56 protein-coding genes and 2 pseudogenes (2 of these 58 cut by a window edge) are annotated in these 56,487 nt (G+C 54.9%); 25 read left to right on the plus strand and 33 right to left on the minus strand.

The genetic code is table 11. From position 1 onward, the window contains the following. The 3 genes in view from marR to marB are tightly spaced (at most 32 nt apart) and all read left to right on the plus strand, a layout consistent with a single transcriptional unit that may run on beyond the window. Positions 1 to 402: the 3' portion of a multiple antibiotic resistance transcriptional regulator MarR gene (marR, locus tag HV157_RS02020; protein ID WP_020884159.1), read on the plus strand. 33 nt of this gene lie to the left of the window's left edge; only the last 402 of its 435 coding nucleotides appear in the window; its start codon lies off the left edge, out of view; it ends in the stop codon at positions 400 to 402. Positions 403 to 422: 20 nt separating this feature from the next. Then, positions 423 to 803 (plus strand): MDR efflux pump AcrAB transcriptional activator MarA, encoded by a 381-nt coding sequence (marA, locus tag HV157_RS02025; protein WP_008502237.1) that lies wholly within the window; start codon positions 423 to 425, stop codon positions 801 to 803. Positions 804 to 835: 32 nt separating this feature from the next. Next, on the plus strand, positions 836 to 1,054 hold the full coding sequence (gene marB, locus HV157_RS02030) for a multiple antibiotic resistance protein MarB (protein WP_014170042.1): 219 nt from the start codon (positions 836 to 838) through the stop codon (positions 1,052 to 1,054). Between the two features lie 38 nt (positions 1,055 to 1,092). Here the strand turns inward: marB and eamA are convergent, their stop codons facing one another. Next, entirely contained in the window at positions 1,093 to 1,992 is a 900-nt protein-coding gene (gene eamA, locus HV157_RS02035) for an O-acetylserine/cysteine exporter (RefSeq protein ID WP_020884160.1), read from the minus strand. Between the two features lie 164 nt (positions 1,993 to 2,156). On the opposite strand from eamA, the gene ydeE reads away from it, so the two are divergent. Beyond that, positions 2,157 to 3,434 (plus strand): efflux MFS transporter YdeE, encoded by a 1,278-nt coding sequence (gene ydeE, locus HV157_RS02040; RefSeq protein WP_220471078.1) that lies wholly within the window; start codon positions 2,157 to 2,159, stop codon positions 3,432 to 3,434. A gap of 48 nt (positions 3,435 to 3,482) precedes the next feature. Here the strand turns inward: ydeE and zinT are convergent, their stop codons facing one another. The 8 genes from zinT to HV157_RS02080 all read right to left on the minus strand — a co-directional run bounded on the left by zinT (position 3,483) and on the right by HV157_RS02080 (position 11,499). Next, positions 3,483 to 4,121, minus strand: coding sequence for a metal-binding protein ZinT (gene zinT / locus HV157_RS02045; RefSeq protein ID WP_025204211.1), 639 nt, complete (start codon positions 4,119 to 4,121; stop codon positions 3,483 to 3,485). A 52-nt stretch (positions 4,122 to 4,173) separates the two neighbouring features. Further along, on the minus strand, positions 4,174 to 4,872 hold the full coding sequence (gene urtE / locus HV157_RS02050; RefSeq protein WP_014170038.1) for an urea ABC transporter ATP-binding subunit UrtE: 699 nt from the start codon (positions 4,870 to 4,872) through the stop codon (positions 4,174 to 4,176). Between the two features lie 9 nt (positions 4,873 to 4,881). Then, the gene (gene urtD / locus HV157_RS02055) at positions 4,882 to 5,679 is read right to left on the minus strand and encodes an urea ABC transporter ATP-binding protein UrtD (RefSeq protein WP_014170037.1); all 798 of its coding nucleotides are present in this window, start codon (positions 5,677 to 5,679) and stop codon (positions 4,882 to 4,884) included. After that, complete coding sequence (gene urtC, locus HV157_RS02060; RefSeq protein ID WP_044858652.1) at positions 5,679 to 6,752, minus strand: urea ABC transporter permease subunit UrtC; 1,074 nt, start codon at positions 6,750 to 6,752, stop codon at positions 5,679 to 5,681. The genes urtD and urtC overlap by 1 nt, the downstream gene beginning before the upstream one ends. Further along, positions 6,752 to 8,326, minus strand: a complete 1,575-nt coding sequence (gene urtB / locus HV157_RS02065) for an urea ABC transporter permease subunit UrtB (protein WP_182268573.1) — start codon at positions 8,324 to 8,326, stop codon at positions 6,752 to 6,754. The genes urtC and urtB overlap by 1 nt, the downstream gene beginning before the upstream one ends. 24 nt (positions 8,327 to 8,350) lie before the next feature. After that, entirely contained in the window at positions 8,351 to 9,622 is a 1,272-nt protein-coding gene (gene urtA / locus HV157_RS02070) for an urea ABC transporter substrate-binding protein (RefSeq protein WP_020884166.1), read from the minus strand. Between the two features lie 203 nt (positions 9,623 to 9,825). Beyond that, positions 9,826 to 10,929, minus strand: coding sequence for a cobalamin-independent methionine synthase II family protein (locus HV157_RS02075; RefSeq protein WP_182268572.1), 1,104 nt, complete (start codon positions 10,927 to 10,929; stop codon positions 9,826 to 9,828). Between the two features lie 156 nt (positions 10,930 to 11,085). After that, positions 11,086 to 11,499 carry a rhodanese-like domain-containing protein gene (locus HV157_RS02080; RefSeq protein WP_025204217.1) on the minus strand — a complete coding sequence of 138 codons (414 nt, stop codon included), beginning with the start codon at positions 11,497 to 11,499 and terminating at the stop codon, positions 11,086 to 11,088. 73 nt (positions 11,500 to 11,572) lie between these two features. On the opposite strand from HV157_RS02080, the gene ftrA reads away from it, so the two are divergent. Continuing rightward, complete coding sequence (gene ftrA / locus HV157_RS02085) at positions 11,573 to 12,574, plus strand: transcriptional regulator FtrA (protein ID WP_032670382.1); 1,002 nt, start codon at positions 11,573 to 11,575, stop codon at positions 12,572 to 12,574. Positions 12,575 to 12,732: 158 nt separating this feature from the next. Here ftrA and HV157_RS02090 read toward each other — a convergent pair whose 3' ends face one another. Next, positions 12,733 to 13,095, minus strand: a complete 363-nt coding sequence (locus HV157_RS02090; protein ID WP_020884170.1) for a hypothetical protein — start codon at positions 13,093 to 13,095, stop codon at positions 12,733 to 12,735. A gap of 242 nt (positions 13,096 to 13,337) precedes the next feature. Between HV157_RS02090 and HV157_RS02095 the strand changes: the two genes are divergently transcribed. After that, a complete protein-coding gene (locus HV157_RS02095) occupies positions 13,338 to 13,568 on the plus strand; it encodes a DUF2554 family protein (RefSeq protein ID WP_025204219.1) in 231 nt (76 codons plus the stop codon). Here HV157_RS02095 and HV157_RS02100 read toward each other — a convergent pair whose 3' ends face one another. After that, on the minus strand, positions 13,569 to 15,533 hold the full coding sequence (locus HV157_RS02100; protein ID WP_014170027.1) for a U32 family peptidase: 1,965 nt from the start codon (positions 15,531 to 15,533) through the stop codon (positions 13,569 to 13,571). It abuts the gene before it with no gap. A gap of 80 nt (positions 15,534 to 15,613) precedes the next feature. Beyond that, complete coding sequence (locus HV157_RS02105; protein ID WP_047744636.1) at positions 15,614 to 16,141, minus strand: XRE family transcriptional regulator; 528 nt, start codon at positions 16,139 to 16,141, stop codon at positions 15,614 to 15,616. Between the two features lie 92 nt (positions 16,142 to 16,233). Here HV157_RS02105 and HV157_RS02110 point away from each other — a divergent pair, with 92 nt between their 5' ends. Then, a complete protein-coding gene (locus HV157_RS02110) occupies positions 16,234 to 17,400 on the plus strand; it encodes a benzoate/H(+) symporter BenE family transporter (RefSeq protein WP_182268571.1) in 1,167 nt (388 codons plus the stop codon). Here the strand turns inward: HV157_RS02110 and HV157_RS02115 are convergent. Then, positions 17,380 to 18,252 (minus strand): AraC family transcriptional regulator, encoded by an 873-nt coding sequence (locus HV157_RS02115; RefSeq protein WP_025204220.1) that lies wholly within the window; start codon positions 18,250 to 18,252, stop codon positions 17,380 to 17,382. The two genes, HV157_RS02110 and HV157_RS02115, sit on opposite strands and share 21 nt — an antisense overlap. Before the next feature lie 173 nt (positions 18,253 to 18,425). On the opposite strand from HV157_RS02115, the gene HV157_RS02120 reads away from it, so the two are divergent. Continuing rightward, positions 18,426 to 19,322, plus strand: a complete 897-nt coding sequence (locus HV157_RS02120; protein ID WP_063924959.1) for an EamA family transporter — start codon at positions 18,426 to 18,428, stop codon at positions 19,320 to 19,322. A 33-nt stretch (positions 19,323 to 19,355) separates the two neighbouring features. Here the strand turns inward: HV157_RS02120 and HV157_RS02125 are convergent. Together HV157_RS02125 and HV157_RS02130 are read right to left on the minus strand one after the other, a co-directional pair. Beyond that, positions 19,356 to 20,029 (minus strand): annotated as a pseudogene (locus HV157_RS02125) (DUF3313 domain-containing protein). Positions 20,030 to 20,164: 135 nt separating this feature from the next. After that, positions 20,165 to 21,760, minus strand: coding sequence for an ABC transporter substrate-binding protein (locus tag HV157_RS02130; RefSeq protein WP_047744635.1), 1,596 nt, complete (start codon positions 21,758 to 21,760; stop codon positions 20,165 to 20,167). A gap of 111 nt (positions 21,761 to 21,871) precedes the next feature. Between HV157_RS02130 and pepT the strand changes: the two genes are divergently transcribed. After that, positions 21,872 to 23,101 carry a peptidase T gene (gene pepT / locus HV157_RS02135; protein WP_182268570.1) on the plus strand — a complete coding sequence of 410 codons (1,230 nt, stop codon included), beginning with the start codon at positions 21,872 to 21,874 and terminating at the stop codon, positions 23,099 to 23,101. Here pepT and tehB read toward each other — a convergent pair. Both tehB and tehA read right to left on the minus strand, forming a co-directional pair. Then, a complete protein-coding gene (gene tehB / locus HV157_RS02140; RefSeq protein WP_020884178.1) occupies positions 23,098 to 23,691 on the minus strand; it encodes a tellurite resistance methyltransferase TehB in 594 nt (197 codons plus the stop codon). The genes pepT and tehB overlap by 4 nt on opposite strands. After that, entirely contained in the window at positions 23,691 to 24,692 is a 1,002-nt protein-coding gene (tehA, locus tag HV157_RS02145; protein WP_182268569.1) for a dicarboxylate transporter/tellurite-resistance protein TehA, read from the minus strand. The genes tehB and tehA overlap by 1 nt, the downstream gene beginning before the upstream one ends. 122 nt (positions 24,693 to 24,814) lie before the next feature. Here tehA and ydcK point away from each other — a divergent pair, with 122 nt between their 5' ends. Then, positions 24,815 to 25,795 (plus strand): YdcK family protein, encoded by a 981-nt coding sequence (gene ydcK, locus HV157_RS02150; RefSeq protein WP_025204226.1) that lies wholly within the window; start codon positions 24,815 to 24,817, stop codon positions 25,793 to 25,795. Here ydcK and rimL read toward each other — a convergent pair. From rimL to HV157_RS02170, 4 genes are all read right to left on the minus strand, one after another. Then, positions 25,790 to 26,338 (minus strand): 50S ribosomal protein L7/L12-serine acetyltransferase, encoded by a 549-nt coding sequence (gene rimL / locus HV157_RS02155; protein WP_182378387.1) that lies wholly within the window; start codon positions 26,336 to 26,338, stop codon positions 25,790 to 25,792. The genes ydcK and rimL overlap by 6 nt on opposite strands. A 47-nt stretch (positions 26,339 to 26,385) precedes the next feature. After that, on the minus strand, positions 26,386 to 28,041 hold the full coding sequence (locus tag HV157_RS02160; protein ID WP_025204228.1) for a glucan biosynthesis protein: 1,656 nt from the start codon (positions 28,039 to 28,041) through the stop codon (positions 26,386 to 26,388). A 242-nt stretch (positions 28,042 to 28,283) separates the two neighbouring features. Beyond that, positions 28,284 to 29,057 (minus strand): transporter substrate-binding domain-containing protein, encoded by a 774-nt coding sequence (locus HV157_RS02165; protein WP_025204230.1) that lies wholly within the window; start codon positions 29,055 to 29,057, stop codon positions 28,284 to 28,286. Positions 29,058 to 29,067: 10 nt separating this feature from the next. After that, positions 29,068 to 30,237, minus strand: a complete 1,170-nt coding sequence (locus HV157_RS02170) for a pyridoxal phosphate-dependent aminotransferase (RefSeq protein ID WP_014170012.1) — start codon at positions 30,235 to 30,237, stop codon at positions 29,068 to 29,070. A 113-nt stretch (positions 30,238 to 30,350) separates the two neighbouring features. Between HV157_RS02170 and HV157_RS02175 the strand changes: the two genes are divergently transcribed. Then, positions 30,351 to 31,208, plus strand: a complete 858-nt coding sequence (locus tag HV157_RS02175) for a LysR family transcriptional regulator (protein WP_020884185.1) — start codon at positions 30,351 to 30,353, stop codon at positions 31,206 to 31,208. Here HV157_RS02175 and HV157_RS02180 read toward each other — a convergent pair. Then, complete coding sequence (locus HV157_RS02180; protein WP_182268568.1) at positions 31,180 to 32,685, minus strand: carboxylesterase/lipase family protein; 1,506 nt, start codon at positions 32,683 to 32,685, stop codon at positions 31,180 to 31,182. The genes HV157_RS02175 and HV157_RS02180 overlap by 29 nt on opposite strands. Positions 32,686 to 32,727: 42 nt before the next feature. Beyond that, positions 32,728 to 34,071 (minus strand): VOC family protein, encoded by a 1,344-nt coding sequence (locus HV157_RS02185; protein ID WP_182268567.1) that lies wholly within the window; start codon positions 34,069 to 34,071, stop codon positions 32,728 to 32,730. 644 nt (positions 34,072 to 34,715) lie between these two features. On the opposite strand from HV157_RS02185, the gene HV157_RS02190 reads away from it, so the two are divergent. The 8 genes from HV157_RS02190 (at position 34,716) to HV157_RS02225 (ending at position 41,245) form a co-directional block, all read left to right on the plus strand. Then, positions 34,716 to 34,895, plus strand: coding sequence for a general stress protein (locus HV157_RS02190; RefSeq protein WP_020884187.1), 180 nt, complete (start codon positions 34,716 to 34,718; stop codon positions 34,893 to 34,895). 91 nt (positions 34,896 to 34,986) lie between these two features. Further along, positions 34,987 to 35,481 carry a ferritin-like domain-containing protein gene (locus HV157_RS02195; RefSeq protein WP_020884188.1) on the plus strand — a complete coding sequence of 165 codons (495 nt, stop codon included), beginning with the start codon at positions 34,987 to 34,989 and terminating at the stop codon, positions 35,479 to 35,481. A 23-nt stretch (positions 35,482 to 35,504) separates the two neighbouring features. Beyond that, entirely contained in the window at positions 35,505 to 35,708 is a 204-nt protein-coding gene (locus HV157_RS02200) for a hypothetical protein (RefSeq protein WP_020884189.1), read from the plus strand. 25 nt (positions 35,709 to 35,733) lie between these two features. Beyond that, positions 35,734 to 36,240 carry a ferritin-like domain-containing protein gene (locus HV157_RS02205; RefSeq protein ID WP_182268566.1) on the plus strand — a complete coding sequence of 169 codons (507 nt, stop codon included), beginning with the start codon at positions 35,734 to 35,736 and terminating at the stop codon, positions 36,238 to 36,240. A 16-nt stretch (positions 36,241 to 36,256) separates the two neighbouring features. After that, positions 36,257 to 37,129 carry a manganese catalase family protein gene (locus HV157_RS02210; protein WP_020884190.1) on the plus strand — a complete coding sequence of 291 codons (873 nt, stop codon included), beginning with the start codon at positions 36,257 to 36,259 and terminating at the stop codon, positions 37,127 to 37,129. 68 nt (positions 37,130 to 37,197) lie between these two features. Beyond that, positions 37,198 to 38,601, plus strand: a complete 1,404-nt coding sequence (locus HV157_RS02215; RefSeq protein ID WP_020884191.1) for a cytochrome ubiquinol oxidase subunit I — start codon at positions 37,198 to 37,200, stop codon at positions 38,599 to 38,601. Further along, positions 38,601 to 39,611 carry a cytochrome d ubiquinol oxidase subunit II gene (gene cydB / locus HV157_RS02220; protein WP_047955589.1) on the plus strand — a complete coding sequence of 337 codons (1,011 nt, stop codon included), beginning with the start codon at positions 38,601 to 38,603 and terminating at the stop codon, positions 39,609 to 39,611. Before HV157_RS02215 ends, cydB begins: the two co-directional genes overlap by 1 nt. Positions 39,612 to 39,619: 8 nt before the next feature. Continuing rightward, a complete protein-coding gene (locus tag HV157_RS02225; RefSeq protein WP_020884193.1) occupies positions 39,620 to 41,245 on the plus strand; it encodes an alpha-amylase family protein in 1,626 nt (541 codons plus the stop codon). Here HV157_RS02225 and HV157_RS02230 read toward each other — a convergent pair whose 3' ends face one another. From HV157_RS02230 to HV157_RS02245, 4 genes are read right to left on the minus strand one after another with little or no spacing between them, the layout of a single operon-like run. Further along, positions 41,246 to 42,232, minus strand: a complete 987-nt coding sequence (locus HV157_RS02230; protein ID WP_025204235.1) for an SDR family oxidoreductase — start codon at positions 42,230 to 42,232, stop codon at positions 41,246 to 41,248. A gap of 17 nt (positions 42,233 to 42,249) precedes the next feature. Then, the gene (locus tag HV157_RS02235; RefSeq protein WP_014169998.1) at positions 42,250 to 42,768 is read right to left on the minus strand and encodes a 2-oxo-tetronate isomerase; all 519 of its coding nucleotides are present in this window, start codon (positions 42,766 to 42,768) and stop codon (positions 42,250 to 42,252) included. Between the two features lie 11 nt (positions 42,769 to 42,779). Continuing rightward, entirely contained in the window at positions 42,780 to 43,226 is a 447-nt protein-coding gene (locus HV157_RS02240; protein ID WP_020884195.1) for a YetF domain-containing protein, read from the minus strand. Positions 43,227 to 43,235: 9 nt separating this feature from the next. Continuing rightward, the gene (locus HV157_RS02245; protein WP_182268565.1) at positions 43,236 to 43,739 is read right to left on the minus strand and encodes a hypothetical protein; all 504 of its coding nucleotides are present in this window, start codon (positions 43,737 to 43,739) and stop codon (positions 43,236 to 43,238) included. A gap of 138 nt (positions 43,740 to 43,877) precedes the next feature. On the opposite strand from HV157_RS02245, the gene HV157_RS02250 reads away from it, so the two are divergent. The 4 genes from HV157_RS02250 to HV157_RS02265 all read left to right on the plus strand — a co-directional run bounded on the left by HV157_RS02250 (position 43,878) and on the right by HV157_RS02265 (position 48,990). Next, the gene (locus HV157_RS02250) at positions 43,878 to 44,267 is read left to right on the plus strand and encodes a YdeI family stress tolerance OB fold protein (RefSeq protein WP_020884197.1); all 390 of its coding nucleotides are present in this window, start codon (positions 43,878 to 43,880) and stop codon (positions 44,265 to 44,267) included. Positions 44,268 to 44,331: 64 nt separating this feature from the next. Beyond that, positions 44,332 to 45,216, plus strand: coding sequence for an SDR family oxidoreductase (locus HV157_RS02255; RefSeq protein WP_032678123.1), 885 nt, complete (start codon positions 44,332 to 44,334; stop codon positions 45,214 to 45,216). Positions 45,217 to 45,402: 186 nt separating this feature from the next. Then, complete coding sequence (locus HV157_RS02260; RefSeq protein WP_014169993.1) at positions 45,403 to 46,326, plus strand: LysR substrate-binding domain-containing protein; 924 nt, start codon at positions 45,403 to 45,405, stop codon at positions 46,324 to 46,326. Positions 46,327 to 46,608: 282 nt separating this feature from the next. Beyond that, entirely contained in the window at positions 46,609 to 48,990 is a 2,382-nt protein-coding gene (locus HV157_RS02265; protein ID WP_047955586.1) for a glucose/quinate/shikimate family membrane-bound PQQ-dependent dehydrogenase, read from the plus strand. Positions 48,991 to 49,046: 56 nt separating this feature from the next. Here the strand turns inward: HV157_RS02265 and HV157_RS02270 are convergent, their stop codons facing one another. From HV157_RS02270 to HV157_RS02285, 4 genes are all read right to left on the minus strand, one after another. Next, positions 49,047 to 50,738, minus strand: a complete 1,692-nt coding sequence (locus tag HV157_RS02270) for a methyl-accepting chemotaxis protein (RefSeq protein WP_025204238.1) — start codon at positions 50,736 to 50,738, stop codon at positions 49,047 to 49,049. A gap of 161 nt (positions 50,739 to 50,899) precedes the next feature. Then, on the minus strand, positions 50,900 to 52,018 hold the full coding sequence (locus HV157_RS02275) for an S-(hydroxymethyl)glutathione dehydrogenase/class III alcohol dehydrogenase (protein WP_014169990.1): 1,119 nt from the start codon (positions 52,016 to 52,018) through the stop codon (positions 50,900 to 50,902). A 33-nt stretch (positions 52,019 to 52,051) separates the two neighbouring features. After that, complete coding sequence (locus HV157_RS02280) at positions 52,052 to 52,327, minus strand: metal/formaldehyde-sensitive transcriptional repressor (protein WP_014169989.1); 276 nt, start codon at positions 52,325 to 52,327, stop codon at positions 52,052 to 52,054. A 297-nt stretch (positions 52,328 to 52,624) separates the two neighbouring features. Beyond that, positions 52,625 to 53,329, minus strand: coding sequence for a DUF6694 family lipoprotein (locus HV157_RS02285; protein ID WP_346010558.1), 705 nt, complete (start codon positions 53,327 to 53,329; stop codon positions 52,625 to 52,627). A gap of 70 nt (positions 53,330 to 53,399) precedes the next feature. Between HV157_RS02285 and HV157_RS02290 the strand changes: the two genes are divergently transcribed. Together HV157_RS02290 and HV157_RS02295 are read left to right on the plus strand one after the other, a co-directional pair. Continuing rightward, complete coding sequence (locus HV157_RS02290; protein WP_000019402.1) at positions 53,400 to 54,380, plus strand: IS5-like element IS5 family transposase; 981 nt, start codon at positions 53,400 to 53,402, stop codon at positions 54,378 to 54,380. 146 nt (positions 54,381 to 54,526) lie between these two features. Beyond that, positions 54,527 to 54,775 (plus strand): annotated as a pseudogene (locus HV157_RS02295) (IS30 family transposase); the annotation flags it as partial. Between the two features lie 74 nt (positions 54,776 to 54,849). Here the strand turns inward: HV157_RS02295 and HV157_RS02300 are convergent. Together HV157_RS02300 and HV157_RS02305 are read right to left on the minus strand one after the other, a co-directional pair. Further along, the gene (locus HV157_RS02300; RefSeq protein ID WP_020884204.1) at positions 54,850 to 56,025 is read right to left on the minus strand and encodes an HlyD family type I secretion periplasmic adaptor subunit; all 1,176 of its coding nucleotides are present in this window, start codon (positions 56,023 to 56,025) and stop codon (positions 54,850 to 54,852) included. Continuing rightward, positions 56,022 to 56,487, minus strand: partial view of a type I secretion system permease/ATPase gene (locus HV157_RS02305; protein WP_047955582.1) — the end only. It continues 1,715 nt past the right edge of the window; only the last 466 of its 2,181 coding nucleotides appear in the window; its start codon lies off the right edge, out of view; the stop codon is at positions 56,022 to 56,024. Before HV157_RS02305 ends, HV157_RS02300 begins: the two co-directional genes overlap by 4 nt.

Here is a 56,487-nt window from a genome sequence, read left to right on the forward strand (position 1 = left end):
ATTCCGCTGGGTCGTCTTATTCATATGGTTAACCAGAAAAAAGATCGCCTGCTCAATGACTATCTGTCACCGCTGGATATCACCGCCACGCAGTTCAAAGTGCTGTGCTCCATTCGCTGCGAAGTGTGTATCACGCCGGTTGAGCTGAAAAAGGTGCTCTCTGTCGATCTGGGTGCGCTAACCCGCATGCTCGATCGTCTCGTTTGCAAAGGATGGATAGAACGAAGCCCTAACCCGAATGACAAACGCGGCGTCCTGGTGAAACTCACCAGCGATGGCGCGGCTATGTGCGAGCAATGTCATCAACTAGTAGGACAAACACTGCATCAGGAACTAACAAAAAACTTAACGGCAGATGAAGTGGCAACGCTTGAGCTTTTGCTTAAGAAAATACTGCCGTAAACAGAAAAAGAGGTATGACGATGTCCAGACGCAATACTGACGCTATTACTATTCATAGCATTTTGGACTGGATCGAAGATAACCTGGAATCGCCGCTCTCCCTTGAAAAAGTGTCAGAGCGTTCAGGTTACTCCAAATGGCACCTGCAACGGATGTTCAAAAAAGAGACCGGCCATTCATTAGGTCAATATATTCGCAGCCGCAAGCTGACGGAAATTGCCCAGAAGCTGAAAGAAAGCAATGAGCCGATCCTTTATCTGGCGGAACGTTACGGTTTTGAATCACAGCAAACCCTGACGCGTACGTTTAAGAACTACTTCGACGTGCCGCCTCACAAATACCGTATTACCAGCGTGCCGGGTGAATCCCGATACCTGTATCCACTAAAACATTGTAGTTAATCATCGCCTGTAAAGACGTAACCGAGGAAATCATGAAAGTTACAGCCTCCGCCGCCCTCGCCTTGCTGGTGCTGTTTTCCAGCCAGACCTTCGCGGAGCAAACCCCTCGTGCAACGCAGCAAAATAATCGTGACACGATGATTTTGCCGTCAGCACATGACCAGTCACCTTATGACTTCAACCACATGGGTGCTGGTAGTGACAAATCCGACGAGTTAGGCGTGCCTTATTATAATCAGCACAGCTTCTGATTCGTTTTTGCCCCGCGGATGCGGGGCTTTTTTTATGCCTATCCTCTTGCCCGCGTTACCCGACGCACGCGCAAACCAAACACGTTGATGTACAGCCCGGCCATGATCAGCACGGCCCCCAGCAGCTGCAGCGCACTCAGCTTTTCATCGAGCAACAGCGCGGCGCTGGCCAACCCTACCACCGGAACCAGCAGGGATAACGGCGCCACGCGCCAGGTTTCGTAGCGACCCAGCAGCGATCCCCAGATCCCGTAACCAATAATGGTGGCCACAAACGCAAGGTAGATCAGCGATAAAATGGTGGTGAGATCGATTTCCACCAGGCTTTTCAGCATCACGTCCGGCCCATCAAAAATGAGCGCCGCCACCATAAACGGAACAATGGGGATCAAGGCGCTCCAAACCACCAGCGACATCACCTTCGGGCGCGCCTCATGCTGCATAATTAGCTTGTTGAAGATATTCCCGCAGGCCCAGCTCAGCCCCGCCGCCAGCGTTAACATAAAGCCCAGTAACGCCACGTGCTGCCCGTTCAGGCTGGCTTCTATCAGCACCAGCACGCCGAACACCGCAAGGGTGATCCCCGCCAGCTGTTTACCCTGCAGACGCTCGCCAAAGACAAACGCCCCGAGAATGATGGTAAAGAACGCCTGAGCCTGTAACACCAGAGAAGCCAGACCAGCGGGCATCCCGAACTTAATGGCGCAGAACAGAAACGCGAACTGGCCAAAGCTGATGGTCAGCCCGTATCCCAGTAAGAGTCTGAACGGAATTTTCGGGCGAGCGACAAAGAAGAGCGCCGGGAAGGCCACCAGCAGAAAACGCAAACCGGCCAGCATGAGTGGGGGCATGTTATGCAACCCAAGCTTGATGACCACAAAATTCAGACCCCATACGATGACCACCAGCAACGCCAGCAGCCCGTCTTTTCGCGTCATACTCTGCCCCTGAATGATTAAATTTTTGTAAACACTTCAAGGTAACGAAAAAAACATGCCACGAGAAGATCATTATTTCTGGCAGTCAACTGAAGCACTTACGGATAAATTAGGTGCTATACAAGCCCCTTATGTCGTGATACTCCTGATATATACCTAAAATAATACACGTTGCAGGATGGCGGCGAGCAAGCGCGGCCAGAATCTCTGCGGCTCAAAAAAAACAAACGCAATTGTCAGGCAGGAATATGAAACCATCACTCAGGCGCTCAACCGCAGCGCTGCTGGCGTCGTCGTTATTATTAACCATTGGTCGTGGGGCAACGCTGCCGTTTATGACCATCTATCTCACGCGCGTATTTAATATGAGCGTTGAGAATATTGGTTATGCCCTGACCATTGCGCTTACCGTCGGTGTGGTATTCAGTATGGGGTTTGGCATCCTCGCCGATAAGTTTGATAAAAAGCGCTACATGCTGATTTCTATCGTCGCCTTTATTGCCGGGTTTGTTGCTATCCCGCTGGTGGATAACGTCACGCTGGTGGTGCTCTTCTTTTCCCTGATTAACTGCGCCTATTCGGTATTTTCAACGGTGCTGAAGGCCTGGTTTGCCGATGTGCTGACCTCGAGTCAAAAAGCGCGCGTTTTCTCGCTAAACTATAGCTTCCTGAACATTGGCTGGACGATCGGGCCGCCGGTGGGCACCTTACTGGTGATGTACAGCCTGCAGCTGCCGTTCTGGCTGGCCGCTTTTTGTGCTGCACTGCCGCTCGGTTTTATCCATTTCTTTGTGCAAAAAAGCGTTGCGCTCGATGCCACCGAAGAGAAAATGCCGTGGCAACCGTCAGTACTGCTTAAAGACCGCACCCTCTTCTGGTACACGCTTTCCGGCCTGCTGGCGTCGTATGTGGGCGGGTCATTCGCCAGCTGTATTTCGCAGTACGTGCTGGCTGCGAATGCCGACAGCAACTTTGCGCAAAACGTGGTCGCTGTGGTGCTGCCGGTGAATGCTGCGGTGGTCGTCACCCTGCAATACGTTATCGGTCGCAAGATCTCCGCCAGCAATATACGTCCGCTGATGACGGCGGGAACACTCTTCTTCGTCCTGGGTCTGGGCGGTTTTATGCTCTCCGGGGAAAACCTGGTCTACTGGGGCATTGCGGCAGCGGTGTTTACGCTGGGTGAGATTATCTATGCACCGGGCGAATATATGCTGATCGACAATATTGCCCCGCCGGGTATGAAAGCGAGTTACTTCTCTGCCCAGGCGCTGGGCTGGCTTGGGGCGGCGGCAAACCCGATGATCACCGGTATTATCCTTACCAACCTGCCACACTGGTCACTGTTTGCGATCATGATGGTTGCCATCGTGATTGCCTGGCTGATGATTTTGCGCGGGATGAGCGTGAAGGCGTGGTGCGAAATGCCGAAAGTGGCTTAAGTCCTCGACGCCGGGCGGCATGACGCCCACCCGGCATCGGGCAGGCCATTAATGGTGCAGCATCTCGTCTACCACCTGCTGTTTGTACATCTCGTTCGGGTAATACGTCGGCCAGTTATCCATCTCTTTCAGCAGCGCCTCGTGGGAGGTGTTGCCCATAAAGATATGGAAATGGGAAGAGGCTTTTGGGGCGATGGTATGGTCGCTGAACTGGACAAACTTCGGCGCCTTGCTGTCCGGATCTTTACACTCGAACAGATAGCGAACCCCTTTCTTACCTGATGCATAAGTCAGGATCTTATAGCCGCTGTAATCATACTGGCAGCGACCGATAGCCTTACCTTTGTGGAATTCCATCACGTTGTTTTCGATGCCGATAGCCTCAACGTCCGTCGCATACCCTGTGCGATAGTAGGCTTTCACCTCGTCGAAGGATTTTTTGTCCTTCTGCGCTTTCTGTTTAAAAACCGGATCCAGCGCGCCATCGAGCAAAAACGGATAGACGGATTGCCATGTCCCATCCCAGTCAGACAGCTTTCTGTCTTTGACGTCTTTATCCTCAAAGACGCCGTTCGCCGCCTTCTGTTCCGCTTCCGTCATCTGATGTCCATGCGAATGGGCAAACAGCTGACCACTTACCAGCAGCGCCCCCAGAGTCATTGCAAATTTGCCAATATGTGCAGCCAAAACAAACTCCTCACTCCGTTTTATAAGAATGAGGATGTTATAATATAACATTTCAAATCGCAACCAGTCCGCGAACGCCCTCTTGTTCCATTGTATCGCCCCGTCCACGCTGAATGATGGTCCCGCGCGACATCAGCAGATAGCTGTCGGCAAGCTCAGCGGCGAAATCGTAAAACTGCTCTACGAGCAGGATTGCCATATCCCCTCTGTCCGCCAGCTTGCGGATCACCAGGCCTATCTCTTTGATCACCGACGGCTGAATACCTTCCGTGGGTTCATCGAGGATTAACAGCTGTGGCCGGCTCGCCAGGGCGCGACCAATCGCCAGCTGTTGCTGCTGACCGCCGGAGAGATCGCCTCCACGACGATGCTTCATCTCTTTAAGCACCGGGAACAACTGCCAGATATCCTCCGGGACGCGCTTTGCGTCGCGGGCGGGGAAGCGTGACAGCCCGAGCAACAGATTCTCCTCGACCGTTAAGCGTGGAAAAATCTCACGCCCCTGCGGAACATAGGCCACACCCGACTGCACGCGCTGGTGCGGCTTGCTGTGGGTGATTTTTTTTCCCTGCCAGATAATGTCGCCTGTTTTTACCGGGATCAGGCCCATCAGACACTTGAGCAGCGTGGTTTTCCCCACCCCGTTGCGCCCCAGCAGGCAGGTCACTTCACCGGTCGCCGCTTCAAAACTGACCCCGCGCAGAATATGACTGCCGCCGTAATACTGATTCAGTTCGTTCACCTGTAACATGACGGCTCCTTAGCGTCCCAGATAGACTTCTATGACCTGCTCATTCGCCTGTACCTGGCGAAGTGACCCTTCCGCCAGCACGCGTCCCTGGTGCAGCACCGTCACGTGGTCGGCAATGGTTTCGACAAAGCCCATATCGTGCTCGACCACCATCAGGGAGTGTTTGCCCGCAAGGGTTCTGAACAGCTCAGCCGTATAGTCGGTCTCCGCGTCGGTCATTCCGGCCGCCGGTTCATCCAGCAACAGCAGATGCGGGTCCTGCACCAGCAGCATGCCAATCTCCAGAAACTGCTTTTGCCCGTGCGAAAGCAGCCCGGCGCGGCGATTGCGCTCGCCGCCAAGCCGCAGCAAGAGCAGCATCTCGTCAATACGGTCCCGCTGCTCGCCGTTGAGTCTGGCCCGCAGGCTCGCCCAGACGGATTTATCGGTTTTCATCGCAATCTCAAGGTTTTCCCACACCGTGAGCGCTTCAAAGACCGTGGGCTTCTGGAACTTACGTCCGATGCCCTGGCGGGCAATCTCGGCGGGTTCAAGCGCCGTCAGGTCGATGGATTGATCGTACAGCGCTCTGCCGCTTTTAGGCCGCGTCTTGCCGGTAATCACGTCCATTAATGTCGTTTTACCCGCACCGTTTGGGCCAATCACACAGCGCAATTCACCCACGCCAATGTTCAGTGAGAGGTCCGTCAGCGCCTGAAAACCATCGAAATTCACGTTGATGGCTTCAAGCTGCAGTACCGGATCGGTCTGGTCGCGATAGCGATCCCCGGGTAACTGGCGGGTAAATAATCCTTCGGCTGGCTGCATTAGTGTTCTCCCTTACGAAACAGACCGTAGACACCGCGCGGTAAAAACAGCGTCACGGCGATGAAAATCAGCCCCAGAAACAGCTGCCAGTATTCCGGCAGGGCAACGGTAAAGACGCTCTTCGCACCGTTCACCAGCGCCGCGCCTATCACCGGGCCGACCAGCGTGCCGCGCCCCCCCAGCGCAACCCAGATGGCCGCTTCAATTGAGTTGGTTGGCGACATTTCACCCGGGTTGATAATGCCCACCTGCGGCACATACAGTGCGCCAGCCAGACCGCAGAGTACGGCTGAAAGTGTCCACACCAGCAGCTTGAAACCGCGGGGATCGTACCCGCAAAACGTCAGGCGGTTTTCGGCGTCACGCACCGCGGTCAGAATGCGACCGAACTTACTTTTCGCCAGTGCGAAGCCTGTGCCCAGCGCTATCAGCAACAGCATCACGGTAGCCAGAAACAGCGCGATACGGGTGGTGGTCGCGGTGATAGAAAACCCGAGCAGCGTGGTAAAACCGGTAAAGCCGTTATTCCCGCCAAAGCCGGTTTCATTGCGAAAGAACAGCAACATCCCCGCGTACGTCAGCGCCTGGGTCATGATCGAAAAATAGACCCCTTTGATTTTTGAGCGAAAGGCAAACCAGCCAAACACCAGCGCCAGCAGCCCCGGTACCATCACAATTAATACCAGAGCCCAGACAAAGTGCTGCGTCCCCCACCAGAACCATGGCAGTTCGCTCCAGGAGAGAAACGACATAAACGCGGGCAGCCCGTCACCCGCCGCCTGGCGCATCAGGTACATGCCCATCGCATAGCCGCCCAGCGCGAAGAAGATACCGTGGCCCAGGGAGAGCATTCCGGCATAGCCCCACACCAGATCGAGCGCCACGGCGACAATGGCATAGCAGAGGATCTTACCCGTGAGCGTGAGCATCCAGGTCGAAATCGCCAGCGGATGCGTCGCGGGCAGTAAGGCGAAAAACGGTAAAATCAGCAGGCAGGCCACGATCAGGCTACCGGCTATCTGCGTCGTGCGTGGCGCTTTGCGCGCCAGCGTTAAGGTAAGCGGCTGGCTCATCAGTCAGTAACCCTCCCTTTCAGTGCGAATAACCCCTGCGGACGTTTCTGAATAAACAGAATAATCGCCACCAGGATCAGGATTTTGCCCAATACCGCCCCCATTTGCGGTTCGAGAATTTTATTAAAGATCCCCAGCCCAAACGCCGCGGCCACGCTACCTGCCAGTTGACCCACCCCGCCAAGCACCACCACGAGGAACGAGTCGATGATGTAACCCTGGCCCAGTTCTGGCCCAACGTTGCCTAACTGCGATAACGCCACGCCCCCCAGACCCGCAATCCCCGAGCCAAGCCCAAAGGCCAGCATATCGACGCGACCTGTCGGTACCCCGCAGCAGGCTGCCATGCTGCGATTTTGCGTCACTGCGCGCACGTTCAGTCCAAGACGGGTTTTGTTCAGAATGAGCCACGTGAAGAACAGCACCAGCAGCACAAAACCCAGTACCACAATGCGGTTCCACGGCAGCGTCAGATTGGCAAACACCTGCACGCCACCGGACAGCCATGCCGGGTTTGCCACCTCCAGGTTCTGGGCGCCAAACGTCATGCGTACCAGCTGAATAATCATCAGGCTGATACCCCATGTCGCCAGCAGCGTTTCCAGCGGTCGGCCATACAAATGACGAATAACGGTACGCTCAAGCACCATCCCGATGCTGGCGGTCACAATAAACGCCACCGGCAGCGCAACGATCGGGTAGAGCGCCAGCCACTGTGGGGCGAAGCCGGCCATCACCTGCTGAACCATCCAGGTGGCGTACGCGCCCAGCATCAGCATCTCCCCGTGAGCCATGTTAATCACCCCCAGCAGGCCGTAGGTAATTGCCAGCCCCAGCGCGGCGAGCAACAGTACCGACCCCAGCGAGAGCCCCATAAACGCCTGACCAAGCAGATCGCCCCACATCAGGCGATGCTCAATCTGTTTCAGACTTTCGGCAGCGGCAGCACGCACGCCGGCATCCGGCTCCGATCCTGCCTGCGTATACGGCATCAGCCGGGACTGAACGTCCGGATCGTCTGATTGCCCTAACAGCACCACAGCGTTCAGGCGCACCGCAGCCTGCGGACTTGCCAGCTGGAGGTTCGCCAGCGCCAGCATCAGCGACTGACGGGACACATCATCCGTTTCGCTGCTCACCCGTTTTTGCAGGAAATCGAGCATTTCAGGCTGTGCATCCCGCTGGAGTTGACGGGCTGCCGTACGCCTTTCCGTGACACTGTCACTTAAGAGTTGATGGGTTGCCATTGCCGTCGCCACCAGATTGCGCAGCCGGTTGGTCAGACGCACGGCTTTGGTTTGGCCTGCTGCGGCTTTTGTTTCACCCAGGGGAACCATTGCCCCCTGGCGTTGTGCAAACGCATGTTTCTGGCTGTCGGTGTAGAGACTTTCACTCTGCAGCGCCTGGAGCAGCGGCAACCGTGCCGCCTCCGGCGCGGTTGCCCACTGCGTCAACAGTTCTGCCTGCTGGCTGCGACTGGCGGCCACGAATTGGTCGGCATCCGATGCCTGCACCATCCCTGGCAGCAGTCCGGTAAGCCACACAATAGCGATGATCGTGCGTATGGCGTTCATGACTTTTCTCCCTGCGGTGATAACTTAGTTGCTGGCGGTTTTCATCGGCTGATCGGGCTTTTTGTCATTACCGGCAATGAAGGGACTCCACGGCTGGGCGCGCACCGGCTGTTCCGTCTGCCAGACCACATTAAACTGGCCGTTACCTTCAATTTCGCCAATCATGACCGGCTTATGCAGATGGTGGTTGGTGGCATCCATGGTGAGCGTAAAGCCTGAAGGTGCCTTGAAGGACTGACCGGCCATTGCCGCCCGAACTTTATCGACGTCGGTGGTACCTGCTTTTTCAACCGCCTGCGCCCACATGTGGATCCCGACGTAGGTGGCCTCCATCGGGTCGTTGGTGACCACGGTGTCGGCGTTCGGCAATTTGTGTGCCCTGGCATACGCTTTGTAATCCGCCACAAACGCCTGGTTGGTCGGGTTATCAACGGACTCAAAGTAGTTCCACGCCGCCAGGTTGCCCACCAGCGGTTTGGTGTCGATCCCGCGCAGCTCCTCTTCTCCCACGGAGAAGGCCACAACCGGAACATCGGTAGCTTTCAGGCCCTGGTTAGCCAGCTCTTTATAGAACGGAACGTTGGAGTCGCCGTTGATGGTGGAAACCACCGCGGTTTTCCCTCCGGCAGAGAATTTTTTGATACTGGAAACGATTGTCTGGTAATCACTGTGACCAAACGGGGTGTATACCTCTTCAATGTCTTTGTCTTCCACCCCTTTCGAATGCAGGAAAGCACGCAAGATTTTGTTCGTGGTGCGGGGATAAACGTAGTCGGTGCCTAACAGGAAGAAGCGTTTCGCGCTGCCTCCGTCTTCACTCATCAGGTACTCCACCGCCGGGATAGCCTGCTGGTTTGGCGCGGCACCGGTATAGAAGACGTTAGGTGACATCTCTTCACCCTCATACTGCACCGGGTAGAACAGCAGTCCGTTCAGCTCCTCAAACACCGGCAGCACCGATTTACGCGACACCGACGTCCAGCAACCAAACACCACCGCTACTTTGTCCTGGCTCAACAGCTGGCGCGCTTTTTCGGCAAACAGCGGCCAGTTCGAGGCCGGGTCAACCACTACCGGTTCCAGCTTCTTACCCAGCACGCCCCCTTTGGCGTTGATCTCATCGATGGTCATCAGCGCAACATCTTTAAGCGGCGTTTCGGAAATCGCCATCGTGCCGGAAAGGGAATGCATGATCCCCACCTTGATGGTATCGGCCGCCTGAGCGCCAAAACTCATCCCCATAGCTACGACAGACGCGGACAATGCGAAGGCTTTTAATAAGGTACGACGGTGCATATTTTCACTCCTGAAAAAGAAAGCTGTGCAAAGGCGTCCGTTACGGCGTGGACGCAGAAAATAAAAACGTCAGCTTAGAGAGAGCAAAAAGGATGCCAGGATGGATAAAGCGCTATGACAGGAGAGGTAACGAAGGATGTAAAAAGAACGACTCAGAATGGTACAGCGCTGCACTTTTATAATGCAGCGCTGTGGCGGAAGGTTTACCAGACTTCGCTGGCGATCTGCGTCACCAGGCGGACTTTGTCCCACTGCTGGGTTTCGCTCAGGCTGTTGCCCTCTTCGGTAGAGGCAAATCCACACTGCGGGCTCAGGCAAATCTGCTCTTTAGCCACGTATTTCGCCGCCTCCTCCAGACGCGCCTTCACCCCTTCCGGGTTCTCCAGCTCGCCATTTTTGGTGGTGATAAGGCCGAGCACCACCTGCTGCTTGCCCGGGCGAACAAAACGCAGTGGCGCAAAATCACCGCTCCGGTCATTGTCGTACTCAAGGAAAAAGGCATCCACGTTGACCGTCCCGAACAGCACTTCAGCCACCGGCTCATAGCCCCCTTCGGAAATCCAGGTTGAACGGAAGTTGCCGCGACAGACATGCAGCCCGATGGTGAGATCGTCAGGCTTGCCCTCGAGTGCCTTATTCAGAACGCGGGCATATATACGCGCCAGCTCGTCGGCATCGTCACCACGTTCCTGGATCTGACGACGTTGATCGTCCGAACAGAGATAGGCCCAGACAGTGTCATCCAGCTGCAGATAACGGCAGCCCGCGTCGTAAAACGCCCAAATCGCGTCCCGCCAGGTGGTCGCCAGATCGTCAAAATAGTCCTTCAGATCCGGGTAGACCGTCGCATCAATGTCTTTGCGCCCACCGCGGAAATGCAGCACGCTCGGGCTGGGAATGGTCATCTTCGGCTGAGCATTGCCGCTAATGCTTTTCAGGTAGCGGAAATCCTCCAGCATCGGGTGATCGCCAAAGCCCAGTTTGCCGGTCACGCGCACGCCGTGGGCTTTGGTCTGTACACCATTGAACTGAATACCCTGCTGAGAATCGTAACGCTCAACACCCTGCAGACCGTCGAAGAAATCAAAGTGCCACCAGGCACGACGAAATTCACCGTCGGTCACCACATGCAAGCCACAGGCGCACTGCTGCTCGACAACATGGCGGATCGCCTCATCCTCAACCGCACGAAGCTGCCCGGCATCAATTTCGCCGCTGGCGAATTTCAGGCGAGCCTGTTTGATGGCATCCGGACGTAAAAAGCTGCCGACTACATCGGCGCGGTATGGGGCATGGTGTCGTTGCATGGAAATCTCCTTTATCTGCCGACAATAATTGCCTGCAGTGATAATTCATTATTTGAATCTTTAGACTTCTGGATGTCTAAATGTCCAAAAAAGATGTCATACCTGCCGCCAGCCGGCAAACGAGAAAATTTCACGGGTGTTGAAAAAAATTCATCTTCACAGTGCGGAGAGCGATTCCTGGCTCGCAAACTCAAACTTTTCATCTTCCCAGCCGGTGATCCCGCCGAGCATAATTTTCACCGGCAGCCCCAGACGCGCCAGCTTCAGCGCGGCTCTGTCCGCACCGTTGCAGTGAGGCCCGGCGCAATAGACCACAAACAGCGTGCCGTCAGGCCACTGGGCCATGCGTTCGGCGGTGATCTGACGCCACGGCATATGTAGCGCACCGGGAACGTGACGGCGGGCGAACTGCTGCGGGCTCCCGACGACGTGCAGCAGAACGAAATCCTGTTCGTGATTCGTGATGGCATGATGCACATCGGCGCAATCGGTCTCGACGCTCAGGCGGCGCAGAAAATGGGTAACGGCTTCCTGGGGTTCAGCAGCCGGAAATTCAGTAACATAACTCATGATCCTTCCTCATCTTTGGCGTTTGTGTTAACACTACTCTATCCACAAATTCAGCCCGTGAATGCGCTCGCTTATGCCAGAAAACAGCAAAAAGATGACAAACTTAAGACAGATTTCCCGCCCTCAGGTCATTGTGCTGGCGTATGACGGTTTGTGTACCTTTGAGTTTGGCGTGGCAGTGGAAATCTTTGGTCTGCCGCGTCCGGAGCTGGGAGACGAATGGTATCGTTTTGCCGTGGCGGGCGTAGACAGCGGTGAACTTCGGGCGACCGGGGGGATTCGCCTCATCACCGACGGCGATTTAACCCTGCTTGAGACGGCCGACCTGATCGTTGTGCCCGGCTGGCGAGGACTGGATTCACCGGTTCCGCCCGCGCTCTGCGCGGCATTACGTAAGGCCAATGCGCGGGGATGCCAGCTTTTGTCGATCTGTTCCGGCGTGTTTGTTCTTGCCGCTGCCGGGCTGCTGGATGGGCGTAAAGCCACAACGCACTGGCGCTATATTGAGGCGCTTAAGGCCCGGTACCCGGCCATCGAGGTGGTTGAAGATGTACTTTATCAGGACGACGGCGACATTCTCACCTCGGCGGGCAGCGCGGCAGGCATTGATTTATGCCTGCACGTGGTCCGGCGGGATTATGGGATGGAAATCGCCAACACCGTAGCGCGTCGTCTGGTCATTCCCCCGCATCGGGATGGTTCACAGCCGCAGCAGCTAAGCCGCCCGGTGGCGCAACTGCGCGAAAGTCAGCGTCTCGGTCAGCTGTTTGATTTTCTGCATACCCATCTTGCCGTATCGCACAGCGTTGATTCACTGGCGCGTCGGGTCGGCATGAGTCAACGCACCTTTCTGCGCCGCTTTCAGGATGCGACCGGCACCACGCCCGCGCGCTGGCTGCTCAATGAGCGCCTGCTGAGGGCAAAAGATTATCTGGAAAGCAGTCGCTTAAGTATCGACAGCATCGCGGAGCAGACCGGATTCGGTCAGGCATCGACCCTGCGTCACCATTTTCGGCAGCAGTTCGCCCTTTCACCGGCCCAGTATCGCAAACACTATTCGCGTCCTGCCCGCTAGTGGCCGGATTGCAGACAAAAAAAACCGCCATAATATGGCGGTAAATGCTTGCATGGATAGATTTGTATTTTGGTCTCTACGTCCCGACACTCCATGGCCGGGCAGCGGATCTCTTACAAACTAACATCCATAGTCTCAATGAAAGGTAAACAGCCTGATTAACCCGCTTTGGTATTGATTTGCAAATAACGCATCAGACCCTGCTCCGCGCTCTGTTTTGCATCATCATTGATGGCTTCCAGATAAAACGAACGCGACACACCATACGGTGCTTTTTCAGAGGGATAAACCGCGAACTCGAATGTTTTACCTCTTGCCTGATTGGTGCAGCCTAATTGCCAGCGCTGGTCATCAATTTTGGTGCTATTACAGGCCACGCGTCCGTAATCGCTGGTTAAATATGACCCAACACGCGCTTTCGCGGACTGAATATATTCTGGTTCGTCATTACTAATAGAGTAAATACCTGCACCCGCCCCAACAGCAACCACCAGCAGCGCAAGCGCTATCATTTTTTTCATTTAACAAGACCCATTCCTTAGCCAGAGTTTAACCATTATATAGGATTTATCCTTAAAGCTAGTGGCTAATTACGTACCAGAATTGGCGGTTAACAAACTTGATGCTAATTTTAGGAAAAGTCTCATCACAGCTGTCGCCGCACAGAATTTGACACTCTCTTTGCGCTAATTTGAATTTTTGAATAATTTCCCGAAGAAATTATTGGCATGATAGTCCCGCGATGGCATTCAACGGTGAAATAATGATGAGAAAAGGGTTAACGCTGATATTGCTGGTGTGTGGATTATTTTCAGGTCAGCTCATGGCAGGACATAAAGGCCATGAATATGTGTGGGTAAAGAATGTGGAACATCAGCTCCGCCATGAAGCGGATAGCGATGAATTACGCAGCGTTGCAGAAGAGTCAGCGGAAGGTTTGCGCGAACACCACCTGTGGCAGAAATCGCGCAAACCAGACACGCACTTTCGGTAATTAATTACCCTTACGCTTCGGCAGGGTTTTCATTAAATCGTCCGGGCTCACGGAGGCCACAACGCTACCCGGTGACGGCATTTTGAAAATATGATTTTTCATCTTGCCAATCACATGCATTTCGCACGGACGGCAGTCAAATTTCAGGGTCAGCACTTCGTCGCCATTCACCAGCTGCATCGGTGTGGCCTTCCAGCTTTTAATATTCCCTTTCGCCTGTTTCGGGCAGAGGTTGAAGGCGAAGCGCAGACAATGCTTGGTGATCATCACCGGCACATCGCCCTTCTCTTCATGCGCTTCATAGGCTGCGTCAATCAGCTGTACGCCGTGACGGTGATAGAATTCACGCGCTTTGTGGTTATAGACGTTCGCAAGGAAGGACAAGTGCGTGTCGGGGTAAACCGGCGCAGGAACGGTTTCGGCCTTGCGGCTGCCGCGTGGATAGTTAGCCAGGCGGGCGGCATCCAGCATTTCTGCCGTCTCGCGGCGGAACTGGTTCAGCAGGCTGTTCGGAACAAACAGGGCATCCGGCAGGTTAACGTCGATATGACGCGCGTAGTAAAGGGTCTGCCCCAGCTTCGCCACGCCATCCTTCAGGTTGTTAAGGGCTTTTTCCGCGTTGTTTGCCACCTCGAACAGACCATCAAGCGTGTGCGTCACGCTGATACCGTCTTCACAGGTCATGGTCAGGATCAGCTGCTCTTCCCAGCCGCCCAGTTCAATGTCCACCGCGATACGACGTTCGCTCGAGGTTTTCAGTAGCGCCTGCTGCCAGTTGTGGTCAAGGTTACGGTTCAGTGCCGCGTTAGGGCGCGCTTTGTAGAGATCCGCAGGCATCTCGTTTGGCCATACGCGATAGCGATTTTCACCGGTTTTTTCCACCGTATTCGCACGGAAGCCCACCACTTCACGCTTGATCATTACGTTCAGGCCATCGCCGTTGGCCAGCGGCTCGGTCACTTCCACGTCGAGGTGATCTTTTGCCACTTTCAGCACTTCACCCACCGGTAAACCGATAAACTTCGGTGAATCAAACGCACCGATATCCCCTTTACGGGCATTCACAAAGTAGTCAGTGCTGCCGCGGTGGAAAGTTTTGTCCGTTGACGGAATAAAGAAATGCTCGGTACGACCGGCCGACGCACGCGCCAGGTCACCGCGATCTTCGATGATGGCATCCAGCATCTGACGATAGTGAGCGGTGATGTTCTTCACGTAGCTCATGTCTTTATAACGCCCTTCAATCTTGAAGGAGCGCACGCCAGCGTCAATCAGCGCACCCAGGTTGGCGGTCTGATCGTTATCTTTCATCGAGAGCAGGTGTTTTTCGAACGCCACAACGCGGCCCTGATCGTCTTTCAGGGTATACGGCAGACGACATGCCTGAGAGCAGTCGCCGCGGTTGGCGCTGCGCCCCGTCTGGGCGTGGGAAATATTGCACTGACCAGAATAGGCGACGCACAGCGCGCCGTGGATAAAGAATTCAATGGTTGCGTCGGTCGCCTGGTGAATATCGCGGATCTGGTTCAGGTTAAGCTCACGCGCCAGCACGATCTGGGAAAAACCCACGTCAGAAAGAAACTTCGCCTTCTCTACCGTGCGGATATCGCACTGAGTACTGGCATGCAGTTCAATGGGGGGAATATCCAGCTCCAGCACGCCCATATCCTGCACAATCAGGGCATCGACGCCGGTCTGGTAGAGATCGGTAATTAAACGTTGCGCAGGCTCCAGCTCATCATCATGCAGAATAGTGTTCAGGGTCACGAACACTTTCGCCCCAAAGCGATGGGCGAACGGCACCAGTTCAGCAATATCGCTCAGGCTGTTGCTGGCGTTATGACGGGCACCAAAGCCAGGCCCACCAATGTAGACGGCATCAGCACCATGAAGGATCGCTTCACGGGCGATGGAGGCGTCGCGGGCCGGGCTTAAGAGTTCGAGATGATGGGATTGCAGGCGCATACTTCGTCGTTATCCGTTATGGTCAAAATGGCGGCTATTGTAGTCAGAAGTATGCGGCAGCGAAACAGTTTTGCGTCGCTTCAGCGGGGATAATGGATCAGGGAGTGAAAATGCACCGCCCGGTCGCTGCTGTTGCGGTAGGCGTGCGGTTTATCCCCGGCAAAACGCACCCCCGAATCGGCAGTAATGGTCTGCCACTCGCCATCAATGTTCATCTCCAGTTCGCCGCTGATCACCACCACGTGTTCAATCACGCCAGCCTCGTGGGGCGTGGATTCGCTCAGGGCGCCGGCAGCGAGGGTTATCGAAAAGTGGTCAAACTTTAGCGTCTCATCCCACGGGAATAACGGTTTCACCACCATCGCCTGCTGTTCCGGGTCGAATACCGCCTGCCTGTCAGCTGCCGGCGTGATGAAGGCAGAAAAAGGGATGTTCAGCCCCGTGGCGATTTTCCACAACGTGGATACCGTCGGGCTGGATTCATTGCGCTCGATTTGCCCGAGCATGGCCTTTGAAACGCCGGTCTCTTCTGCCAGTCTGGCGAGGCTCCAGCCACGCGCCTGACGCTCGGTTTTCAGTGTGTAAGCAAGATGTTGTGTGATGTCCATGTTCCCTCCTGATGCGACCGATCATACCACTTGTACGCTATAACGCACAGTGTTACCTTAGGGCGGACGTTATAACGCACAACGGAGTTTTTATGCGCCCTTCATCCTCACTCTTTCCTGCCGTTCTCGCCGGTTTTGTCGCCGTTCTGGTGGGATATGCCAGTTCCGCCGCCATTATCTGGCAAGCCGCTGCTGCCGCAGGCGCAAACGCGCAGCAGATCGCCGGCTGGATGACGGCCCTGGGGATAGGTATGGGGGTCAGCACGCTGGCGCTTTCCTGGCGGTATAAAGCCCCGGTGCTCACCGCCTGGTCTACACCAGGCGCGGCACTGTTAGCCACCAGCCTGCACGGGGTAACGCTTGCCGAGACCATCGGGATTTTTATCTTTGCCAACGCGCTCATTCTGCTGTGCGGCGTAACCGGGTTGTTTGCTCGCCTGATGAAGCTTATCCCGCATTCCCTTGCCGCCGCTATGCTCGCCGGGGTGCTGCTCAGGTTTGGACTGCAGGCGTTCAGCAATCTTGAGGGGCATTTTTTACTGTGCGGCAGCATGCTGGCGGCATGGCTGTTCGCCAAAGCGCTGGCACCCCGCTACGCCATTGTCGCCACGTTGCTGGTGGGCAGTATGGTGGCCTGGGCGGGAGGTGACGTTGTCACAAAAGAGTTAACCCTTTCCGTGGTGATGCCCACGTTTATCGCGCCAACCTTTACGTTAACCAGTCTGATAAGCATTGGCGTGCCCTTCTTCCTGGTCACCATGGCGTCCCAGAATGCGCCGGGCTTCGCCACGATGCAGGCTTCCGGCTATCCTCTGGCCGTATCACCGCTGATGATCGTCACCGGAGGGCTGGCACTGGTGTTATCCCCGCTCGGCGTCTTTTCCATCTGTATCGCCGCGATCACCGCTGCGATTTGCCAGAGCCCGGATGCGCACCCGGATGCCAGCAAACGCTGGCTTGCCGCCATGGCCGCAGGCGGGTTTTATCTGCTGGCGGGCATTTTTGGCGGATCCATTTCCGGGCTGATGGCCTCCCTTCCCCTGAGCTGGATCCAGATGCTCGCCGGCCTGGCGCTACTGGGCACCATCAGCGGGAGCCTGTATCAGGCACTGAACAACGAAACGGAGCGCGACGCGGCAATTGTCACCTTTCTGATGACCGCCAGCGGCGTCACGATCCTGGGTCTTGGCTCTGCGTTCTGGGGGCTGGTGCTGGGCGGCGTATGTTATACGGTTTTTTCACACCTTCGCCGCGCGTAGCTGCGAGGGCGTTATGCCCATCATGCTGCGAAAGCGGTTACTGAAATGGCTGGCGGAGTTAAACCCGCAGGCCAGCGCGATATCGGTGAGCGGTGTGGTTGTGTGCTGCACCAGCGCTTTGGCTTTCTCCATCCGACGCTGCATCACGTACTGATGTGGCGCCAGCCCCATGGACTGACGGAACATTCTGGCGAAATGATACTCGCTCAGCGCGGCCTGTTCGGCCAGTTCCGCCAGCGTCAGCGGCTGGGAAAGGTTCTCTTCGATAAACGCCAGCACGTTACGCAGCACAAACGGCGACAACCCGCCGGTCACCACCGGCAGCTTCCACTGCACGCTGGAGTAATTCTGTAACAGGTGGGTCATCAACAGCGTAGACGCGGTACTCAGGGTGAGCTGGTTAGCTTTTTGCTGCCAGTCGCAGCCGAGCAAAAACTGACGGTAAAGCGCGGTAATTTTCGGGTCGCTGCCGAAGATCTTTTCATCCAGCGTCAGGGACAGCGGGCGCTTGTCCCAGATTTTTTCCCCGACATCACGCAGATGCTCATCGGTGCAGTAGAGATGGACAAACGACAGGTCATCGCGAATATCCCACGTCGATTCACTCTCTTTTGGCATCAGACAGAAACGGTCCGGGCCGCCGCCGTTTTTCCAGCCGCCCGGCGTTTTTTGATAGCTCTCATAACCGTCCGCCACGTACAGGCTGAGGGTATGGTGATTACTTTTCACGGTTATCGTGTCGTGCTTGTTGTACCAGGCTGCCAGTTGAATACCGGAATTCAGCGCAACGGTTTCCCGCAGCACGGCGTTCTGCTGGCGTAGCGTTTCAAAGGTATCGTAAGCGCGAGACATAGCTATTAACGGGTGAGTAATCAGACTCTCAGTCTATGAAGTGTTGCGCCACGATGCCAGATCTGCAGCCACAAAAAAGCGCAAGAATATGCAAGTCCACCGCAAATCGGTGAAAGCAATGTCATGCCACTCGCGCCAGACTGCACTTTTCAGTATGTGAGAAGAGAGCAACAATGAACGCATTACTCTATGGACTGGTGGTGGTGATATGGGGAACAACCTGGATTGCCATTTTCCTGCAACAGGGGCCAGTCGCAGCCCCGGTGTCAATTTTCTGGCGCTTTGCCGTGGCCTGCGCCACGATCATGATCGTCTTAATTGCCCTGCGCCGGCTTCGTAAACTGGCCTTGCGGGATCATCTCTTTTGCATGCTGCAAGGATGCTGCGTTTTTTGCTTCAACTTCTGGTGTTTTTACACCGCCGCCGCGCACATCAATACCGGGCTGGAGTCGGTGATTTTCTCGATGGCCGTACTGTATAACGCTATCAACAGCTTTATTTTCTTCGGTCAGCGCCCACCCGCACGCTTCTGGACGGCGGCGGCCCTGGGACTTATCGGGATCATCACCCTCTTCTGGGACGACCTGCTGGCGAGTGGCTGGAGTGCCTCCCTGCTGACGGGGATTGGCCTTTCAGCACTGGGGACCTACGGGTTCTCGCTGGGCAATATGATCAGCATGCGCCACCAGCGAAAAGGGCTGGAGACCATGACCACCAATGCCTGGGCGATGTTTTACGGTACGGCCATTATGGGCTGCATTGCCCTGTTCCGGGGTGACAGTTTTATCCCCGAATGGACGGTGAGTTACATTGGCGCGCTGCTTTATCTCGCCATTTTTGGTTCGGTCATCGCTTTTGGTGCCTACTTCACGCTGGTGGGACGCATTGGCCCGGGCAAAGCGGCATACAGTACGCTGCTCTTCCCGCTGGTGGCGCTGTCCATCTCCACGGTCTATGAAGGTTACGTGTGGCATCTCAACGGCATCATTGGATTACTGCTGATTCTGGGCGGGAATATGGTGATGTTTACGAAACCGGAAACCTGGTTCAGACGTTTGCGTATGGCATAAAAAAAAGGCCTGCATTGCTGCAGGCCTTTTTGATTATTTCGCGGTTTTCTTAACATCAAACATGGTGGCATCCGTCGCCATGTCATCCACAACCTGTTTTAACGTTGCGAAGCCCATTGGCGTGTTTTCGTTCGCCAGCTCTTTACCTTCGCCTTTACGCACGACCTTCATGACCGGCTTATTCGTCGCCGAATCAATCAGCTCGCCTTCGAAGAAGAGATGGGTATCCATGGTGCGGTGCCCCGTTGCCATCGCGTACCTGCAACCACTAACGCGACGGGCACTACTTCATAGAACTGCAGACCTTCTTTCTGCGAACTCACACCGGTAATCGCACCGCGGAAGATCAGGCTGTGTTTACCTGGTGTCGTAACAACAGGTTTACGCTGGCTGATTGCCGCTTTCATTTTGGTGTTGGTATAAGCCAGAAGCTCATCAAGCGTTTTTTGACCAATTTGGGTCGTTGGTTTTGGCGCTGGATAATAGGTGATTGGCGTCCATAAAATACTGTCGTAATTTGCCTCGTTATACGACGGGTCGACCCAACGCAGCGTCGGTTTACCCGTTGCGGACGTTGTTTGCTGCAATCCAGAATAATCTTTTAAAAAGCCTGAATATTGTTCGGGGGCGGCGACTTTAGACGAACAGCCCGCTAACGCCAACAGACCAGAAAGCACTGCAACTTTAAAAAAAGTGTGAGTACGCATGATGGTATTCCATGTTATCTGCAAGTATGCATTTGAAGTTATAGCAAAAGTCTGGCGGGTTTGTTGTGACAAAAAATGATGTAAGCAGCACAAATTGCGAAAAGATTGCCCGACTGAACGCCGGGCAGTGAAAAACTACTGATTAATATCAACCTGCCAGAACAAATGCTTGCCAAACGGATCGATTTCATAGCCCGTGACTTCCTTGCGCACCGGTTCAAAAATCGTCGAATGGGCAATCATTACTGCCGGCATCTGGTCATGCATCATCTGCTGGGCCTCTTTATACAGCGCCACGCGTTTATCATGATCGGTTATCGATTTCGCTTCAGCGATAATTTTATCAAATGGTTTGTAGCACCATTTGGCGGAATTAGATCCACCGTTAGCCGAAGTACAGGTAAATAACGGACCAAAGAAGTTATCCGGGTCGCCGGTTGCGGTGGTCCAGCCCATCAGCGCGGCCTGGTGTTCACCGCCCTTCACCCGCTTAAGATACTCGCCCCATTCATAGGTGACGATTTTGGTCTGGACGCCAACCTTCGCCCAGTCGGCCTGAATCATCTCCGCCATGCGTTTTGCGTTCGGATTGTAGGGACGCTGAACCGGCATCGCCCATAAATCGATGCTGATGCCGTTTGCAAAACCAGCCTCCTTCAACAACGCTTTCGCTTTTTCCGGATCGTAGTCGTAATCCTTCAGTTCGCTGTCGGCGCTCCAGACACCCGGTGGCAGCAGGTTTTTCGCCGCCGTACCGGTGCCATGGAATACCGCGTCAATGATGGCCGGCTTATTGATGGCCATTGCCAGCGCCTGGCGAACCTTCACGTTATCCAGCGGAGGTTTTTGCGTATTGAAGGCCAGAAAGCCGGTATTCAGCCCGGCTTTACTCATCAGATTAATGTCTTTGTTCGCCTTCATGCGCGGCAGGTCCGCCGGGTTTGGAAACGGCATCACCTGACATTCGTTCTTCTCGATTTTGGCAAAACGCACCGAGGCATCGGGCGTGATGCTAAACACCAGTCGATCCAGCTTCGATTTGCCCTGCCAGTACTCCGGAAACGCAGTGAACAGGATGCGCGAATCTTTCTGGTACTGCGCCAGCTTAAACGGCCCGGTGCCAATCGGGTCCATATCCACCTTTTCCGGCGTGCCGGCTTTCAGCATCGCGTCGGCATACTCCGCCGACAGGATCGAGGCGAAATACCACGCCAGATCGGCGACAAACGGCGCTTCCGGATGAGCGAGCGTAAAGCGCACGGTGTGGTCATCGACTTTATCAATGGCCGTGATCAGGCTACCGAACTCAAGGCTCTCGAAGTTGGAATAGCTGCCGTTAGAGACGTTGTGATAGGGATGGTTTACATCCTTCTGGCGCATAAACGAGAAAATCACGTCGTCGGCGTTAAAGTCGCGCGTCGGCCTGAACGATTTATTACTCTGGAATTTCACCCCTTTACGCAGATGGAAGGTATAAACCTTGCCGTCCTCGCTCACCTCCCAGCGTTCCGCCAGGCTCGGGACCAGTTCCGTTGTACCCGCCCTGAAATCGACCAGCCGGTTATAGACCGGCACGGCACTGGCATCCACGCTGGTTCCCGACGTGTATAACTGAGGATTAAAATTTTCCGGCGATCCTTCAGAGCAATACACCAGCGTTTTTGCCGCGACGGTGGAACTGACCGTGAGCGCAGCAAGTGCCAGCGTTAACATTGTGAGTTTGCTTTTCATCATTTATTCCTGTCTTTTTAATTCGACGGCTAATTAATTCTTTTGCCATTTCATAAATATCATTAAAGTGATGTAGCAAACACCTGAAAAATAAATACAGAAGGAATCACTATGGGCTCGGCACTCTCCAGACAATTAACGCACCGCTTCTTCCGCTATCTCGCCATCACCAGCCAGAGCGATCCCAGAGTGACCACCCTTCCCTCTACGCCGGGCCAGCACGACATGGCGCGTGAGCTAGCCCAGGAGCTGGCGCAGCTGGGTTTAGACGATATTGTGATTGATGAATACGCGACGGTTACTGCGGTTAAAAAAGGTAATGTAGCCGGGGCGCCACGCATCGGTTTTATTACCCATATTGATACCGTCGATGTCGGTTTATCACCGGATATTCATCCACAAATATTAAAATTTACGGGTGAAGACCTCTGTTTGAATAAAGAGAAATCAATCTGGTTACGCGTAAAAGAGCATCCGGAAATTCTGGCTTACCCGGGTGAAGAGATTATTTTCAGCGACGGGACCAGCGTATTAGGCGCAGATAATAAAGCCGCCGTCACCGTGGTCATGACGCTGCTGGAAAACCTGACGCCAGAACATCAGCATGGCGACATTGTGGTCGCGTTTGTGCCGGATGAGGAGATCGGCCTGTGTGGCGCGAAGGCGCTGGATCTAAACCGTTTTGACGTTGATTTTGCCTGGACCATCGACTGCTGTGAGCTGGGTGAGATTGTTTACGAGAACTTCAACGCCGCGGCGGCAGAGATTCGCTTTACCGGCGTAACGGCTCACCCCATGTCCGCCAAAGGCGTGCTGGTTAACCCACTGCTGATGGCGACAGACTTCATCAGCCATTTTGACCGCCAGCAAACCCCGGAATGCACCGAGGGGCGTGAAGGCTATATCTGGTTTAACGGCATTCAGGCGGGGCAAAACGAGGCCGTCTTAAAAGCGAATATCCGTGATTTCGATAAAGCACAGTTTGCCGCCCGCAAGCAGCAGATTGCCGATGTCGCGGCGTTGATTGCCGGACAGCATCCTACGGCAAAGGTGGAGTATCGCATTGAAGATACCTACAGCAATATCAGCAATGCGATTGGTGAGGATCGTCGCGCTATCGACCTGATGTTTGAGGCCATGGAATCCCTTGGGATCACGCCCAAACCGACGCCAATGCGCGGCGGTACTGACGGCGCAGCGCTCTCGGCAAAAGGCCTGCTCACGCCAAACTTCTTCACCGGCGCGCATAACTTCCACTCGAAGTTTGAGTTTTTGCCGCTGTCGTCGTTCGAGGCCTCATACAACACGGCTCTGCAGCTCTGCCTGCTGGCCGCCCGTTAAGCGGGCTTACGCGCCAGCAGCGTGGCAAAACGCAGTTTGATGCGGTTACCGTTCTCGTCGGTGCGGTGCAGTTCGCCCACCTCTTCGTTGTACTTGAGCAACGCCCAGCCCTCGTAGTAGTTGCTCAGTTCACCGCTTTTGAACGCAAACGGGAAGCCGACGGTGCACGGGTAATCCGCCGTGTCCATCGCGGCAACAATCAGGTTATAACCGCCGGGTCTGGTGCAGCGCTGCATATTGTCGATCAGGCCCGGAATGGTTTTCGCTTCCAGGAACATCAGCACCACGGTAGAGAGAATAAAATCGTATTCGCCCTCAAAGCTCAGGTTGTTCAGATCTTTGATTGCCGTCTGCAGGTTTACGATGCCTTCTTCCGCTTTGATGCGCTCAATATTATCGATACTCAGGGGATTTTTATCCCACGCGGTCACGTCGTAACCGTTGGCTGCCAGATAGAGGCTGTTACGCCCGTTACCACAGCCCAGATCCAGCGTTTTACCCGGTTTCACAATGCCCGCGCTGTACAGCACTTCTGAGTGCGTACGGGTTAAGCCATATTTCTCTGTGAAGTAATTTTCATCAACAGCCATTATTTTTCCTCAGATTGCATAAGCAGCGCTTTATCAGTGCGCACCAGAAGTTTGCCCTGTATCAGCAAGATAAACGTTCGTACCAGCAGCATCCCGATGATGACATTGGTAAAGATAAACAGTGGGACGGCAATGGCGTGAAAAAAGCCCGACGGACTGCTCTGCCCAAGATGAAGCCCCGTGGTGGCCAGGGCCGACACGCCAAACGAGAAGCTCCAGAACGAGGCGTTAAACGGCTGGGACAAATACCATGGCATCAGCCGTAACATAAACAGCAGTTGCAACAGGCCGTAACCGAACAGCATTTTGGCAAATGTACCCGCCTCACCACCATTGACGCTAAACCAGGCGCTGCAGGCCACCAGCGCGGGGGCCAGCTGAATACCCAGCGAGGTTCGCAGCGCGGAAGGCAACTCCCCGGCGCTACGAAGTCGTTGCAAAATCACCGGCTCAAGGCTGAGCCAGGAAAAAACGCCCGCCCCGAGAAACACCAGCCCGGCATCGTTAAACCCCAGCGCCCCGCACGCCATGGCGCTGATAAAGTTGTTTGCTACCGTGGGCAGATATAACCCCGGCGTGGTGGCCTCTTGCGGATGGTTACCGCGCCATAATCCGGCGCTTTGCCAGGCAGCATAAGCCAGCTGTATCACCACCCCGACGCCAAATAACACCAGTGACACCGGGCGCAGCCAGGGCACAAAACCGATGGCGACCAGCATCGTTGTGGCGGGAAAAAGGCTGACAAAACTGCTCATCACCGGGTGGCGCATCTCGGCCAGCACACTTTGCGGGAAACGGATCGCCCGGGCGATAAACGCCACCGTCAGCAAAAACCAAATCACAATCGCAAGGGCCACCAGGCTCTCACCAGGCCAGCGCGTCACGGGCCAGAGCGTGCTGGCGTATCGCCAGGCGAACCCCATCCCAATGATGCCAAGCACCATACCGAAGTAACCCGCGGGCAGGTTAAGCACTCGTTGAGCGTTGTTATTTTTATTCATTAATTTGAATTTTTAAAATGTATTTTAAATGCCATTTTAAGGGGTTTCCGCGACGGATGCCAGCACTACGAAACGCCGAAAGTTTGCTACGTTTAGTGGAGACGCTTACCCGAGACTCCATGATGAAAAAGTACAGGCTCAGCGAGGACACCCGCCTCTGGCAATGGAAAAACGGCGAGACAACGCACACGACGTCGTTACGACAGATTATTGCCACGGCGAATTTTAACGATATCGTGAGCGGCACGAAAGGCGGCTGGGTTGAAGATGAGAGCGCCCTCGCGCACGAAGGCGACTGCTGGATCTACGATGAAAACAGCGTCGTCTTTGCCGGTGCGACGGTGTCCGGCAACGCGCGCCTTACCCTGCCTTGCATCGTCAGTCATGACGCGCAGATTGGCGACAACTGCTGGCTGGACGGCGCGGAGGTCAGTCACGGTGCGCGCATAAGTGACAACGTCACGATACAGCAATCCTGCGTGCGCGGCGAATGCCATATTTTCGGTGAGGCGCGGGTGCTTCATAACAGCGTGGTGATTGCTGCCAAAGGGCTTACGCCGGACCATGAGCAGATCCTGAAAATTTATGACAAGGCGACGGTGAGCCAGTCACGCATTGTGCATCAGGCGCAAATCTACGGCGAAGCAATGGTTAATTATGCCTTCGTTGAACACCGGGCGGAAGTTTTCGACAGCGCCATCCTCGAAGGCAACGATCTCAATAACGTCTGGGTATGTGACTGCGCAAAAGTGTACGGTAACGCCCGCGTCATTGCCGGTTTTGACGACGATGCCATCCCTACCGTCCGCTACAGCTCTCAGGTGGCAGAGAACGCGGTGGTGGAAGGAAATTGTGTCATTAAACACCACGTCCTGATTGGCGGTCAGGCCTGGCTGCGCGGCGGCCCTATCCTGCTTGACGATAAGGTCGTGATCCAGGGACGGGCGCGCATCAGCGGCGATGTGCTTATTGAGCATCGGGTTGAAATCACCGACGATGCGGTGATTGAGGCTTTTGCCGGTGAGAACATCCACCTGCGCGGCGAAAAGGTGATTAACGGCGACCAGCGCATCACCCGTACGCCTCTATTGGGGGCGTTATAGCGGGTAAATTTTGCCGTAGATATTCACATCGTCAAAACGGCCATTCAGGAACTCTGCTTCCCGCAGGCACCCCTCCAGCGTAAAACCGTTGCGCAGGGCAACGTTGTTACTGGGTTTATTCGCCACCCGACACTTAATGACAAAACGGCGGATCTCGCCTTGCTCGACGTAATAGCGCATAAACGCCTGCAGCGCCTGCGACAAAATGCCCTGTCCCTGATGCGCCTCGTCCAGCAAGTAACCGATGTATCCGGCTTTGTTGGCGGGTTCAATCGCATTAAACGACAGCACGCCGACCAGGTCCTCATCCTTGAAAATCAGAAACATTTTGGCGTAGCCGCGCTGGTGCAGCATCTGATTACTCAGCACATTACGACGGGTGTCATCTTCGGTGCCCACATGCTGCGCCCAGTCAAAGGCGGTTTGCAGCCAGGCTTTGTTTCTGATGACCATGTTGTGCAAATCGGCGGTATAGCGCTCTTCGACGGCGCGAAGCTCGAGATGGTCAGTCACCGGGATAATTTCAGATTCAGTGGCGGTCATGGTCCCTTCCCGTCACCCTCTCCCCGCCGGGGAGAGGGAATAAATGGTCAACGCATGATGCGATCGTCAACGTAGTTACGTTTGTCCGGCGCAGGCGGGAAATACTGATACAGCCAGGTCTCACTGATCGCATCCCCCTGACAGCGCAGGAACAGGCGCATATCCACCGGTTCGGTCGAATCCGAGGTAGGATACCAGTCGAACAGAATGCGATAGCCGTCAAACGGCTCAACGTAGAGGATCTCAACCTGCTTCGCTTCACCGCTGGAGAGGGTAATGACCGGCTCAATGCCTTTTGGCGCGGCAGCTTTCAGATCGCCCCCGACGAAGTCGATAGCAAAGCGACGGGCCCACACTTTCGGGTAGTTTTCGCCCGGCGCCCAGCCTTCCGGGAACCCACCCATACCGGTACGGGTCGCGAAGACATTCGCCAGTGGGGAACGGACCGGCGGCATGGCGCTCCAGTAAAGACGGTATTTAAAGTCCAGCTCATCGCCCGCTTTCACCGGTTTTTCTGGCTGCCAGAAGCAGACCACGTTATCCAGTGTTTCACCCGTTGTCGGGATCTCCATCAGGCCAACCGCACCTTTACCCCAGTCGTTACGCGGCTCCACCCAGAGGCCTGGGCGTTTGTTATACCAGCCCATGACGTCCTGATAATGCGAGAAATCGCGATCGAGCTGGAGCAAGCCGAACCCTTTCGGGTTTTTGTCCACAAACGCATTGAACTGCAGCTTCTGCGGGTTGTTCAGCGGACGGCAAATCCACTCCCCGTTACCGCGCCACATGGCGAGACGGTCGGAGTCATGAATTTGCGGGTGGATGGTATCGCACATGCGGCGTTCGTTTGTACCGCAGCTGAACATACTGGTCATCGGCGCAATGCCGAGCTGTTTAATGTCTTTACGCGCATAGAGATGGTTTTCCACCTCCATGATCACCTGGCTCTTCTCGCAGTGGATCACGAACTTATACGCACCGGTGATGCTTGGGCTGTCCAGCAGCGTATAGACGGTGAAGGTAGTGTCGCCCGGTTTGACGGTTTCAAACCAGAACGCGGTGAAGTCTGGGAACTCTTCCGGCGTGTCGGTAAAGGTATCCACCGCCAGACCCCGCGCGGAAAGACCATACTGATAGGTATCATCAACCGCACGGAAATAGCTCGCCCCCAGGAATGAGACGATATCGCGACGCGCCAGTTCCGGTGCCTTGAAGGCGCGGAAACCGGCAAACCCAAGATCGCTTTGCCCTTCCAGCTGCTTCGTATCAACACCGGTTTCACCGTAGCTGAACAGCTCAGGACGGAAGTGGATTTCGCGCGCCTGTGACGTTGACTGATCCAGCGAGAACATGCGCACGCGGCGACGGAAACCCATGCCCATATGGAAGAACTGCACATCCAGCTGACGGCCTTCAATGTTATTCCACAGTGACTGTTTTTCATCGTAACGGATGGCGTTATAGGCCTGCGGCGTCATGGTCGCCAGCGTGTCCGGTAACGGTCGTGGTGCTCCGCCCCATGGGGTTTTCGCCAGGTCATGGGCCATGGATTGCAGTACGGAGAAGTCAAAACGACGGCTCTGACCGTCAGCAATGTCAGAGTCAGCAGCGTAAGCCGCTTTGGAAAACAGGGAAGCAAGGCCAGTTGTGCCGCTCAGGGCTGCCATTGCCAGCGAGCCTTTTAGAAAACGTCTGCGATTCATGCCTGGAAAAACGTCCTTATGGTCGTGTGAATGTGTTTCGCACTCGGCGAAATGACGGCAAGAAAGAACGCACAGCCTAAACAAAAATGGTTAAGAATCCAATTGTTGGGCGGCGATTATCTGTACAAAGTGCGAAATATTTTCTGTCGACCAGAACGACCCGAAAAAGGTGTAAAGAAAGGTATAAAGACGTGTATAAAAATGCCCCGGCTGGACATCGTCAGTCGGGGCAAATGAGGCGGTTATTTTACGCTGACATCGATACCTGGGAAGTACTTATCAGCGAGTTTAGCGATCGTGCCATCGGCACGCACTTTATCAATTGCGGCATCAAGTTGCTTTTTGGTGGCCTCGTCCCCTTTACGCAACCCAAAGCCGATCCCACTGCCGAGGATAGTGTCGTCCGACACCGGTTTGCCGATAAAGCCAAACCCTTTCCCCTGCGGCTTGCTGAGGAAACCTGCCTGCCCGGCCGCGGACATAACCAGCGAGGCGTCGATACGGCCATTCAGCAGATCGCCCCAGGCCATATTCTGATCTTTATAAGACACCACGGTGACACCCTGCTTTTCCCAGTGCTCTTTCGCGTAGGTTTCCTGAATGGAGCCCTGCAGGACACCGATGGTTTTGCCCTTAAGCCCCGCGGGCGTTGCCTCTACCGCGGTACCGGCCTTGCCAACGAGCTGCGACGGGATGCGGTAAATCGGTTGGGTAAAATCAATACTTTTACGTCGCTGTTCGGTGATGTTCATCGCCGAGTTAATGGCATCAAATTTCTTCGCCACCAGGCCCGGTATTAACGCATCAAAAGAGGTTTCAACCCAGGTGCATTTCAGCGCTGCGGCTTTGCAGATGGCATTGCCCAGCTCAACGTCAAACCCTTCCAGTTCGCCGGCAGCATTTCGGCTTTCAAACGGCGGATATTCCGCCTCCAGCCCGTACCGCAGTTCGGTAGCCGCGAATGACGAAAACGTACACAGCAATCCCATGCCGACAACTAACGCGCGTAATTTCATCTCCAACTCCTTAGCGTGGTTTAACCCGACACAGGGCCTGGGCACCTGCCCGTAACGTCGCCTCATCTTTCGCAAAAGAGAGACGAATCAATTTATTATCCGTACCATCCGCATAAAACGCCGACAGCGGAATGGTGGCCACTCCATACTCAACGATCAGCCGTTTCACCAGTTCACTGTCGCGCTCATCGCTAAACTGGCTGTAGTCGGCCAGCAGGAAAAACGAACCGGCGCTCGGCAAGAGTCTGAACGGTGATGCTTCCAGCAAACTTTGCAGCAGATCGCGTTTGCGCTGATAAAACGCCGCCAGCGACAGCCAGGTTTGCGGGTCAATCATGTGCTCTGCAAACGCATGCTGCATTGGCGTATCGGCAGAAAACATCAGAAATTGATGGACTTTACAAATCTCATCCATCAGTACCGCCGGAGCAACACAGTAACCCACGCGCCAGCCGGTCACGTGATAGGTTTTTCCGAAGGAAGAGATAATGACGCTACGCTCCGCCAGCTGCGGATGTGTCGCCATACCGTGGTGCGGTTCACCATCAAAGACGACGTGTTCGTACACTTCGTCAGACAAAATAATGATATCGGTATTGCGGGTCACCGCCACCAGCTGCTGCAGGTCCTCTGCTGAGAAGACCTGCCCGCTCGGGTTGTGCGGGGTATTGATGATAATCATGCGCGTACGCGGGGTGATCGCCGCACGGACTTCATCCCAGTTGACGGCAAAATCCGGCACCGTCAGTTTAATGGCAACCGGCGTGGCCCCCTGCAGGCGAACAATCGGGGCGTAACTGTCAAACGACGGTTCAAAGTAGATCACTTCGTCGCCCGGGTGCACCAGCCCGCTGATCGCCGAATAGAGTCCTTCACTGGCACTGGCGGTGACCAGCACTTCGCTGGCCGGGTCATAGTGCGTGCCGTAGAGGGTGGCAATTTTATCCGCAATACGCTCTTTAAGCGGCTGCAGGCCGGTCATTGCCGCGTACTGGTTGTGCCCTGCCTCCATCGCCCGGGTCACCCCGGCGACCAGTTTGGGATCGCAGGAAAAATTGGGTGCACCCTGAGAAAGATTGATGGCGTTATGCCGGGCGGAGAGCTGGCCGATAACGGTAAAAATCGTGGTTCCCACATCGGGTAATTTGGAACGGGTGTGCACCGGAGTGTGTAACGTCATCCTCTTTCCTTTCTCATGATGAATGCATAACTATTCAAACAACAAGTCGGTTGTCGGGACAATCGAATTGTTGTCATAATAGCCATGAGAAAAACGCATACCTGAGGTGTTTAATGTCGCGCCGTTCGCTCCCGCTTAATGCCATCGACGCCTTTTTAGTCACCGCGCGTCATCTGAATCTGACCCATGCCGCAACAGAGCTCTGTCTGACGCAGGGAGCCGTAAGTCGCAAAATCGCCACCCTTGAAGCGTGGTTCGGCTTTCCGCTGTTCGAGCGCCATGCGCGCGGCCTGCGCCTCTCCCCACAGGGCAGCGCCCTGCTTCCGGAATTGCAATCCACTTTTGAAACGCTGCTGACCCTGGCCGATCGGGCCCGTACCCAGCAAACCGTGATCCGACTCAAAGCACCCACCTGCGCCATGCGCTGGCTGGTGCCTCGTCTGCTGGAGGTGGAGCGTGAGCAGCCGGATCTGCAGATCGCATTGACCACCACTACCGACCATAACGTCAATTTCAAAACGGAATCTTACGACGCGGCCATTGTATTTGGCACCCATATGAGCGCGGGCGATCTGCTGTTTGAAGAGGCGTTAACCCCGGTAATGAGCCCCCTGCGAGCAGGTTGCGAACTGGGCGCGTTAACCTTCCTTCACCCGACACGGGATAAGACAGACTGGTCATTGTGGCTGGCGAAGCAGGAAGGCCCGGGGGTAGTTATGCACAAAAATCAACACTTCGACACGATGGACCTTGCCATCACGGCCGCCATTCAGGGGCTGGGGGTGGCCATTGCTGACGAAACGCTGGTGGAAGAAGATGTCCGCGCCGGAAGGCTGGCGCGGCCTTTTGAGAGCAGCATTAAAACGGGAGCGAGCTACAGACTGGTTCTGCGAGAATCGCCTGGCCAGGAAAATGGGCTGGCGGCGTTTCGCGCCTGCCTGCTCAGTCGAGGCTCACATGGTGTTTCATGACGCGCTTAAAGAGGCTCATTCGCGCGCGCATAAAGCGGTTTTCAAGCCTGAAACCTGCATGTTTATTCACGCCGATACGTAGCAGCACGTCCCTTCCTTTTCGACAGGCCGGCCAGTGCGTCGGGCCAGGAAGACTTTCCCGGTGACCGGCGTCACGCGCAAAGCTCACCCAATAATCTGCAACCTGCGCTGCGAATTGCCGGTCTCGCGCATTAACATAGTGGCAGGAAGGCTCAATCTCACCAAGGGTGTCAAACACGTACGGCACCTCATTACCGTGCCAGGCACCGTTGATATAGGTTGCGTGCTCTGCTTCCGCCACATAGTCGAACCAGTAACGCCAGCACAAGCCGCCCACGCGCTGCTGGGCCTGCATCACCACATATCCCATGGTGGTAAAAGCCATATCCCGGCACACCTGCCTGCCAAGCTCCACATCCCCTTTCACACCCGGATAGAGCAGTTTGATCAGCCCCAGTCCAAAGCGACGTTCACGGCGAAGCTTCTGGATCTGACCGGCGAGATCGATACCAAATACCGCCATCACGCTGGCTTCGTCACTGTTCGACCCAATCATTACCGGAACAGGATGCTGACGCGCGGCAAAGAACACATCGAGCATTGATTCCGGCAGAACACAGTCTCCGACGATGGGTGCCGGGGCGATGTTCAGCGGCGCGGCCAGCGGCCAGAACGCTTCGGGGGGAATGGCACGTAACTGTTCTGCTGACGCCTTCTCAAGGCCAAAATGCGCCGCCAGCGCTTCCCCTTTTTGCAGGGCCTGTTCCCGCGGCGTATCCGGCAGGGTGTATCCGCTTTGCACAATCGCCTTGTGGAAGAGTCCCTTCGCCAGCGGAGACGCCAGCAGCGACAGCACGCTGCGCGCGCCGGCGGATTCGCCAAACAGGGTCACGTTGTCAGGATCGCCACCGAAAGCGGAAATATTCTCCCGAACCCATTCAAGGGCGGCAATCTGATCCAGCAGCGCAAAGTTATGCACCACCCGGTCTTCTTCTCCCTCCAGCGCGGGATGGGCAAAGAAGCCAAGGTGACCAAGACGGTAATTGATCGTCACAACCACCACGCCGCGCGTTGCCAGCGCCTTACCGTTATAGGGCGGCAGGCCACCCGCGCCAATGGTAAACCCCCCGCCGTGCAGCCAGACCATGACGGGAAGCGGCGCCGGCCGCTCGACGGGTGACCAGACGTTAAGATACAGACAATCTTCTGAGAACCGGCCGGGATCGCCGCCCCCTAACGCCTGGCAATACTCACTGTTCTGCCAGCTTGAGGGCGAAAAAGCGGTGGCCAGACGCAGCCCCTCCCAGCGTTCAGGCGGCCGTGGCGAACGCCAGCGCCAGTTGCCAACGGGAGGCGCCGCATAGGGAATACCACACCAGAGATGAACGTTTTCATCCGTTAAACCAGACAGTGCGCCCTGGCGCGTTTCAATCACAGGGGCGGAGGGATTTTGCATAACAACCTTCTGTTTCCATCACACCCCAGAAGAGTAACGATTTCAGAGCAAACCGCAACGCTGTTTGCTGCGGATTTCAGCCTCCTGATAGAGCATGAACTCATCGTACACCGGGCAACCCAGCGCCGCTTCGAACGCGTCGCGACTGGCGTTACCGTGGCTACGCGCCTGGGTTTCATTGCCCAGATTCGACTGGAAAATCCCTGCGGCACTGACCGGGAGGAAATCTTCATAGGTGATCGGCTGAGCGACAACCCACCCGCGCTCAATTAACGGCTGTGGATCGTCTCCCGGACGAAACGCATGACGATGCGCTTCCCCGGATGGCGTCAGGCGATAGCGGAAATAGGCCAGCTCCTGACGGCGCATCAACAATTCACTGTCCGGGAAGGCGCTGAAGATCTCGCGCAAATGGAGCTGGTGCGTCATGTTATCTTTACCGGTACCGGCCTCTGCAAGCAGGCTGTCATAAAGCGCACGACCTTTTGGCGTCAACGCCACGCCGCGCTGTTCAATTTCGCCAAAGCGCGCGGTATGCGTTCCTGTATGCTCCCCGGCAAACAGCACCGGCTCTTCCAGCGCTTTAAAGCTGGTCTGGCGCAGTAATACGGGAACCTCGCGGCGCGGTGGCCCTTCAATCAGAATTTTGGGTTCAATCCCGTACTTCGGCATCAGCTCCTGCACCCGGTCAATATCCAGCGTACGTGGCGTGAGGTGGTTGATATGGCACCCCGGGAAACAGACCACATCCGCAATCAGTCGGTGCTCGTTATGCAATGCCAGATAGGTCTCCTGGTCGACCGTCGCATGACGATGCCAGCGGAAGGTTTCTAACGCCTCCTGTACAAACGCCTGCGCTTGCGCATCCGTAAAGTGCCCTTCTGCCTCATGCAGCGCGATAAGCTCCAGACAACGTGGGGTAAAGATATTGCGGTGAGACAGGACCTCCGCGGCACGCTCACGCAGGACGACGTTGTCAATCAATTCGAGGCGCAGCAGCGAGGTAAAGATACGAAACGGATTTCGGCACAGCGCCGCATCATCGACCGGGCGGAACGCCGTGGAATGGACGGGCACGCCCGCCTGAGAGAGGTCATAATAGCTGACCGGGTACATCCCCATAATGGCAAACATACGACGCAAGGTCGAAAGCTCTTGCGCGGTACCCACGCGGATCGCCCCGTGACGCTCCACATTCAGGCGCGCCAGTTCATCCGCGTTCGCCAGTTGTTCATGTAATAGTGGGTTATTTTCCAGAACCGCCAGGTTTACGTCCGCAACCAGGTCGAGCAAGGTGCCGTACTGCGGAACTTCCTGCTGGTACATCGCCGACATAGCCTGCGAAAAGTGTTCCCGAATATCATCAGCCGTGATGGTGTTCGCCATGATGTCATGCCTCCAGTGAATATTACCTGGAGTGTAGAGAAACCCGTTCCCTCTGGGGGGAAGAATTTCCGATTTGTGATCTTAAGACAGGAGTGGTTAAAGCGTGTGCTGGCCTGCCCTGACACCCATATGACCTGGCAGATTCACCTTCTCTAAATGTAGATTCACCTTCTCTAAATAAAGCGTTTTCTGATCAAACTGTATTATTAATAACCTCATCGCTTAACCATTAAGAGGTAATAAATAGCATTATCTTAAGAGGTAATATCTCATTAAAAACAAATATCAGTGGCATATATCTTATTTCGTTAACGCAATAAGCGGATTTCCAATATTTCTCCTTAAGATTAATCTGTAATTTTTAGACTGCCGCACGCGCTTCAGGCATAAACAATGCAAGAAAAACAGTTATCCCCTGCGGCTCGCGGATTAACTCCATGAAGACAGGCAGTTAACCGCAAGCCATCCAGGATATATTCATATTAAACGAAGCGTTAACCACCAGAAATATCTCAGCAACGAAGCGATGGTTTACAAAACATATTTGACGAATATGAAACACCGACTAAAGTTATTATTCGAACGACGAGTGATACGGAATATTTTCGTATCTTAACTGACATAACCAATATATGAGGTTTAATATGGCAGAGCATCGTGGTGGTTCCGGTAATTTCGCACAAGACCGTGAAAAAGCATCAGAAGCTGGACGTAAAGGTGGCCAGCACAGCGGCGGTAATTTTAAAAACGATCCGCAACGCGCATCTGAAGCAGGTAAGAAAGGAGGAGAAAACAGCCACGGTGGTGGCCGTAAAAACTCCTGATCTGATGTAAATCTCTTTTATTTAAAACAGAGAGCATGCTGCGGGCCTCCAGGCTCGCAGTACCCCTTCTTTATTTTACCGGAGCGTAATGATGAATATGAAAAGTGTCGAAGATGTGTTTATTCACCTCCTGTCTGATACCTACAGCGCTGAGAAGCAGCTGACCCGCGCGCTCGGCAAACTGGCTCGTGCTGCCTCCAGTGAAAAACTGAGCGCAGCCTTTAGTGCACACCTTGAAGAGACGCAGGGACAGATTGAGCGTATCGACCAGATTATCGAGCAAGAATCTGGCCTTAAGCTCAAACGTATGAAGTGCGTAGCAATGGAAGGCCTGATTGAAGAGGCCAATGAGGTCATCGAGAGCACCGAGAAAAATGAGGTGCGTGACGCCGCATTAATTGCCGCAGCACAAAAAGTGGAGCATTACGAAATTGCCAGTTACGGTACCCTCGCCACATTAGCAGAACAACTGGGCTATAAAAAAGCCGTTAAACTTCTGGCAGAAACGCTGGAAGAAGAGAAAGAAACCGATCTTAAACTTACCGACCTGGCCGTAGGCAATATTAACCAAAAAGCGCAAAAATGACGCTATAGCAAAGGTTAAATAAAATGAGCATCAGTCCCAGGACTATTAAACGGTGCCATTTAACGGCAGCAATAATATGGTTCATACTCGCTATCCCTTCCGTTTTATGGTGGAAGAGCAGCGTGCTATGGGTCATTATCATCAGTATCTACGCCAATATTGTCGGCCATTTATCTGGCTACAGTGCTGCGCGTGCCGATCAGGCTGCTGAGAGTGAGACCAAATAAGCGACACCATAATGAGGACATTATAATGAATCACGTAGAACACTACCATGACTGGCTACGCGATGCCCATGCGATGGAAAAGCAAGCCGAATCTATGCTGGAATCCATGGCCAGCCGTATCGATAATTATCCCGATGTTCGCGCCAGAATTGAGCAGCATATTAGTGAAACGAAGCGACAAATTACCTTACTGGAAGAGATCCTCGACCGTAATGATATTTCGCGTTCGGTTTTAAAAGATTCGATGAGTAAAATGGCGGCGCTCGGACAGTCCATTGGCGGGATGTTCCCCTCTGATGAGATCGTCAAAGGGTCTATCAGCGGCTATGTTTTCGAACAGTTTGAAATAGCCTGCTACACCTCCCTGCTGGCCGCGGCCAAAAAAGCGGGCGACATGGCTTCCGTGCCCGCCATTGAGAGTATCCTGGCGGAAGAGCGCGAGATGGCCGACTGGCTGATTCGCCACATTCCACAGACCACCGAACAGTTCCTGCTGCGTTCAGACTCATCCGGTGTCGAAGCAAAAAAATAACCTCAGGAGAGAAGACATGTTTCGACACGTCAAACAATTACAATATACGGTTCGGGTTGCCGAACCGAATCCCGGCCTTGCCAATTTATTACTGGAACAATTCGGCGGTCCTCAGGGCGAGCTGGCCGCCGCCTGCCGTTACTTTACTCAGGGGTTGAGTGATGACGACCCGGGTCGTAAAGATATGCTAATGGATATCGCGACCGAAGAGTTAAGCCACCTTGAAATTATCGGTACCCTGGTGGGTATGCTTAATAAAGGGGCTAAAGGCGCACTGGCGGAGGGCGTGGAAAATGAAGCCGAGCTGTATCGGTCCATGACCGAAAACGGTAACGACAGCCATATTACCTCCCTGCTTTACGGTGGCGGTACTCCGTTGACCAACTCCGCCGGGGTGCCGTGGACGGCGGCTTATGTCGACACCATTGGCGAGCCAACCGCCGATCTGCGCTCAAATGTGGCTGCCGAGGCCCGAGCGAAGATCATCTATGAACGGCTGATTAACGTCACGGACGATCCGGGCGTGAAGGATGCGCTGGCGTTTCTGATGACGCGTGAGGCAGCGCATCAGCTCTCCTTTGAGAAGGCGCTTCAGTCCATTCGTAATAATTTCCCTCCGGGAAAACTGCCGCCAATCGAGGAATACACCAACAAGTACTACAATATGTCTGAAGGTGGAGAGGTTCGCGGAAGCTGGAACAGCGATAAACATTTCGACTACGTTGAATCCCCCCAACCTGCCGTTGACGGCGGTGACGGGAGTGCAAGCGTGACGCTGACGACCGAACAGGCCACGCTGGTCAAAGCGATGTCGGCCCGCACGAAGTCCGATCCACATTCCGACCCGCTGACCGGCGCCGAACTGGGTGCCGGGAAGAAAAAACCGTAACCGATTTTGCCAGGCAGCCCCGGACTGCCTGGCAATCCTCGTGCGCAACAGTTCCAGAGGTACGGACCATGTTCGAACTCGACGCATTTCACCTCGCCAGAATCCAGTTCGCTTTTACCGTCTCGTTCCATATTCTATTCCCGGCGATCACCATCGGTCTTGCCAGCTATCTGGTGGTGCTCGAAGGGATGTGGCTTCGCACCAAAAATGAGGTGTGGCGCTCGCTGTACCATTTCTGGCTAAAGATATTTGCCGTTAACTTCGGCATGGGGGTCGTTTCCGGTCTGGTCATGGCCTATCAGTTCGGCACTAACTGGAGCGGATTCTCACAGTTTGCCGGCAGTATCACCGGCCCTCTCCTGACCTATGAAGTCTTAACCGCCTTCTTCCTCGAAGCCGGATTTCTTGGCGTGATGCTGTTCGGCTGGAACAAGGTCGGCCCGGGCCTGCACTTCTTCTCGACCTGTATGGTCGCGCTGGGTACGCTGATGTCCACCTTCTGGATCCTCGCCTCCAACAGCTGGATGCACACGCCCCAGGGGTTCAGTATTCAGAACGGTCAGGTCATTCCAGAGGACTGGCTGGCCATCATTTTTAACCCCTCCTTCCCTTACCGTCTCATTCACATGGCTATCGCCGCGTTCCTGAGCAGCGCGCTGTTTGTGGGAGCGTCGGGCGCATGGCATCTGCTGCGCGGTAACGACACGCCCGCGATACGCACCATGTTTTCCATGGCGATGTGGATGGCCCTGCTGGTCGCGCCCATTCAGGCCGTCGTCGGTGATATGCATGGCCTGAATACCCTCGAACATCAGCCGGCCAAAATTGCCGCCATCGAAGGTCACTGGGAGAACCCGCCAGGCGAAGCGACACCGCTGCTGCTGTTTGGCCTGCCGGATATGGAGCAGGAGCGCACCCGCTACGCGCTGGAAATTCCTGCCCTTGGCAGTCTGATTCTGACCCACAGCCTGGATAAACAGGTCCCGGCACTGAAAGACTTCCCGAAAGAAGATCGCCCGAACTCACCGATTGTTTTCTGGTCATTCCGCATTATGGTCGGCATGGGTCTGCTGATGATCACGCTGGGTCTGGTCAGCGTCTGGCTACGCTATCGCCATCGACTCTACCAGTCGCGGCCCTTCCACTGGTTCGCGCTGTGCATGGGACCGGCGGGCCTACTGGCGCTGCTGGCCGGCTGGGTCACCACCGAAGTGGGTCGTCAGCCGTGGGTGGTGTATGGCTATCTGCGCACGATCGACGCGGTCTCGCTGCACAGTACGCTGCAGATGAGCATCAGCCTGCTGGCCTTCTTTGTGGTCTATTCGTCGGTGTTTGGCGTGGGCTACGTCTACCTGATTCGGCTTATCAAGAAAGGTCCGCAGCCCGTTGATACCTTGACGTCAAATACCTCGGGCACCCCTGCCCGTCCGCTGTCTGCCGCTGAGTCTGTTCCGGAACAGGAGAGAAACTGATGGGCGTCGATATCTCAGTTATCTGGTTTGCCATCATCGTGTTCGCCACGCTGATGTATATCATCATGGATGGCTTTGATTTGGGCATCGGGCTGCTTTTTAACTTCGTGGGCGATGCCAGAGAGCGTGACGTAATGGTCAACAGCGTGGCGCCGGTGTGGGACGGCAACGAGACCTGGCTGGTGCTCGGCGGTGCGGGGTTATTCGGCGCGTTTCCGCTGGCCTATGCGGTGATTATCGATGCGCTGACCATCCCTCTTACCGCCATGTTAATTGGCCTTATCTTTCGCGGCGTGGCCTTTGAGTTCCGCTTTAAGGCAACGCCTTCGCACCGCAAATTCTGGGACTACGCCTTCGCCGGCGGCTCTTTGCTTGCCACCTTCAGCCAGGGGGTGGTGGTGGGAGCAGTGATTAACGGCTTTGACGTTGAGGGCCGGCGCTTTGTCGGCTCCGCCCTTGACTGGCTAACGCCCTTCAATCTTTTCTGCGGCATCGGGCTGGTAGTGGCCTACACCCTGCTCGGTACTACGTGGCTTATCATGAAAAGTGAAGGCGCGTTGCAAAACCGCATGCGTGAGCTGACCCGGCACGTGCTGCTGGCGCTGGTGGTGGTGATCGCGGTGGTGAGTATCTGGACGCCGCTCGGCTGGCAGTACGTTGCCGACCGCTGGTTTACCTTCCCCAACTTCATCTGGTTCCTGCCGGTTCCCCTGCTGGTAGGCGTGTTTAGCCTGTGGATCTGGCGACTGACGCGCAACCCGGCCAGCCACTCGCGTCCCTTCCTGCTGACCCTTGGGCTGATCTTCCTCGGATTTAGCGGTCTGGGAATTAGCCTGTGGCCTAACATTATTCCGCCGCGCATTACCCTGTGGGAGGCTGCGGCACCACCGGCCAGCCAGCTGTTTATGCTGGTCGGAACGTTACTGATTATTCCGGTGATTCTGGTGTACACCGCCTGGAGCTACTACGTTTTCCGGGGCAAAGTTTCCGACACGGAAGGTTATCACTGAGGTGAACTATGGCAGACTGGCATACCCGAGCCATTATTTATCAGATTGATACTGCACTCTTTTATGATTTAAACGGCGATGGCTGCGGGGACATCGCCGGGATTGGCGCAAAGTTGCGCTACATTCGCCGCATGGGGGCGACGGTTATCTGGATCACCCCTTTCTACCTCACCCCGTTTCTGGATGAAGGCTACGACGTCAGCGACCATCTGCAGGTTGATCCTCGCTTCGGAAAGCTGGCCGACATTATCGCCTTTATTGAACAGGCTCGGGAGCTGGGTATGCAGGTCATTATTGAGCTGTTGATTCAGCACACCTCGGACGCCCATCCGTGGTTTCAGCAGGCTCGCCGCAACCCAACTTCACCTTTTCGTGACTACTACATCTGGTCGGATAATAACGAGGACGATACCTCCCCGATGTTTCCCGGCGTGGAAGAGAGCGTCTGGACATGGGATGACGAGGCCGGGCAATACTACCGACATATGTTCTATCACCATGAGCCCGACCTGAATCTGACCTGCCCCGCGCTGCTCAACGAGATCGAAAATATTATCCTCTTCTGGCTCAAGCTCGGGGTGTCGGGATTTCGCCTTGATGCCGCAACGCACCTGACCGCGCAGGCAGGCGGCGGTGACGAGAAAAAGGGGTTATGGATCCTGGAGCATATGCGCCGCCTTATTGAAGCACGTAATCCGGAAGCGATCCTGCTCGGTGAGGTGGACGTCGACGTGGAGGCGTATAAAGACTATTTCGGCGAAAATAACCGTCTGAATCTGGTGCTGAATTTCTGGCTCAATAAGTATTTCTACGTCAGCCTTGCCAGGAAAAGCGCCCGACCGCTGCGCAATGCCATAAAGAAGATGATTGTCCCGCCTGACTCGTGCTGCTTTGCCAACTGGCTGCGCAACCACGATGAGTTGGATCTGGAAGGGATCGGTAAAAAAGAGAAACAGATTGTGGTCGACACCTTCGCCCCTGACGAAGAGATGAACGTCTACCAGCGCGGGATACGACGCCGTCTGGCACCGATGTTAAAGGGCGATCAAAAACGGCTGGCGTTCTGCCACGCGGTGCTCTTCTCACTCCCGGGCGTGCCGGTCATGCGCTACGGCGATGAGATTGGCATGGGTGATGATTTGACGCTGGAAGAGCGCTATGCCGTGCGTACACCAATGCAGTGGGCGGGGTCAGAGGGCGGTGGCTTTTCAGCAGCGGACCCTGAGCGGTTTATCGCCCCGATCATCGATCGCGGTCCCTGGCGTTATCAGAAAATCAACGTGGCCGATTCCCTGCTGCACCGCAATTCCCTGCTGCACCGGATCATCGACATGGCCAATACGCGCTCTGAATTTCCGGAGATTGCTGTCGCACCGTTTCGTCTCATCAATATTGATGATGACGCGGTACTGGGCATTTATTACGAAGCCGAAGCGCGCAGTATCCTGACCTTCGTTAACTTTAGCGACAAGCCGGTCCAGTTTACCGCCCGCGGGATCCGTCACGCCACCTGGACCGCCTGCCTGGCGGATAAACGCTATGACGACGCGCTGATCTGTGGCAAAACCGTCCAGCTTACCCTCAGCGGCTACGGCTATCGCTGGTTCTGGACTAACCGTAGCGCGCTGCGCTGATTACCTTTTACGCCGGGTCATCAGCCGCGTCAGCACAACGCCCGCCACCGCGAGGGAGCCTAACAGGACTTTCCCGGGCACACCTGACGTGATCGCCGTGGCGCGGTTTTTCGCTTCCGGGGTAAAACGTCCATGGATTTTATGCAGGTCGTTGACCGGCTGGTCGAGATAATCCTGGCGATCCCGGTCATTCAGATCGTCAGTCATCTGACCTTCCCAGGCCTTCTTCACCATTAGCCGGTCCAGGAAACCCGGGAAGAGGAATTGTCCGACGATCGACTGAATGGTACTGCTGCCCACCCACAGTTCGCGCACCGGTTTTTGCGCGACCTTAAAAATCGCGCTCGCGGCAACTTCAGGCTCAAACACCGGCGGAACCGGCCGCATAGCCCAGGCGAATTTGTTTCTTGCCCAGTCAAACTGCGGTGTATTCAGCCCCGGCATCTGCACCATTGAAAGCTGCACCCGGCTGTTCTCATGCATCAGTTCCGTGCGCACCGCATCGGTGAATCCCCGAATCGCCGCTTTGGCGCCGCAGTAGGCCGATTGCAACGGGATCGAGCGGTAGGCCAGCGCGGACCCGACCTGAATAATCACGCCGCGATCGCGTGGCACCATCAATTCCAGCGCGGCGCGGGTTCCGTTTACGAAGCCAAGATAGGTCACGTCAGTGACGCGGCGAAATTCATCCGGCGTCAGGGTACGAAACGGTGCCAGCACCGCACCCATCGCATTGTTAACCCACACATCAATCGCGCCGAGACGATATTCAATCTCGTTTGCCGCGTCCACCACCGCCTGGCTGTCGGCGACATCCGCCTGTACCGCACAGGCTTTGACGCCAAAACGCGTTAACTCCTCCTGGGTCGAGTGCAGGCTTGTCTCATCGCGGGCAATAATCCCCACATCGTAGCCTGCCTTTGCGAAGTGCAGCGCCGTTGCCTTTCCCACACCCGCCGTACCGCCGGTAATGACAATCACAGCCATAGAACCTCCGCGTTAATTTACTCGTTATCCCAGCCTGATAATCTGGTCACTAATTCAGACAATGAATACTGCACCGCCTTCTCAACCACATCCTGGCAGTCGCCGGAAAACAGGACGGTACGGGTTTCCGTGTGTCCGCGAAGGTTCCAGGCGAAGCAAACGGTCCCTGCCGCCGTGCCATCGTCGCCCCCTTCTGGCCCGGCATAACCGCTGATGGCAATACTGACATCCGCCTGGGCAATCTCCAGGATCCGGGCGGCCATTTCGGTCACCGTCTGTTCACTCACGGCCGTATACCGTTCAAGGGTCTCAGGACGCACGCCCAGAATGCGCTCTTTCGCGCCGTCACTGAACACGACCAGGCCGACATCATAAAATTCGGCCGTGTTCTCTTCAGCACAAAGGGCGACGGAGAGTTTTCCGCCGGTGCAGGATTCTGCCGTGGTTAAGCGAAGCCCTAGATCTGTCAATTTGCTCGCCACTTTTTTGGTCAGTTCGGCGACGGTATAATTGTTATCATGGTGAAGGTTGCTCATTTCGTGGCCTCTTACTTCTCAAAAGGAATGATTGAAATATGACCATTGCGCTCAAGAATGGCATATTTAATTTCACTCAGCTGCGTAACACCATTATTCTGGCGTGCCGATACCAGAATATCATCACAGGAAACGTCGACTTTTTTGAGTTTATCTGCTAGCGGCACGCCGTTCTCAACCAATATCACCGGAGTGCCATCAAGAATATTTTCTACCGGTGAGAAATATTTTTTCATTATCCCAAAGATAATATCCACTACCACCAGCGTGGTAATGGTAATCATTGCGCCGGTGACCGAAAAATCTTCCCCGAGCAGCGCCTGTTGCGTCGCCTCACTGATAATTAACAGAAGAATCAGATCAAAGCTGGTCATCTGCAGCAAAGCACGCCGTCCGGCAACTTTAAATACCACGACGAGGAACAGGTAAATAGCCAGCGCACGAAAGACCATATCCATATCAGCCTCCTACGGGTAAATTAATTGCCAGAAAGGGATTTCCGGCTCGTTGTTTATGCGAACGACATTGTCCCATTTACCTGCGCGTGCAGGGGTCGTGAAAAGTAAGACAGAGAAGTTGTCGGACATTTTCAGGTTGTTATAAACAAAAAAGAGCGTATTCCCGCGACTGAACATGCTGTCCGGTTGCGGCCAAACGCTTCCTGGCTCGTAAACATTGTTGCTCTCGCTGGTCACACTCAGGGTGTATTTCCCTTCTGTTCTGACCGGGAATGAAAGGTGGATCTTCGACTCCGTCTGGCGTCGGCCAAAGCGTTCGTAGTTGATGGTCAGCGACTTTGCCGAGTTTGTTCTTTGCGTATCACTCACCACACCGCTTGAAAAGAAGCCCGCTATCGCCGCAACGATAATGGCCAGCAGGACAATAAAACCCACCTGACGAAATCCATATTCAAACGTCAGCAATCGGTAATTCTCATCTATCCCAGGTAGCTTATCACTTTGACGCTTCATGGCGGCTATCACCGTTTCGCTTATTAACCGATATTTTTGATTTCAAAAGCGAATGTTTTTAAGACTTATCACATTTGCCACATAAAGGAATAGCAACAATACTTAATAAGTCAAGACACACAAAATGAAGGATATCAGATGAAATTATCGCTTATTTCCGCTTTTTTGATATTTCTGGTACCGGCCGCATGGGCAGATAATAACGGCGGGTTACAAAAAGGTGAAGCACCGCCACCGCCGCACGCACTGGATAGCGGTTATCGTGGAACCGATGATGCACGAATTATGACCATCGATCATGCAAAAGAAATGCATGATGGTGCGACTATTTCATTACGCGGAAACCTTATTGACGGCAGCGGCGATAAGTTTGTATTCCAGGATAAAACCGGAAAAATAGACGTTATTATTCCCCAGGCAGTATTCGACGGCAGAACAGTAAAACCCGATCAGATGATCAGTATCAACGGATCGCTTGATAAGAAATCATCGCCGCCTGTCGTGCGCGTCGATCATTTGCAGAAATAATTCAGCGAAGCGTTAACGCTGCAACTATCCATCAAATCTCACCCCTTGGCTTAAGGAGTCAGCTATGAGTGATACTACACAACGTCAGAACGCTTACCCGCAACCCCCTTTCCCGGAGCAACCGCAAACGCCGCCGGGACTGGCATCAGAAATGCAACCCGTACCCGACCACGGGGAAACGAGCTATAAAGGGCATGGCCGCCTTGCCGGCAAGAAAGCATTGATCACCGGAGGCGACTCCGGTATTGGTCGCGCAGTCGCGATCGCTTACGCCCGTGAAGGGGCTGACGTCGCAATCAACTATCTGCCTGAAGAAGAGAAAGACGCGGTTGACGTCATTGAGCTTATCAAAGCGGAAGGACGCATTGCCGTCGCGCTGCCGGGTGACATCCGTGACGAGACGTTCTGCCAGAAGCTGGTAGAAGAGGCGGTGGCCAAACTGGGGGGACTGGACATTCTGGTGAATAACGCCGGTCGTCAGCAATACCGTGAATCCCTTGAAGAGCTTACCACGGAAGATTTTGACGCGACCTTCAAAACCAATGTCTATGCGCCTTTCTGGATAACCAAAGCGGCGCTGCGCCATCTGAAACCGTCGGCCTCAATCATTAATACCTCCTCGGTCCAGGCGGTTAAGCCCAGCCCTGTGCTGCTGGATTATGCCCAGACAAAAGCCTGTCTGGCGGTGTTCACCAAATCCTTAGCGAAACAGCTTGGTCCAAAAGGAATACGCGTCAACGCGGTTGCCCCGGGTCCTTACTGGACGGTGCTGCAATCCAGTGGCGGCCAGCCGATGGAAAAAGTGAAAGAGTTTGGTGGCGATACCCCGCTGGGGCGTCCGGGTCAACCTGTTGAAATCGCACCGCTCTATGTCACGCTGGCCTCGGATGAATGTTCATTTACCTCCGGTCAGGTATGGTGCTCTGACGGCGGTGATGGCGTGATTTAACCCGGCTATACACTGACGTAACGCTCTCAATATGCTCGAAAAGAACAAGGACGTTCTTCCTCTCCCCCCTGCCAAAAAACATGTTGTAACTCAAACAGATCAAATGTTAAAAATATTTTGCTATCAAGTTATCAAAATTAAACAACTTAGCTTGTCACCCGCATCGCTCTGTTTTTAACATCGCCTATGGAAAAAAATGGTCTGTTCAGTCAGCGCATACGCTTGCGCCATTTGCATACATTTGTGGCCGTCGCTCAACAGGGAACGCTGGGGCGAGCGGCTGAAACTCTCAACCTAAGCCAGCCTGCGCTCTCCAAAACGCTGAACGAGCTGGAACAACTCACCGGAACCCGTCTCTTCGACCGCGGTCGGCTGGGGGCACAACTCACCCTCGTAGGTGAACAATTCCTAACGCACGCCGTCAAGGTTCTCGATGCGCTGAATACTGCCGGACAGTCGCTCAACCGCAAAGAGGAGCACGCCACGGAGATTGTGCGCGTGGGTGCCCTGCCAACGGCGGCGCTCGGCATTCTGCCCCCGGTCATTGGACAGTTCCACAAACATCAGCGGCATACCACTATTCAGGTTGCCACCATGAATAACACCATGCTGCTCGCCGGGCTAAAATCCGGCGAACTGGATCTCGGTATCGGGCGCATGTCCGACCCCGAGCTTATGGGCGGGCTTAACTACGAGCTGCTGTTCCTGGAATCCCTGAAGCTGGTCGTGCGTCCAGGTCACCCCCTGCTGCAGGATACGGTGACGTTAAGCCGCGTGATGGAGTGGCCGGTGGTAGTATCCCCAAAAGGCACCGTTCCGCGTCAGAACGCCGAGACACTGCTGCAGATGCAGGGCTGCTCACTGCCTTCAGGTTGCATCGAAACGCTGTCGGCCTCGCTTTCGCGCCAGCTTACGGTGGATTATGACTACGTCTGGTTCGTTCCCTCCGGCGCGGTGAAAGATGATCTCCGCCAGGGCACGCTTACCGCACTGCCGGTAACGTCGCCAGGTGCGGGCGAACCTATCGGTATATTAACCCGCGTGGATACCCCGCTCTCCCCGGGTGCGCAGACGCTGCTCAGCGCCATCCGCAAATCCATGCCTGCCTGAGACGCCTTTACAACCTCAACCACTAACCCGTCCTGTCGACGGGTTTTTTGTTTCTGTGGTCAAAAAATGCGAAATCATCCATTAACAATTGCGTAAAACAATTTAACAGTTTTATCATAGCCGCGAATTCACCAAATGGTTCGCATGCTATTTGTTAAACAGGAATTCAACCGCACATGATGCGGATAAACCGTATAAAACCTCATCCCCCTCCGCGATTATTACCCAATTGGTACATATTCGGCACCGTTCCGCAACGCGGGGGATTTAAAGGAGACAGAAATGGCATTTGGCAGCGCGCCACGTGGGATACCCCGTATCCTGCAGTGGCTCCTTGCCGGACTGATGACGCTCATCGGTCTGGCTGTTGGCGGCTTAGGTTTAAAGCTTGTTACCGTAGGCGGAAGTGGGTACTTCCTGATCATGGGCGTGGCGATGGTGATTGCCGCCGTCCTGATTTTCATCAACCGCGCCAGCGGGATCGTCCTCTATGGCATCGCGTTTATCGCCTCGCTGTTCTGGGCCGTCAGCGATGCCGGATGGGATTTCTGGCCGCTCTTCTCGCGCCTCTTTACGTTTGCCGTGCTGGCCTTCCTCTGTGCCATCGTCTGGCCGTTTATGCGCGCAGCAAACCACAACGCCCCGAACAAAGCACCGGCATTTGGCGTCGCGGCCGTTCTGGCGGTCGTGATGCTGGTGAGCCTCGGCTGGATGTTCAAGCCGCAAACGCTGGTGGCGGCGAATGAGCCGGTACCGGTAAAACCGGTCGCTCCGGGTCAGGAGCAGAAAAACTGGGCGCACTGGGGCAATACCACCCACGGTGACCGCTTCGCCGCCCTCGATCAAATTAACAAACAAAACGTGAATGATCTGAAGGTGGCCTGGGTTGCCCACACGGGGGATATTCCTCAGAGCAACGGCTCCGGTGCGGAAGATCAGAACACCCCATTGCAAATTGGCGACACGCTGTATGTCTGTACGCCGTACAGTAAAGTCCTGGCGCTGGACGTCGACTCCGGTAAAGAAAAATGGCGTTACGACGCGAAAGCCTCGGCACCGAACTGGCAGCGTTGCCGCGGTCTGGGCTATTTTGAAGATCACAGCAGCGTGACAACGTCACAGGCAGATGCACAGCCTGCGGCATGCCCTCGTCGTCTGTTCCTGCCGACCACCGATGCACGACTGATAGCCATCAATGCGGATAACGGCAAAGTCTGTGAAGACTTTGGCGATCGTGGCACCGTTGACCTGAGCATCGGGATGGGGGAAATCAAGCCGGGCTACTATCAGCAGACCTCCACGCCGCTGGTCGCGGGGAATGTGGTGGTGGTTGGCGGTCGTATCGCGGATAACTTCTCCACCGGTGAACCGCCGGGCGTCGTGCGTGCGTATGACGTTCATACCGGTAAGCTGGCATGGGCATGGGATCCGGGTAATCCGCAACTGACCGGCCTTCCACCGGAAGGACAGACCTATACACGCGGCACGCCGAACGTCTGGTCTGCCATGTCTTACGATGCAAAACTGAACCTGATCTATCTGCCAACCGGCAACGCCACGCCAGATTTCTGGGCGGGTGAGCGTACGGCGCTGGATGACAAGTACAGCTCCTCCATCGTGGCGGTGGACGCCGCCACCGGTCAGGTGCGCTGGCATTTCCAGACCACCCACCACGACCTGTGGGACTTTGATCTCCCTTCCCAGCCGCTGCTGTACGATTTACCCGACGGTAAAGGTGGCACCACGCCGGTGCTGGTGCAGACCAGCAAGCAGGGCATGATCTTTATGCTTAACCGCGAAACCGGCAAGCCCGTGGCGAAAGTGGAAGAGCGCCCTGTACCGGCCGGTAACGTTGAAGGTGAACGTTACTCCCCGACCCAACCGTACTCTGTTGGCATGCCGATGATTGGCAACCAGACGCTGACCGAATCGGATATGTGGGGGGCGACACCAGTCGACCTGCTGCTGTGCCGCATTCAGTTTAAAGAGATGCGTCACCAGGGCGTCTTCACCCCACCGGGTCTCGACCGTTCCCTGCAGTTCCCGGGCTCCCTTGGCGGGATGAACTGGGGCAGCGTCTCAATCGACCCGAACAACAGCCTGATGTTCGTTAACGATATGCGCCTGGGACTGGCAAACTACATGGTACCGCGTGCCAACGTGGCGAAAAACGCCAGCGGCATCGAGATGGGTATTGTGCCTATGGACGGTACACCGTTCGGGGCTATGCGTGAACGCTTCCTGTCGCCGTTGGGCATTCCGTGTCAGAAGCCACCGTTTGGCACCATGTCAGCCGTTGACCTGAAATCAGGCAAGCTGGTGTGGCAGGTTCCGGTTGGTACGGTGGAAGATACGGGCCCGCTTGGCATTCGCATGCATATGCCGATCCCAATCGGTATGCCGACCCTGGGCGCGTCCCTCGCTACCCAGTCCGGTCTGCTGTTCTTTGCCGGCACCCAGGATTTCTACCTGCGCGCGTTTGATACCGCCACCGGAAAAGAGATCTGGAAAGACCGTCTGCCGGTCGGTAGCCAGTCCGGACCGATGACCTATGTTTCACCGAAAACCGGTAAACAGTACATCATCATCAACGCGGGTGGTGCCCGTCAGTCGCCGGATCGCGGTGATTACGTGATTGCCTACGCGCTACCGGATAAGCAGTAACGCAATAAAAAAGGGACCTGACGGTCCCTTTTTTTCACCCGTTTACCCCGGACGACTCAGAACGTTTCCCAGTTATCACCCGACACCGCAGGCGCAGGACGTAAAGGTGCGTTTTTCACCGCCGGCGCAGACGAGACTGAACGGCCAGGCTTTGCGCCACTCAGACGAAATGCCCCGACTGCCTCGGTCAGACGCGCGCCCTGTTCTTCCAGAGAGGCCGCCGCCGCAGAGGCTTCCTCCACCAGCGAGGCGTTCTGCTGCGTCACTTTGTCCATCTCCGAAATCGCCTGGCTGACCTGCTCGATACCGCGGCTCTGTTCGTCGGAGGCGGCGGCAATTTCCAGCATAATATCGGTGACGCGTTTCACCGCATCGACGATGTCGTTCATGGTGTTGCCCGCGGCGACCACTTCACCGGAACCCTGATCGATCAGGGAAACCGACTCGTTGATCAGGCTTTCAATCTCTTTCGCGGCATTTGCACTTCGGCTCGCCAGGGTACGCACTTCGCTCGCCACCACCGCAAAGCCGCGTCCTTGTTCACCCGCACGCGCTGCTTCTACTGCCGCATTGAGCGCCAGGATATTGGTCTGGAACGCAATGCTGTTAATTACCGCAGTAATCTCAGAGATCTTCTTCGAACTGGTGGAGATATTGCTCATCGTTTTCACCACGCCGGAGACCATCTGGCCGCCACGACTGGCTTTACCGGAGGCATCTTCCGCCAGCTTGCTGGCATGGTGCGCGTTATCGGCATTCTGTTTCACCGTCGCGGTCAGCTGTTCCATACTTGCGGCAGTCTGCTCAATGGCGGCCGCCTGCTGTTCGGTACGGGATGAGAGATCGGTGTTGCCAGCCGAGATTTCACTGGTTCCACGATAGATCTCTTCCGCCCCCTGGCGTACGGTGCCAACCGTGGTCTCCAGCGAGTGCTGCATGGTTTGCAGGTCGCGCGTCAGCCGGCCAATTTCGCTGCGCCCGGCGACATCATCCGGCATCGTCAGGTCGCCTTTTGCAATGTTCTCGATTCGCGTAGCAGCACGCTGAAGCGGATTGATGACCGTGCGGCGCAGCACGATAAAGGTCAGCGCGGTCAACACCAGCGCCAGGGCAAACGCCCCGACCATAAACATCAGGCCCAGCTGCGTGCGGCTGTGCGCCTGCGCCGTCAGGGCATTGGCCCGGTCGGTACGGATCTTAATCGCCTTCAGCAGGACGGCGTTATAGGCGTCATCCAGCGGGCGCGCGGATTCGTTTTCATGGTTAATGATCGCTTCAAACATGCCGTTTTTGGCAAATTTAACCATCGGCTGAAGGCCCGCGATATAGGCGTCAAAGCGTGTTTTCAGTTCGGCATCCAGCGCTTCATCCTCCGCCGTACGAACGGGGCGGTTCATGTACGCATTAAAGCCATCCTGAGACTGCTTAATACGTTTTTCCGCCTCGCTGATGTTCTGCTTCATTGCATCCATCTCGGCGATACGGCTGGCCGCGCCAGCGTGGATCATATTGATACGCGCGGTGCGAAGATGGTTAGAACTGTTCGACAGCCCCATACGCACCTGAATTTCTGATGTGACATCCTGCTGATCGGCGTCTGCCTGCAGCAGGAAATAGCCCGCCAGACCTGAGCTCAAGGCGAACAGCAAAATAATGCCACCGAGAATGGAGGAAAACAGCGGAACCAGCCTGATATGATGCAAAAAGCTCAGCGTGCGCTGCGCCTGCATCGTTGTTGTGTTGTCCATGACCGTCGACTCTCTTGTAGGTAAGATGCGTAAAAACACGCCTGTAAAATAGTCATCGGCACGGCTGGAGATTAGCTTACGGCTAAAAGCGCAAGGCAGGTCACACTTTAGAGAAGATTATGCAGGAAACGCCAGCGGCAAAAAAACCGCTGGCAGAAGAGTTACTTGTCGCCGAAGTGAATCACGGTACGGATGGACTTACCTTCGTGCATCAAATCGAACGCGTCGTTGATTTGCTCCAGCGGCAGGCGATGGGTAATGAACGGGTCGAGCTGAATTTTCCCGACCATTGCATCTTCCACCATGCCCGGAAGCTGGGTGCGCCCTTTCACGCCGCCAAACGCTGAACCACGCCACACACGGCCGGTCACCAGCTGGAATGGACGGGTTTTGATCTCCTGGCCCGCACCGGCAACGCCAATGATGATGCTCTCACCCCAGCCTTTGTGGCAGCATTCAAGCGCGGAACGCATCACGTTAACGTTACCGATACATTCGAAGCTGAAGTCAACGCCGCCATCGGTCATCTCAACGATCACATCCTGAACCGGCTTATCGTAGTCTTTCGGGTTCACGAAATCAGTGGCACCCATTTCGCCTGCCAGGGTGAATTTCTCCGGGTTAGTATCGACAGCGATAATACGACCCGCCTTCGCCTGCACCGCCCCCTGGATAACCGCCAGACCGATACCGCCCAGACCGAACACCGCAACGGTGTCGCCCTCTTTCACTTTTGCGGTGTTATGCACCGCGCCAATCCCGGTGGTTACGCCGCAGCCCAGCAGGCAAACTTTATCCAGCGGCGCCTGTGGGTTCACTTTCGCCAGCGAAATTTCCGCACACACGGTGTATTCGCTGAAGGTACTGGTGCCCATGTAGTGATAGATCGGTTCACCGTTATAGGAGAAGCGAGTGGTACCGTCTGGCATCAGACCTTTACCCTGAGTAGCGCGAACCGCCTGGCACAGGTTAGTTTTGCCGGATTTACAGAACTTACACTCACCACATTCTGCCGTGTACAGCGGGATCACATGGTCACCCGGTTTCAGGCTGGTCACACCCTCGCCGACTTCCACCACAATCCCGCCGCCTTCGTGGCCGAGTACCGCCGGGAACACGCCTTCAGGATCGTCACCCGAAAGGGTAAACGCATCGGTATGGCACACGCCGGTATGGGTAATTTTGATCAGGACTTCGCCTTTCTTCGGCGGAGCCACGTCGATTTCAACGATTTTGAGCGGCTGGCCGGGGCCAAATGCGACAGCAGCGCGAGATTTCATAATGTCTCTTCCCTTATTGTGAGGTCTGTGGGTTTATTTTAGATAAGAGCGCAGCAAATGGCCGACTTCTGCCATGCGAACGGCCCGCTGGTCCGGCGTTGTTTCCCCGGTCACCAGCTCATCTTTGAGGTGAATTTCAACCATTTCGCCCATCAGCCCATTCGCAGCACCGCGCACGGCGGCAATTTGCTGCAGGATGGCCAGACAGGGGTCGCCCGATTCCAGTGCACGCTCAAGAGCATCAACCTGCCCTCGAATGCGGCGGACGCGCGTCAGAATACGTTTTTTATCTGCGGGTGAATGCGGCATACGCCCTCCTGATACTATAGGGGGGTATTGTATATTTTAAAACAGCTTTATGTAAACATTAGGTTTGACGTGGTTATCGTGTAGTTAGCTGAGAGGGTCATCAGCCAGAATTGCTGCTCAGGGTTAATTCATCTCCTGCGATTTGCTCATAACCATGACCAAAGGATGCAGAACGAACCGTGTGGCTAAACTTCCCTTTCTGCCCGTATCTGGGTTCACCAGGTTAATTTAACTGTCGCCACGTTTCCTCCGGACGTAAAAAAACCCGCCTAAGCGGGTCATTTTTTTAGCTAAAAATCACGGGTATTTTTTCTTCAATTCATCAAGCTTGTTACCGTCTTCCTCTGTAAACATTGTTGCATCAAACAACGCCCGCTTATCAGTACCGTCTACTCTCATGACTGTCACAGTGAAAACAGCGTCGCTTGGGGCATAAAGTTGACCCCATTCAGAATTTTTAGGCGGAGCCAGAGCCCATGTAGCTTCTTCATTCGGTTTAAGCCCGTCAGGAATATCGTAAAAGAACTTACTTTCCAACCATGGATCTGAGTGTCCGCTGCTTGCTATCACTCCATGCAGGTAGGCTCTGGAAATAACGTTTTCACTCTTGTTTTTTACAACCAGTCTAATTACGGGTTGTGGCTCACCGTCTGCCTCAGGCTCCCTGGTAAATCTGGCTGATAAAACCTGGATTTTCTTCAGCTCCTCTTTAGCCATATCTGAGTCAGCTTTTTTCTTTTCTAGCGTTTTAATTTCCTGAATTGCCTGTTCTTTCTGCTTAAGCTCTCTCTCAGCTGTTACTTTCTGAGCATAAGAAATGACTTCCTCAGCAGTCTTTCCCGACAGGGGTTCGCGCATCTTTTTGCTGAGGTCTTCTTTGTCATTGTCTGATGAGGCATGCATGAGATCAGCCATGTTGATGTTACTGAATGCTACAACTTGCAGAGCGCTATCAAACTCCTCCCGCTTATTCTCCGGAAGTGACTCTCTGACTTTAGCTATAGGGAAGGTGCGAACAAGTCCCTGATATGAGATCATGTTTGTCATCTGGAGCCATGGAACAGGGTTCATCATGAGTCATCAACTTACCTTCGCCGACAGTGAATTCAGCAGTAAGCGCCGTCAGACCAGAAAAGAGATTTTCTTGTCCCGCATGGAGCAGATTCTGCCATGGCAAAACATGGTGGAAGTCATCGAGCCGTTTTACCCCAAGGCTGGTAATGGCCGGCGACCTTATCCGCTGGAAACCATGCTACGCATTCACTGCATGCAGCATTGGTACAACCTGAGCGATGGCGCGATGGAAGATGCTCTGTACGAAATCGCCTCCATGCGTCTGTTTGCCCGGTTATCCCTGGATAGCGCCTTGCCGGACCGCACCACCATCATGAATTTCCGCCACCTGCTGGAGCAGCATCAACTGGCCCGCCAATTGTTCAAGACCATCAATCGCTGGCTGGCCGAAGCAGGCGTCATGATGACTCAAGGCACCTTGGTCGATGCCACCATCATTGAGGCACCCAGCTCGACCAAGAACAAAGAGCAGCAACGCGATCCGGAGATGCATCAGACCAAGAAAGGCAATCAGTGGCACTTTGGCATGAAGGCCCACATTGGTGTCGATGCCAAGAGTGGCCTGACCCACAGCCTAGTCACCACCGCGGCCAACGAGCATGACCTCAATCAGCTGGGTAATCTGCTGCATGGAGAGGAGCAATTTGTCTCAGCCGATGCCGGCTACCAAGGGGCGCCACAGCGCGAGGAGCTGGCCGAGGTGGATGTGGACTGGCTGATCGCCGAGCGCCCCGGCAAGGTAAGAACCTTGAAACAGCATCCACGCAAGAACAAAACGGCCATCAACATCGAATACATGAAAGCCAGCATCCGGGCCAAGGTGGAGCACCCATTTCGCATCATCAAGCGACAGTTCGGCTTCGTGAAAGCCAGATACAAGGGGTTGCTGAAAAACGATAACCAACTGGCGATGTTATTCACGCTGGCCAACCTGTTTCGGGCGGACCAAATGATACGTCAGTGGGAGAGATCTCACTAAAAACTGGGGATAACGCCTTAAATGGCGAAGAAACGGTCTAAATAGGCTGATTCAAGGCATTTACGGGAGAAAAAATCGGCTCAAACATGAAGAAATGAAATGACTGAGTCAGCCGAGAAGAATTTCCCCACTTATTCGCACCTTCCCTAGAATTTACTGTCAGCACCGGCGTTAAAGTTTACTTCTGCGATCCTCAGAGTCCTTGGCAGCGGGGAACAAATGAGAACACAAATGGGCTAATTCGGCAGTACTTTCCTAAAAAGACATGTCTTGCCCAATATACTCAACATGAACTAGATCTGGTTGCTGCTCAGCTAAACAACAGACCGAGAAAGACACTGAAGTTCAAAACACCGAAAGAGATAATTGAAAGGGGTGTTGCATTGACAGATTGAATCTACAACCACGTTGTTAACGTAACGTCGACGGTATAATGTTTCTGGCGTTCGGTTTCCCGAACGCCCTTTGTTTACCGTTCCCGCAGTGCCTCTTTCGCCTTATTAAGCGGTTTCAACAGATAATCCAGAATCGTTTTACTGCCTGTTTTAATATCAACGGTCGCAATCATCCCCGGAAACACCGGGAAGGCTTTGCCTTGTTTATTGGTCAGATGGTTACTGTCAGTGCGGATATAGACCCGATAGTAATACACATCCCTTTTCACCTCATCCTGAAGCGTATCCGGCGAAATCATGGTCACCTCGCCCTCCAGCCCACCGTAAATGGAGTAGTCATAGGCGGTCACTTTCACCAGCGCTTTTTGTCCCGGATGAATAAAGGCGACATCGCGCGGCGAGATTTTCGCTTCAATCACCATCTGGTCATCAAGCGGAACCAGGCTCATCAGCTTACCGTTTGGCGGAATCACCCCTCCCACGGTTGTCACGTCGATATCCTTAACGATCCCGCGCACCGGCGCATTGAAGGTCAGTCTGGTCAACGAATCTTCACGCCCTTTCATCACCGAACGTTGCGCTTCAATCTCCGCGTTCGCTTTCGCCAGCTCTTCACGGGCGCGAACGTAATACTGGTTTTTCATCTCGGTGATTTTGTTCTCAAGCTCATTTTTTTGACGCTCAAGACGTAACACCTCCACCTTACTGGCTGCCCCCTGCGTCACCAGCGGACGGGTCAGCGACAGCTCTCGCTGCACCAGCTCGGCCCCCTGCCGTAAACCCGCCAGCCCTTTCTCAAGACTTTCGCGACGAGACTGATACAGCGCCGTTTCCTGTTTGACCAGTTCAACGTCATCATCCAACTCTGCCGGAAAAGCCAGTGCCGTGTCGTTCACTTCGGCCTTCAGACGCGAGGCGGTTGCCAGCGCGGCATTCAGGCGCGATTCACTTTCCAGCACGCTTGATTCGGTTTTCGTCCGGTCAAGCTGTGCCAGCTGCTGACCACGCTCAACGATGTCGCCTTCACGCACCAGCAAACTGTGAATAATGCCCCCTTCGAGGGACTGGATCACCTGCTCGTGCGAAGAGGGGATCACCTTGCCGCTACCGGTGGTGACCTCATCAAGGCTGAACAGGCTTGCCCAAGTGATAAATACCGCCAGCAGGGCGAACAGCGACCAGGCGACCCAGGTTGACCGCGGCAAGCGTGGCTCCTTCAGGCGGCTGTTGACGCGAGAGAAATCAGTCATGCTACGCCCTCCTCTGCTACTGGTGTCGGTTTCATGGTCACGGTACGCTGTGAGGCTTTTTGCGGCGCCATACCGTGCTGGCGAAGAATTGCGTCGCGCGGGCCATCCATGATCACCTTGCCGTTTTCCAGCACGATGATACGGTCAACCAGTTCCAGAATAGGCAGACGATGGGTCGCGACCACCAGCGTCCGGCGCTTGCCCAACCACGGTTTAAGGTGCTGGATAAACTGCTTCTCACTCATCTCGTCAAGCCAGGCGGTAGGTTCATCCAGCAACAAAATGTTCGGAGAGGTGATCAGGGCGCGAGCCAGTAATAACGCCTGACGCTGCCCGCCGGACAGGCCCGCGCCGCCTTCGTTGATAATGTAGTTGAGCCCCATTTTCTGTTTGCGGACAAACTCCAGCGCACCACTGTTCACCAGCGCCTGATGGATCTCATCGTCGGTGGCCAGCGGGTTG

Origin of the sequence: Enterobacter sp. RHBSTW-00318, assembly GCF_014101375.1 — a bacterium.
GTDB lineage: Bacteria > Pseudomonadota > Gammaproteobacteria > Enterobacterales > Enterobacteriaceae > Enterobacter > Enterobacter ludwigii.

Excerpts from the sequence above, each read along its gene's own strand:
- marA (WP_008502237.1), top strand. The coding sequence starts at position 423 with ATGTCCAGACGCAATACTGACGCTATTACTATTCATAGCATTTTGGAC.
- HV157_RS02230 (WP_025204235.1), bottom strand. The coding sequence starts at position 42,232 with ATGGCTGTGATTGTCATTACCGGCGGTACGGCGGGTGTGGGAAAGGCA.
- HV157_RS02250 (WP_020884197.1), top strand. The coding sequence starts at position 43,878 with ATGAAATTATCGCTTATTTCCGCTTTTTTGATATTTCTGGTACCGGCC.
- HV157_RS02095 (WP_025204219.1), top strand. The coding sequence starts at position 13,338 with ATGATGAGAAAAGGGTTAACGCTGATATTGCTGGTGTGTGGATTATTT.
- HV157_RS02260 (WP_014169993.1), top strand. The coding sequence starts at position 45,403 with ATGGAAAAAAATGGTCTGTTCAGTCAGCGCATACGCTTGCGCCATTTG.
- HV157_RS02180 (WP_182268568.1), bottom strand. The coding sequence starts at position 32,685 with ATGCAAAATCCCTCCGCCCCTGTGATTGAAACGCGCCAGGGCGCACTG.
- tehB (WP_020884178.1), bottom strand. The coding sequence starts at position 23,691 with ATGGCTGTTGATGAAAATTACTTCACAGAGAAATATGGCTTAACCCGT.
- HV157_RS02185 (WP_182268567.1), bottom strand. The coding sequence starts at position 34,071 with ATGGCGAACACCATCACGGCTGATGATATTCGGGAACACTTTTCGCAG.
- HV157_RS02075 (WP_182268572.1), bottom strand. The coding sequence starts at position 10,929 with ATGCAACGACACCATGCCCCATACCGCGCCGATGTAGTCGGCAGCTTT.
- HV157_RS02205 (WP_182268566.1), top strand. The coding sequence starts at position 35,734 with ATGAATCACGTAGAACACTACCATGACTGGCTACGCGATGCCCATGCG.
- cydB (WP_047955589.1), top strand. The coding sequence starts at position 38,601 with ATGGGCGTCGATATCTCAGTTATCTGGTTTGCCATCATCGTGTTCGCC.
- HV157_RS02270 (WP_025204238.1), bottom strand. The coding sequence starts at position 50,738 with ATGGACAACACAACAACGATGCAGGCGCAGCGCACGCTGAGCTTTTTG.
- HV157_RS02120 (WP_063924959.1), top strand. The coding sequence starts at position 18,426 with ATGAACGCATTACTCTATGGACTGGTGGTGGTGATATGGGGAACAACC.
- HV157_RS02190 (WP_020884187.1), top strand. The coding sequence starts at position 34,716 with ATGGCAGAGCATCGTGGTGGTTCCGGTAATTTCGCACAAGACCGTGAA.
- HV157_RS02130 (WP_047744635.1), bottom strand. The coding sequence starts at position 21,760 with ATGAAAAGCAAACTCACAATGTTAACGCTGGCACTTGCTGCGCTCACG.
- HV157_RS02225 (WP_020884193.1), top strand. The coding sequence starts at position 39,620 with ATGGCAGACTGGCATACCCGAGCCATTATTTATCAGATTGATACTGCA.
- marB (WP_014170042.1), top strand. The coding sequence starts at position 836 with ATGAAAGTTACAGCCTCCGCCGCCCTCGCCTTGCTGGTGCTGTTTTCC.
- HV157_RS02275 (WP_014169990.1), bottom strand. The coding sequence starts at position 52,018 with ATGAAATCTCGCGCTGCTGTCGCATTTGGCCCCGGCCAGCCGCTCAAA.
- tehA (WP_182268569.1), bottom strand. The coding sequence starts at position 24,692 with ATGAATAAAAATAACAACGCTCAACGAGTGCTTAACCTGCCCGCGGGT.
- HV157_RS02105 (WP_047744636.1), bottom strand. The coding sequence starts at position 16,141 with ATGGACATCACACAACATCTTGCTTACACACTGAAAACCGAGCGTCAG.
- ydcK (WP_025204226.1), top strand. The coding sequence starts at position 24,815 with ATGAAAAAGTACAGGCTCAGCGAGGACACCCGCCTCTGGCAATGGAAA.
- HV157_RS02100 (WP_014170027.1), bottom strand. The coding sequence starts at position 15,533 with ATGCGCCTGCAATCCCATCATCTCGAACTCTTAAGCCCGGCCCGCGAC.
- HV157_RS02235 (WP_014169998.1), bottom strand. The coding sequence starts at position 42,768 with ATGAGCAACCTTCACCATGATAACAATTATACCGTCGCCGAACTGACC.
- HV157_RS02080 (WP_025204217.1), bottom strand. The coding sequence starts at position 11,499 with ATGAGTTATGTTACTGAATTTCCGGCTGCTGAACCCCAGGAAGCCGTT.
- HV157_RS02255 (WP_032678123.1), top strand. The coding sequence starts at position 44,332 with ATGAGTGATACTACACAACGTCAGAACGCTTACCCGCAACCCCCTTTC.
- HV157_RS02200 (WP_020884189.1), top strand. The coding sequence starts at position 35,505 with ATGAGCATCAGTCCCAGGACTATTAAACGGTGCCATTTAACGGCAGCA.
- HV157_RS02090 (WP_020884170.1), bottom strand. The coding sequence starts at position 13,095 with ATGAAAAAAATGATAGCGCTTGCGCTGCTGGTGGTTGCTGTTGGGGCG.
- urtB (WP_182268573.1), bottom strand. The coding sequence starts at position 8,326 with ATGAACGCCATACGCACGATCATCGCTATTGTGTGGCTTACCGGACTG.
- pepT (WP_182268570.1), top strand. The coding sequence starts at position 21,872 with ATGGGCTCGGCACTCTCCAGACAATTAACGCACCGCTTCTTCCGCTAT.
- HV157_RS02170 (WP_014170012.1), bottom strand. The coding sequence starts at position 30,237 with ATGACGTTACACACTCCGGTGCACACCCGTTCCAAATTACCCGATGTG.
- HV157_RS02115 (WP_025204220.1), bottom strand. The coding sequence starts at position 18,252 with ATGTCTCGCGCTTACGATACCTTTGAAACGCTACGCCAGCAGAACGCC.
- urtE (WP_014170038.1), bottom strand. The coding sequence starts at position 4,872 with ATGTTACAGGTGAACGAACTGAATCAGTATTACGGCGGCAGTCATATT.
- HV157_RS02160 (WP_025204228.1), bottom strand. The coding sequence starts at position 28,041 with ATGAATCGCAGACGTTTTCTAAAAGGCTCGCTGGCAATGGCAGCCCTG.
- HV157_RS02110 (WP_182268571.1), top strand. The coding sequence starts at position 16,234 with ATGCGCCCTTCATCCTCACTCTTTCCTGCCGTTCTCGCCGGTTTTGTC.
- ftrA (WP_032670382.1), top strand. The coding sequence starts at position 11,573 with ATGCCAGAAAACAGCAAAAAGATGACAAACTTAAGACAGATTTCCCGC.
- urtC (WP_044858652.1), bottom strand. The coding sequence starts at position 6,752 with ATGAGCCAGCCGCTTACCTTAACGCTGGCGCGCAAAGCGCCACGCACG.
- rimL (WP_182378387.1), bottom strand. The coding sequence starts at position 26,338 with ATGACCGCCACTGAATCTGAAATTATCCCGGTGACTGACCATCTCGAG.
- HV157_RS02245 (WP_182268565.1), bottom strand. The coding sequence starts at position 43,739 with ATGAAGCGTCAAAGTGATAAGCTACCTGGGATAGATGAGAATTACCGA.
- HV157_RS02280 (WP_014169989.1), bottom strand. The coding sequence starts at position 52,327 with ATGCCGCATTCACCCGCAGATAAAAAACGTATTCTGACGCGCGTCCGC.
- HV157_RS02175 (WP_020884185.1), top strand. The coding sequence starts at position 30,351 with ATGTCGCGCCGTTCGCTCCCGCTTAATGCCATCGACGCCTTTTTAGTC.
- HV157_RS02265 (WP_047955586.1), top strand. The coding sequence starts at position 46,609 with ATGGCATTTGGCAGCGCGCCACGTGGGATACCCCGTATCCTGCAGTGG.
- urtD (WP_014170037.1), bottom strand. The coding sequence starts at position 5,679 with ATGCAGCCAGCCGAAGGATTATTTACCCGCCAGTTACCCGGGGATCGC.
- eamA (WP_020884160.1), bottom strand. The coding sequence starts at position 1,992 with ATGACGCGAAAAGACGGGCTGCTGGCGTTGCTGGTGGTCATCGTATGG.
- HV157_RS02195 (WP_020884188.1), top strand. The coding sequence starts at position 34,987 with ATGAATATGAAAAGTGTCGAAGATGTGTTTATTCACCTCCTGTCTGAT.
- HV157_RS02300 (WP_020884204.1), bottom strand. The coding sequence starts at position 56,025 with ATGACTGATTTCTCTCGCGTCAACAGCCGCCTGAAGGAGCCACGCTTG.
- HV157_RS02165 (WP_025204230.1), bottom strand. The coding sequence starts at position 29,057 with ATGAAATTACGCGCGTTAGTTGTCGGCATGGGATTGCTGTGTACGTTT.
- urtA (WP_020884166.1), bottom strand. The coding sequence starts at position 9,622 with ATGCACCGTCGTACCTTATTAAAAGCCTTCGCATTGTCCGCGTCTGTC.
- HV157_RS02215 (WP_020884191.1), top strand. The coding sequence starts at position 37,198 with ATGTTCGAACTCGACGCATTTCACCTCGCCAGAATCCAGTTCGCTTTT.
- HV157_RS02240 (WP_020884195.1), bottom strand. The coding sequence starts at position 43,226 with ATGGATATGGTCTTTCGTGCGCTGGCTATTTACCTGTTCCTCGTCGTG.
- HV157_RS02210 (WP_020884190.1), top strand. The coding sequence starts at position 36,257 with ATGTTTCGACACGTCAAACAATTACAATATACGGTTCGGGTTGCCGAA.
- HV157_RS02290 (WP_000019402.1), top strand. The coding sequence starts at position 53,400 with ATGAGTCATCAACTTACCTTCGCCGACAGTGAATTCAGCAGTAAGCGC.